General features: G+C 40.9%; 37 protein-coding genes and 3 pseudogenes. 21 read left to right on the top strand and 19 right to left on the bottom strand.

Annotated elements, in window-relative coordinates:
* From V7K98_RS28645 to V7K98_RS28670, 6 genes are all read left to right on the top strand, one after another.
* A partial coding sequence (locus V7K98_RS28645) for a leucine-rich repeat protein (protein WP_335028201.1) occupies positions 1–3,034 on the top strand: 3,034 nt, incomplete at its 5' end.
* A gap of 128 nt (positions 3,035–3,162) precedes the next feature.
* Entirely contained in the window at positions 3,163–3,297 is a 135-nt protein-coding gene (locus V7K98_RS28650) for a hypothetical protein (RefSeq protein ID WP_335028203.1), read from the top strand.
* A 653-nt stretch (positions 3,298–3,950) separates the two neighbouring features.
* Positions 3,951–4,709 carry a sucrose-phosphate phosphatase gene (locus V7K98_RS28655; RefSeq protein WP_335028205.1) on the top strand — a complete coding sequence of 253 codons (759 nt, stop codon included), beginning with the start codon at positions 3,951–3,953 and terminating at the stop codon, positions 4,707–4,709.
* Positions 4,709–5,341 carry a Holliday junction branch migration protein RuvA gene (gene ruvA, locus V7K98_RS28660; protein ID WP_335028207.1) on the top strand — a complete coding sequence of 211 codons (633 nt, stop codon included), beginning with the start codon at positions 4,709–4,711 and terminating at the stop codon, positions 5,339–5,341. The genes V7K98_RS28655 and ruvA overlap by 1 nt, the downstream gene beginning before the upstream one ends.
* 95 nt (positions 5,342–5,436) lie before the next feature.
* The gene (gene bioF, locus V7K98_RS28665; protein WP_335028267.1) at positions 5,437–6,600 is read left to right on the top strand and encodes an 8-amino-7-oxononanoate synthase; all 1,164 of its coding nucleotides are present in this window, start codon (positions 5,437–5,439) and stop codon (positions 6,598–6,600) included.
* A 48-nt stretch (positions 6,601–6,648) separates the two neighbouring features.
* Positions 6,649–6,876, top strand: a complete 228-nt coding sequence (locus tag V7K98_RS28670) for a hypothetical protein (RefSeq protein WP_335028209.1) — start codon at positions 6,649–6,651, stop codon at positions 6,874–6,876.
* On the opposite strand, the gene V7K98_RS28675 is transcribed toward V7K98_RS28670, so the two are convergent.
* The 6 genes from V7K98_RS28675 to V7K98_RS28700 all read right to left on the bottom strand — a co-directional run bounded on the left by V7K98_RS28675 (position 6,849) and on the right by V7K98_RS28700 (position 12,186).
* Positions 6,849–7,439, bottom strand: coding sequence for a 5-formyltetrahydrofolate cyclo-ligase (locus V7K98_RS28675; RefSeq protein ID WP_335028211.1), 591 nt, complete (start codon positions 7,437–7,439; stop codon positions 6,849–6,851). The two genes, V7K98_RS28670 and V7K98_RS28675, sit on opposite strands and share 28 nt — an antisense overlap.
* A 76-nt stretch (positions 7,440–7,515) precedes the next feature.
* Positions 7,516–8,460: a GDP-L-fucose synthase family protein gene (locus V7K98_RS28680; RefSeq protein ID WP_335028213.1), complete on the bottom strand. Its 945-nt coding sequence runs from the start codon at positions 8,458–8,460 to the stop codon at positions 7,516–7,518.
* A gap of 23 nt (positions 8,461–8,483) precedes the next feature.
* Positions 8,484–9,563, bottom strand: a complete 1,080-nt coding sequence (gene gmd, locus V7K98_RS28685) for a GDP-mannose 4,6-dehydratase (RefSeq protein WP_335028215.1) — start codon at positions 9,561–9,563, stop codon at positions 8,484–8,486.
* Between the two features lie 373 nt (positions 9,564–9,936).
* Positions 9,937–10,695, bottom strand: coding sequence for a sugar transferase (locus V7K98_RS28690; protein ID WP_335028269.1), 759 nt, complete (start codon positions 10,693–10,695; stop codon positions 9,937–9,939).
* A gap of 99 nt (positions 10,696–10,794) precedes the next feature.
* On the bottom strand, positions 10,795–11,949 hold the full coding sequence (locus tag V7K98_RS28695; RefSeq protein ID WP_335028217.1) for a glycosyltransferase: 1,155 nt from the start codon (positions 11,947–11,949) through the stop codon (positions 10,795–10,797).
* Positions 11,950–12,051: 102 nt separating this feature from the next.
* Entirely contained in the window at positions 12,052–12,186 is a 135-nt protein-coding gene (locus tag V7K98_RS28700) for a hypothetical protein (protein WP_335028219.1), read from the bottom strand.
* A gap of 57 nt (positions 12,187–12,243) precedes the next feature.
* On the opposite strand from V7K98_RS28700, the gene V7K98_RS28705 reads away from it, so the two are divergent.
* Complete coding sequence (locus V7K98_RS28705; protein ID WP_335028221.1) at positions 12,244–13,185, top strand: NAD-dependent epimerase/dehydratase family protein; 942 nt, start codon at positions 12,244–12,246, stop codon at positions 13,183–13,185.
* Positions 13,186–13,235: 50 nt separating this feature from the next.
* Here the strand turns inward: V7K98_RS28705 and V7K98_RS28710 are convergent, their stop codons facing one another.
* Positions 13,236–13,961 (bottom strand): Uma2 family endonuclease, encoded by a 726-nt coding sequence (locus V7K98_RS28710; RefSeq protein WP_335028223.1) that lies wholly within the window; start codon positions 13,959–13,961, stop codon positions 13,236–13,238.
* Positions 13,962–14,455: 494 nt separating this feature from the next.
* On the bottom strand, positions 14,456–16,630 hold the full coding sequence (locus V7K98_RS28715) for a DEAD/DEAH box helicase (RefSeq protein ID WP_335028225.1): 2,175 nt from the start codon (positions 16,628–16,630) through the stop codon (positions 14,456–14,458).
* A 90-nt stretch (positions 16,631–16,720) separates the two neighbouring features.
* On the opposite strand from V7K98_RS28715, the gene V7K98_RS28720 reads away from it, so the two are divergent.
* The 3 genes from V7K98_RS28720 to V7K98_RS28730 all read left to right on the top strand — a co-directional run bounded on the left by V7K98_RS28720 (position 16,721) and on the right by V7K98_RS28730 (position 18,405).
* Positions 16,721–17,158: a DoxX family protein gene (locus tag V7K98_RS28720; protein WP_335028227.1), complete on the top strand. Its 438-nt coding sequence runs from the start codon at positions 16,721–16,723 to the stop codon at positions 17,156–17,158.
* 22 nt (positions 17,159–17,180) lie between these two features.
* Entirely contained in the window at positions 17,181–17,747 is a 567-nt protein-coding gene (locus V7K98_RS28725; protein WP_335028229.1) for a DUF2808 domain-containing protein, read from the top strand.
* Positions 17,748–17,814: 67 nt separating this feature from the next.
* Positions 17,815–18,405: a Uma2 family endonuclease gene (locus V7K98_RS28730; RefSeq protein ID WP_335028231.1), complete on the top strand. Its 591-nt coding sequence runs from the start codon at positions 17,815–17,817 to the stop codon at positions 18,403–18,405.
* A 4-nt stretch (positions 18,406–18,409) separates the two neighbouring features.
* Here V7K98_RS28730 and V7K98_RS28735 read toward each other — a convergent pair whose 3' ends face one another.
* Positions 18,410–18,988 (bottom strand): Uma2 family endonuclease, encoded by a 579-nt coding sequence (locus V7K98_RS28735; RefSeq protein WP_335028233.1) that lies wholly within the window; start codon positions 18,986–18,988, stop codon positions 18,410–18,412.
* A 49-nt stretch (positions 18,989–19,037) separates the two neighbouring features.
* Between V7K98_RS28735 and V7K98_RS28740 the strand changes: the two genes are divergently transcribed.
* On the top strand, positions 19,038–19,748 hold the full coding sequence (locus V7K98_RS28740; protein ID WP_335028235.1) for a TIGR04283 family arsenosugar biosynthesis glycosyltransferase: 711 nt from the start codon (positions 19,038–19,040) through the stop codon (positions 19,746–19,748).
* 68 nt (positions 19,749–19,816) lie between these two features.
* On the opposite strand, the gene V7K98_RS28745 is transcribed toward V7K98_RS28740, so the two are convergent.
* The gene (locus V7K98_RS28745) at positions 19,817–23,791 is read right to left on the bottom strand and encodes a Pls/PosA family non-ribosomal peptide synthetase (RefSeq protein ID WP_335028237.1); all 3,975 of its coding nucleotides are present in this window, start codon (positions 23,789–23,791) and stop codon (positions 19,817–19,819) included.
* Between the two features lie 560 nt (positions 23,792–24,351).
* On the opposite strand from V7K98_RS28745, the gene V7K98_RS28750 reads away from it, so the two are divergent.
* The 3 genes from V7K98_RS28750 to V7K98_RS28760 all read left to right on the top strand — a co-directional run bounded on the left by V7K98_RS28750 (position 24,352) and on the right by V7K98_RS28760 (position 28,206).
* A complete protein-coding gene (locus V7K98_RS28750; RefSeq protein ID WP_335028239.1) occupies positions 24,352–25,149 on the top strand; it encodes a M55 family metallopeptidase in 798 nt (265 codons plus the stop codon).
* 271 nt (positions 25,150–25,420) lie between these two features.
* Complete coding sequence (locus V7K98_RS28755; protein ID WP_335028241.1) at positions 25,421–26,194, top strand: TVP38/TMEM64 family protein; 774 nt, start codon at positions 25,421–25,423, stop codon at positions 26,192–26,194.
* A 461-nt stretch (positions 26,195–26,655) separates the two neighbouring features.
* Positions 26,656–28,206, top strand: coding sequence for a mercuric reductase (locus V7K98_RS28760; RefSeq protein ID WP_335028243.1), 1,551 nt, complete (start codon positions 26,656–26,658; stop codon positions 28,204–28,206).
* Positions 28,207–28,485: 279 nt separating this feature from the next.
* Here the strand turns inward: V7K98_RS28760 and V7K98_RS28765 are convergent, their stop codons facing one another.
* Entirely contained in the window at positions 28,486–31,974 is a 3,489-nt protein-coding gene (locus V7K98_RS28765) for a PA14 domain-containing protein (RefSeq protein ID WP_335028245.1), read from the bottom strand.
* A gap of 1,074 nt (positions 31,975–33,048) precedes the next feature.
* Here V7K98_RS28765 and V7K98_RS28770 point away from each other — a divergent pair.
* A pseudogene (locus tag V7K98_RS28770) lies at positions 33,049–33,249 on the top strand (magnesium transporter); the annotation flags it as partial.
* A 209-nt stretch (positions 33,250–33,458) separates the two neighbouring features.
* The gene (locus V7K98_RS28775; protein WP_442940454.1) at positions 33,459–33,635 is read left to right on the top strand and encodes a magnesium transporter; all 177 of its coding nucleotides are present in this window, start codon (positions 33,459–33,461) and stop codon (positions 33,633–33,635) included.
* A gap of 357 nt (positions 33,636–33,992) precedes the next feature.
* Here V7K98_RS28775 and V7K98_RS28780 read toward each other — a convergent pair whose 3' ends face one another.
* The gene (locus V7K98_RS28780; protein ID WP_335028247.1) at positions 33,993–34,250 is read right to left on the bottom strand and encodes a hypothetical protein; all 258 of its coding nucleotides are present in this window, start codon (positions 34,248–34,250) and stop codon (positions 33,993–33,995) included.
* A 200-nt stretch (positions 34,251–34,450) separates the two neighbouring features.
* Positions 34,451–35,353 (bottom strand): annotated as a pseudogene (locus V7K98_RS28785) (SDR family oxidoreductase).
* Between the two features lie 654 nt (positions 35,354–36,007).
* Here V7K98_RS28785 and V7K98_RS28790 point away from each other — a divergent pair.
* On the top strand, positions 36,008–37,609 hold the full coding sequence (locus V7K98_RS28790) for a peptide ligase PGM1-related protein (protein WP_335028249.1): 1,602 nt from the start codon (positions 36,008–36,010) through the stop codon (positions 37,607–37,609).
* A 106-nt stretch (positions 37,610–37,715) separates the two neighbouring features.
* Here the strand turns inward: V7K98_RS28790 and V7K98_RS28795 are convergent, their stop codons facing one another.
* Together V7K98_RS28795 and V7K98_RS28800 are read right to left on the bottom strand one after the other, a co-directional pair.
* A complete protein-coding gene (locus V7K98_RS28795) occupies positions 37,716–39,026 on the bottom strand; it encodes a hypothetical protein (RefSeq protein ID WP_335028251.1) in 1,311 nt (436 codons plus the stop codon).
* A gap of 84 nt (positions 39,027–39,110) precedes the next feature.
* Positions 39,111–39,752: a hypothetical protein gene (locus V7K98_RS28800; protein WP_335028253.1), complete on the bottom strand. Its 642-nt coding sequence runs from the start codon at positions 39,750–39,752 to the stop codon at positions 39,111–39,113.
* Between the two features lie 1,395 nt (positions 39,753–41,147).
* On the opposite strand from V7K98_RS28800, the pseudogene V7K98_RS28805 reads away from it, so the two are divergent.
* From V7K98_RS28805 to V7K98_RS28820, 4 genes and pseudogenes are all read left to right on the top strand, one after another.
* A pseudogene (locus V7K98_RS28805) lies at positions 41,148–41,529 on the top strand (SDR family NAD(P)-dependent oxidoreductase); the annotation flags it as partial.
* Positions 41,530–41,546: 17 nt separating this feature from the next.
* A complete protein-coding gene (locus V7K98_RS28810) occupies positions 41,547–42,950 on the top strand; it encodes a glycoside hydrolase 100 family protein (RefSeq protein WP_335028255.1) in 1,404 nt (467 codons plus the stop codon).
* Between the two features lie 269 nt (positions 42,951–43,219).
* On the top strand, positions 43,220–43,522 hold the full coding sequence (locus V7K98_RS28815; RefSeq protein WP_334856048.1) for a hypothetical protein: 303 nt from the start codon (positions 43,220–43,222) through the stop codon (positions 43,520–43,522).
* Between the two features lie 104 nt (positions 43,523–43,626).
* Positions 43,627–44,094, top strand: coding sequence for a hypothetical protein (locus tag V7K98_RS28820; protein ID WP_335028258.1), 468 nt, complete (start codon positions 43,627–43,629; stop codon positions 44,092–44,094).
* Between the two features lie 57 nt (positions 44,095–44,151).
* On the opposite strand, the gene V7K98_RS28825 is transcribed toward V7K98_RS28820, so the two are convergent.
* The 4 genes from V7K98_RS28825 to V7K98_RS28840 all read right to left on the bottom strand — a co-directional run bounded on the left by V7K98_RS28825 (position 44,152) and on the right by V7K98_RS28840 (position 49,520).
* Entirely contained in the window at positions 44,152–44,328 is a 177-nt protein-coding gene (locus tag V7K98_RS28825) for a hypothetical protein (RefSeq protein WP_442940453.1), read from the bottom strand.
* A 45-nt stretch (positions 44,329–44,373) separates the two neighbouring features.
* Complete coding sequence (locus V7K98_RS28830; RefSeq protein WP_335028260.1) at positions 44,374–45,603, bottom strand: RNA-guided endonuclease InsQ/TnpB family protein; 1,230 nt, start codon at positions 45,601–45,603, stop codon at positions 44,374–44,376.
* A 225-nt stretch (positions 45,604–45,828) separates the two neighbouring features.
* Positions 45,829–48,843, bottom strand: coding sequence for a UPF0182 family protein (locus V7K98_RS28835; protein WP_335028263.1), 3,015 nt, complete (start codon positions 48,841–48,843; stop codon positions 45,829–45,831).
* 80 nt (positions 48,844–48,923) lie between these two features.
* Entirely contained in the window at positions 48,924–49,520 is a 597-nt protein-coding gene (locus V7K98_RS28840) for a transposase (RefSeq protein WP_335028265.1), read from the bottom strand.
* Positions 49,521–49,850 lie beyond the last annotated feature (330 nt).

Below are 49,850 nucleotides of genomic sequence, written 5' to 3' on the forward strand. Positions count from 1 at the left end.
GGCGATCGCTAAATTAACCAATCTGACGCAGCTTCACCTCAGTGACAACCAAATAACCCAGATTCCAGAGGCGATCGCTAAATTAACCAATCTGACGCAGCTTCACCTCAGTGACAACCAAATAACCCAGATTCCAGAGGCGATCGCTAAATTAACCAATCTGAGGGAGCTTCACCTCAGAGCCAACGAAATAACTCAGATTCCAGAGGCGATCGCTAAATTAACCAATCTGAGAGAGCTTCACCTCAGAGCCAACGAAATAACCCAGATTCCAGAGGCGATCGCTAATTTAACTAATCTGACGCAGCTTGACCTCAGTTCCAACCAAATAACCCAGATTCCAGAGGCGATCTCTAATTTAACCAATCTGACGCAGCTTTTCCTCAGTTCCAACAAAATAACCCAGATTCCAGAGGCGATCGCTAATTTAACCAATCTGACGGATCTTTTCCTCCATAACAACCAAATAACCGAGATTCCAGAGGCGATCGCTAAATTAACCAATCTGACTACCCTTCTCCTCAGTTTAAACCAAATAACCCAGATTCCAGAGGCGATCGCTAATTTAAACAATCTGAGGGAGCTTCACCTCAGAGCCAACGAAATAACCCAGATTCCAGAGGCGATCGCTAAATTAACCAATCTGACGCAGCTTGACCTCAGTTACAACCAAATAACCCAGATTCCAGAGGCGATCGCTAAATTAACCAATCTGACGCAGCTTTTTCTCAGTTCCAACAAAATAACCCAGATTCCAGAGGCGATCGCTAAATTAACCAATCTGACGCAGCTTATCCTCAGTTCCAACAAAATAACCCAGATTCCAGAGGCGATCGCTAATTTAAACAATCTGACGGATCTTTTCCTCCATAACAACCAAATAACCCAGATTCCAGAGGCGATCGCTAAATTAACCAATCTGACGCAGCTTCACCTCAGTGGCAACCAAATTACCGAGATTCCAGAGGCGATCGAAAGTTTGCTGGAATTGGAAACACTAGATTTACGGGGAAATCCGCTTCCTATTTCACCAGAGATTTTAGGATCTTCTGATAATGTTGGTTCAGTTAAAGACATTTTCAATTACTTGCAATTACTCCGAAGCAGTGACGTGCGTCCACTCAACGAAGCCAAACTCTTACTCATCGGACAAGGTAGCGTCGGCAAAACATCCCTCATTAAGAGACTAATCCGCAATGAATATGATAAAAATCAACCCCAAACCGACGGACTCAATGTAGAAACTTGGAACGTGCAGGTCAATAGCAAAGACATCCGCCTGAATGTTTGGGACTTTGGCGGACAGGAAATTTATCATGCCACCCATCAGTTTTTTCTGACTAAGCGCAGCCTCTATCTCCTCGTTTGTAATTGTCGCACCAGCGAAGAAGAAAACCGCATCGAATATTGGCTGAAACTAATCGAAAGCTTCGGCGGACAGTCCCCCGTGATTATCGTTGGCAACAAAAAAGACGAACAACCCTTTGACATCAACCGCAAGGCATTACGCGAAAAATATCCTAATATCCAAGACATTATCGAAACCTCCTGTCAAGACAATATCGGCATTGATGAACTTCGCACCGCTATTTTGGAGCAAGTCGCCAACCTCAAAGAAGTCTACGACCTTTTACCCCTGACATGGTTTGAGGTTAAACAAAAACTCGAATCCATGACTGAAGACTTCATCAGCTACAACTCCTATATCGGCATCTGCTACGACAAGAAGATTCCCGAAGAACAAAACCAAGAGCAACTCATCGACTTGCTGCATCGACTCGGCTTAGTTCTCAACTTCCGCGATCATCCCATCCTCAAAGATACCAACGTCCTCAAACCCAACTGGGTGACAGAAGGTATTTACGCCCTCCTGAGCGATGAAAACCTCAAAACTAAAACCAAGGGCATTTTCACCCCCGACGATCTCACCCGCATCCTCAATCCAGAGCGTTACCCCACCAAGCGTCACGAGTATTTAATCGGGCTGATGAAAGAATTTGAGCTTTGCTTTGAATTAGATTGTAAACCAGCACAATTCCTGATTCCGGGACTTTTGCCCAAAGACCAACCAGACGAAACAGAACTCCAAGGCGAAACCCTGGAATTTCAATACCATTACAAAGTTCTCCCCGAAAGCATCATCTCCCGCTTCATCGTCATCAGCCACGAAAAAATCCATAACCAAATCTATTGGCGTAGTGGTGTAATGTTGCAATATCAAGAAAATAACGAAACCTACAACATCGCTCGGATCAAAGCCGATCCCGAAGACAAAAAAATCTTCATCACCATTAGCGGACGCAAAGAAACCCGCCGCTCATTTCTCGGCATTCTCCGCGATGTCTTCCAAAAAATCCACAAAAGTCTTCCCAATCTCGAAATCACCGAATTGGTTCCCGTCCCCAATCACCCCAAACACACGCTCAAATACTCAGAACTACTCGGACTCGAAGTGATGGGAGAAACCCATAAAGTTATTGGTGAACTCAAGCTTAAACTCGATCTGCGTCCACTTTTAGATGGCTACGAATCACTAGAATCGCGTCAAAAAATACCAAAAGGCGATCCAGAAGGCGATCGCTTTACAATTGTCAACAAGATTTACAATCACAATCAGCAAGGAGATTTTAAACCCATGACAGAAAACACAAACAACCTTCAAGGCGCAAATATCGGCATCTTTGCCAACGAAGTCAAAGACAACGCCAGACAGCAAGCCTCTAACTTCACCCAAACAAGCGGCGCAAACATCAGCGAAATTCTGCAACTGATCGGCAACCTACGCCAAACTGCCGCCCAATTCCCGCAAGATGACCGCGAAGGCATCATCATTGATATTGATGATGTAGAAGTAGAAATTCAAAAGCCAGAAAAAGAACGCAATTTACCCAAACTTAAAAAGCGTCTAGTAGCTTTACTAACTGCTGCTAGTGTAGTTGCTGCCCCGATCGCAGGTATGACAGATTTTACAAACAATGTTCTGGAAATAGGGAGCAAATTAGGCATAGAACTAAAGCTTCCCTCTGGTAAATAGACTTTGCTAACTCCAGGGGCGATCGCAAATTCAAGCTTCACAGCTATTAAAGAACAAATAAGCGATCGCTATTCATCAATAACTTTTAGGCGATCGCATAGCTTGAAATGATGCCCGCCTTTGATTTTATGAGAATTGAACTAGCGATCGCCGAAATAACCCAATCCAACCTACGAATCAAGGCATTTTTTGATTTGGCAAAGGTATTGTTAAAAAATAACTCTTTGTCAGTTAGTGACATCTGGTGGGCAACTGTACTGTAAATCTGGTTCTACTTTAACTTCTCCCAATGTTTATCGATATTACTCATACGCCTTCTGAATACGTTAAAAATTTTGTCATGTTTGCTAGAGTGCTGTAGAAAATCGCTTCACATTCACTTTCTCAAGCTATCATTACCAACTATGAGTCAAATAGCGATGTCAAATAGCCCGTCGTTGACACCGCTCAAATTCAAATACTAGTTGTCAAAGTTTGAGCGTTTGCAGCAAATGCTTAGACTTTGATAAGCAATGCTTAAGTATTTGCAGGAAGTATATAAGCAATTATTACAAATGTTTCATACTTTGCAACAAATGCTCTTTCATTTATAAGCAATGCTTAAGTATTTACAGAAAGTATATAAGCAATTATCACAAATGTTTCATACTTTGCAACAATTGTTCTTTCATTTATAAGCAATGCTTAAGTCATTGCAACAATCGTTGTAATGAAATTATAGTAGGCACAAAAAATTCAGTTGTATCCAAATAAAAGCCCATCCTGAAGCTTACAGAGTAAGCTTTCTCGTGTTTCATTGGACGCATTACAGCGTAAGGACTGAGCAGATCAATTGATGAGCAGTTGTGGGGCGTTGCTAGATAAGTGCAAAAAGGACATAAACTTTTTGATGGTAAAGCTGGCAAAAGAGGTGGTTATGGCTAAATTTCTTTTTGTAACTGACTTGGATGACACCCTCGTGTATCGAACCGTAGGCGATGACAGCGCTTTAGCAGAACTCAATCAACTGCTGAAAAGACATCGCCAAGAATACGGCACTAAAATTGTTTATTCTACCGGGCGATCGCCTGTACTTTACAAAGAACTCCAATCTCAAAAAAACCTTTTGCAACCGGATGCCCTCGTTCTTTCTGTAGGTACAGAAATTTACCTTGATGGTACTGATACACCAGACTCACATTGGTCAGAAATTATCTCTCCGGGATGGGAACGGGAAACTGTATTATCTATTACCCAGAAATACCGTGAGTTAGTTCGGCAACCAGATTCAGAACAGCGTCCTTTCAAAGTAAGCTTTTTTTTAGAACAAGAAGCATCTGCGAATGTTCTACCACAACTTGAAGCAGAGTTGCAGAAATCTAAATTAAATGTAAAGTTAATCTACAGTAGCGGTATTGACCTTGACATTGTACCTTATAGCAGCGATAAAGGTCAGGCAATGCAGTTTTTACGCCAGAAGTGGAAATTTGCAGCAGAACAAACAGTTGTCTGTGGTGATTCGGGTAATGATATTGCTTTATTTGCTGTAGGCAACGAACGGGGAATCATTGTGGGGAATGCCCGAAAAGAGTTACTCCAATGGCATGATGAGTATCCCGCTACACACCGCTACCTGGCAAAAAGTTTTTGTGCAGGTGGAATTATTGAAGGCTTAAATTATTTTGGTCTCTTGTAATGATTAGTTATTTAAAAGGTATAGTCGCTGGTATCCAAACAATTGGCGCTAATCGCGTGGTTCTGACTCTGGAAGTCAATGGCTTGGGGTATGATTTGCAAGTTCCCCAACGCCTAGCAAACCAGTTACCAGAATCGGGAGGAGTGGCGCAAATTTTTACCCATTTCCAAATTCGGGAAGAAGTGCCGTTCCTATATGGCTTTGCTTCACCATCCGAACGCGATTTATTTCGCCACTTGCTGACTGTCACAGGCATTGGTGCAGCGTTAGCGATCGCCCTCCTCGACACTCTGGAACTACCAGATTTAGTCCAAGCAATTATCGCTGGCAATACACAAATCTTAATTCAGGCTCCAGGTGTGGGTAAAAAAATCGCAGAGCGCATCTGTTTGGAACTGAAAAGCAAATTAGTCGAGTGGCGCAAATCAGCCGGGTTCTTCGTCGCCACAGGCGGGCCAGCACCAGGAATTCTCGAAGAGGTGCAAATGACTCTCTTTGCCTTGGGATATACTGCCCATGAAGTCAGTCACGCCCTGCATGTAGTCAGCGAAGACATCGGCCTACCCAAAGATGCCTACGTCGAAGATTGGATTAAACAAGCGATCGCTCATCTCAGCAGCGAACAAGTTTAATTGTCATTAGTCATTAGTCATTAGTCATTAGTCATTAGTTATTCTCTCCTCCAATTCCCCATGCCCCATGCCCCATGCCCCATGCCCCATGCCCAATGCCCACAGATCCTTATGCTTGGCTAGAACAGTCCTTAGCAACAATTCATCAGGCAGACTGGTATCGTTCGGTACAAGCTATCAACGGTCGTCCGGGTGCAACGGTGGTTTTAGCTGGGCAAGAGGTAATTAACTTTGCCAGTAATGACTATTTGGGATTGGCTGGAGATGAGCGGTTGATGGCAGCTGCAAATGCTGCGATCGCAGCATTTGGTACTGGTAGTACTGGCTCTAGATTACTCAGTGGGCATCGAGAATTACATGGGGAGTTAGAAAAGGCGATCGCATCTACCAAACAAACAGAAGATGCTTTGGTATTTAGTTCCGGGTATCTAGCAAATTTGGGTGCAATTACCGCCCTTGTGGGCAAGCGCGATTTAATTTTATCTGACCAATACAATCATTCCAGTTTGAAAAATGGGGCGATTCTTAGCGGTGCAGCAGTTGTGGAATATCCGCACTGTGATATTGAAGTACTCAAAACTCAGTTGAGTCAACAACGGCAAAATTACCGACGCTGTTTGATTCTTACTGATACAGTCTTCAGCATGGACGGCGATTTATGTCCATTGCCCGCGCTGTTGGATCTTGCTGATGAATTTAGCTGTATGCTGCTAGTCGATGAAGCTCATGCCACTGGGGTATTAGGAAAAACTGGTGCTGGGTGTGTTGAGCATTTTGGGTGTACAGGAAAGCAATTAATTCAAATTGGGACTTTGAGTAAAGCTTTGGGTAGTTTAGGCGGTTATGTGGCAGGAACTAGCGCCTTAATTGACTTTTTGCGGAACCGCGCACCCACTTGGATTTATACCACTGGGCTTTCACCTGCTGATACAGCAGCAGCCTTAGCAGCAATCAAGATCGTGCAACAAGAACCGCAACATCGTGCCCAATTATGGGGAAATATAGATTACTTGAAAACTTTGCTGCAACAATTACCTAACTTAAAATTGCTGCCTTCTGAATCACCCATATTGTGTTTTCAATTGCCTAATGCCACAGATGCCCTCAAAGCTGGAAAACAGCTAAGAGATGCTGGTATTTTTGCCCCAGCGATTCGCCCTCCCACAGTGCCCACAAGTCGAATCAGAATATCTGTGATGGCAACTCATGAAGTAGCACATATTGAGAAATTGGTAGCAGTGCTGAAGGATGTCAGCTAGCTATCTGGGCATTGCGTCGCAGTAAAAGTAAGATAAAATACAAAGTATTTGCCTTTTGAGATTGACTTAGATTTTATTAGTAGTAACTGGTGTGCGCTAGTTCTAGAAGAAATTGATGGAACTGAGGTTTTGGTTCATCAGCAGCTAGAAATTTGCATCTTTTCAATCCTGACGACTGAATTTGAAACAAGAGACGCTTGTGTTCTGGGTTCGTCAAGTTATGCCAATTTCCGCGAACAATTATTGAGTCATGCTGAATGCGAACCTTCTTTTTGAGTCAATCCGGTTTCCGTACAAATAGCTTGTAGTGGTTTATCCCAAGGTTCAATAGGTATTTGGGACAAATAGGCAAAATCAAAGAGAATTCCGATAGTCGGCTTTGTCTGCCACTGCGGTAAACTGAGTAAGCGATCGTAATATCCGCCGCCATAACCCAGGCGATATCCTTGATAGTCGCAAGCGACACTGGGGACGAGAATCAAATCTACTTCGGTAGCATCTAAGATTGGAGCATCGGGGTGTGGTTCAGTAATGCCATAAGTGCCATTTTTGACAGAATCACCAGGTGTCCAAATATGCCAATGTATAGATTTATCAATGCAGCGAGGAAATCCCCAACGGTATTTGGTGTTTGCAAATAATGGACTGAGATCAGGTTCTTGGCGAAAGCTGAAATAAGCAAGTATTGTTTTTGCTTGGGTAAATAAAGTAGAGTTTTGTAAGTGAGAGCATAAGCGATCGCTTTTTTCTCTCCATTCTTTAACGGACATTGATTGACGGGTTTTAAGTAGAGTGCGGCGTAGTTCTGTTTTATTTAGTTGATGATTAACTTTGTCCATGAAAATTATTTATAGCGTCAAACAAATAAGCTGGGCATCGCCCAGCTTATAACATCCCACATTAATTAATACATCGTTATGCAGCGTGTTGACGATACCACTCAATGGTATTTTTTAACCCTTCCTCAAAGCCCACTTGAGCAGTGAAGTTAAAGGCTTGTTTTGCCCGTTCAGTATCCAAACAACGGCGGGGTTGACCATTAGGCTGATCAGTTTGCCAAATAATCTCACCCTTAAACTCCATTAATTTACAAATTAGAGTTATTAAATCAAGGATGGATATCTCGTAACCCGTTCCCAAGTTAACTGGTTCCAATTCGTTATAGAATTGAGTCCCCATAACAATCCCCCGTGCTGCATCTTCTGAATACAGAAACTCGCGGGTGGGACTGCCATCACCCCAAACTGGGAGTTTCTTTTCTCCCTTAATTTGGGCTTCGTGAACTTTGCGAATTAACGCTGGGATAACGTGGGAACTTCCAGGGTCAAAGTTATCTTCTGGGCCATATAAATTAACTGGCAGTAGGTAAATTCCATTAAAACCGTACTGCTGGCGGTAAGATTGCAATTGGACTAAAAGCGCTTTTTTCGCAATTCCGTAGGGAGCGTTGGTTTCTTCTGGGTAGCCATTCCAAAGATCGTCTTCTTTAAATGGCACTGGGGTAAATTTAGGATAGGCGCAGATAGTGCCAACACAAACAAATTTCTCGACTCCAGCTTGATAGGCAGCGTGAATTAGGTGCGTACCCATGATCAAGTTATCGTAAAACAACTCTGCGGGTTTTTCGCGGTTCAGACCGATGCCACCCACATGAGCCGCTAAGTGAATAATTATATCTTGTTGATCAACTGCCCGTTGGCTATTTTCCCAAACACGTAGATCGCAATCGCGCGATCGCACTATTGTAATCTTCTCACGATCGGCCCCTGCTTTACACAGTTGATCTATCACCTGACGACCTAGAAATCCCGACCCACCAGTGACGAGAATTCGTTGATTTTTTAGTTCTAAGGCGGTCATATTTTTATCCTCTGTGGTGTAAATCAGAAGTGCAAAGCGCCCAGTTCTTGACGAACAGTAGCAATATCTAATGGAAATTGTGAACCATGTCCATTAGGTGAAGTGTGACCCAATGCTTGTAAGTCTGCTTCTACCATTAAGGAAACTAATTCTTCAAAGGTTATTGATGGTTTCCAGCCTAGCTTCTGACGTGCTTTGGTAGCATCACCAATCAATAATTCTACCTCAGATGGACGGAGGTAACGCTCATCAAACTCTACGTAATCTTGCCAATTGAGATTTACGTAATTAAATGCCAGTTCCAAAAATTCTCGCACTGAGTGGGTTTCACCAGTAGCAATTACGTAATCGTCTGGTTGATCTTTCTGCAACATCAACCACATTGCTTTCACATAATCCTTTGCATAGCCCCAATCTCGCTTTGCGTCTAGATTACCCATGTAAATCTTTTTCTGCTTACCAGCAACTATACCAGCAACGGCTCTAGTAATCTTGCGGGTTACAAAGGTTTCGCCTCGTCGTGGTGACTCGTGGTTAAAAAGTATGCCGTTACAAGCAAACAAATCGTAAGACTCACGATAATTTACAGTTTGCCAGTGGGCGTAGACTTTTGCACAAGCGTAAGGACTGCGGGGATAAAAGGGTGTTGTTTCAGTCTGAGGTATTGCTTGTACTAAACCGTACATTTCTGAAGAACCGGCTTGATAAAATCGCACCTGAATTCCAGTCCGGTGTTGGTAGTCTCGAATTGCTTCCAACAGACGTAGCGTACCCATTCCTACGGCATCCACCGTATATTCTGGTGAATCAAAGCTTACTCTGACATGGGATTGAGCGCCGAGGTTGTAAATCTCTACTGGCTTGACTTCTTCTAAAATGCGTCGCAGCGTCGTACCATCTGTCAAGTCACCGTAGTGAAGAAGCAACCGCACCCCATCTTTGTGAGGGTCTTCGTACATGTGATCGATGCGGTCTGTATTGAAGGTAGAAGTCCGGCGAATGATGCCATGAACCTCATAACCTTGTTCCAGCAAAAACTCACTCAAATATGAACCATCTTGACCAGTGATACCAGTAATCAACGCTCGCTTCTGTTGCGTCATGCTCAATTATCCCTTATTGTCTTTGATTAAAAAAGTTACAGTCAATCTGATACAACCTAGCAGCTAATCGCTAAATTTCCTAATGGGAAACCTACGAGTTATTGTTCTTATGAGGGTTTTTTACGTAGATAAATATACTTAATAAATAAAAAATAGTTTAACAATTAAGTTAAACCTTAAAATAGACAAACATTGTTTAAGTATGTATATTTTTCTTGTACCAGATAGATGAAGATTATTTTCGTATTCGTTGTTTTTTTAGTCAAAATTTCATATATCTCTGGTTTTGTGAAGACTGAATAAAATGTTAGATACCTAAGATTAGATTTTTAGGGGCATTAATTGCCCCACAAAATCGACCCTAAGTCTTTACTCAGTATGCACCGTTATTTTTGGGCAGAATAACTACATCAACAGTTTTCAAGATGATCCGTAAATCAAGCCAGAAATTCCTAAATTTGACATAATGCAGATCTATTTGGACTCGTCGGGGGTAAGGAATATCATTACGCCCGGATACCTGCCACAAACCAGTAATTCCTGGACGGATTGTTAAAATTTCATCAATGTAACAACCATATTTTGGCAGTTCTTCTGCTACTAAGGGTCGAGGGCCGACTACACTCATGTCCCCTTTTAAAACGTTCCAGAACTGGGGAAATTCATCTAGGCTAGTAATTCGCAAAAATTGACCTATTTTGGTAATTCGGGGGTCTTGTTTCAGCTTAAAACTGCTTTCAAATTCTTGTCGCAATTCGGGCGATGTTTCCATCATTTGCATGAGGATTTCGTCTGCATTGCTTACCATTGTTCGGAATTTAATACAATTAAACGCTTTGTAATTTTTTCCTACCCGTTCCTGGATGTAAAAAATTGGGCCTTCTGAGCTAAGAGCAATCAGCAAGGACAAGATTAAGTAGACAGGGAAGAACAAAATTAACACCGACAGCGAAAACACTATGTCAAACAGTCGTTTGGCAAACTCTCCGTTTAAACCCTGAAAAGATAAACCTTTGGGTTTAACTTTTGGCGTCTTTGTTTTTTGACCGGGTTTTAAGAAAGTACGCGTAGACGCTCTAGTGTCTTGCCGTACGCCTCGCTTGCCGGAGAGGAGTGAGCTCTGGGCAGTCATCATACTCCTTAATAATCCACACCACACATAGTCCCAATATTAAAGCCAAAATGATGTGCTTCTGGGGGGAAATTGCCAAAAGCCAAAAAAAATCAGACGTTAACCAAGACCATCATTCGGAAAACGGTCTTTTTCGTTGCATTTGTTTACAAAATCTAAATAACGATCTGCAAAGATTTGCGGTGAAAACTGCGCGGCGTGCGATCGCATATACTCGGAACTGAACGAACCCTCATACACTTCAAACTTTTCTACTGCCTCCACTAAAGCCGCCTCTGTTTGGGTCTTGAAGAATATACCTGTCCCTGTATCCACACAAGAGCGGATATCTCGCACTGTTTCGAGCGCCCCCCCAGCACCGTAAGCAATCACTGGTGTACCGCAGGCTTGTGCCTCCACTAGGGCAATCCCAAAATCTTCACAAGCTGCATATACAAACGCCTTAGCCCTAGACATATATTTTTTTACCACATTATCGGGTTGCCATCCCAGTATTTGGATATTAGAGTTTGCGATCTCGCGGATCTTTTTCATTTCATCTCCTGTACCAATGATTACTAGTGGTCGTTTTAGTTGATTAAAAGCCTTAACAATCAACGATATTTGTTTGTAACTCACTAATCGGGAAACTGTCAGGTAGAAATCCTCTTTCTGAGACAGAAATGGAAATTCTGCGATATTCACTGGTGGGTAAATGACTGTTGCTTCTCGCCGATAGCAACGCCAAATCCGCCGAGCCGTATGTTGTGAGTTAGCAATGAAGTAATCAACGCGATTGGCACTCAGTACATCCCACTGGCGCAAACCATGTAATAAATATCGTGTCACCCACCCAGGTAAACCACTACCCAGTTTGCTGTAGCGCAGATAATCAAAAGTCAAGTCCCAGGCATAGCGCATAGGGCTGTGACAGTAGCAAATATGCATCTGTTCGGGAGTGGTAAGGATTCCTTTGGCAACAGCGTGAGATGAAGACAGAATTACGTCATAATGCCGCAAATCAAGTTGTTCAATTGCCAAAGGCCACAAAGGCAAGTAATTTTGTATACCGTTGCGGGCATAAGGAAAGTTTTGGAGAAACGTCTTGCCAATTTGACGCTTATATAAATAACTTTCTTTATTGCTGGATTCAAAATCGATTAAAGCATACAAATCAGCATCAATGTGATTCAAAATTTCTCGGACAACGAGTTCGGAACCACCGGTGGCTTTGGGTGTTAGCCACTCATGAACCAGAGCATATTTCAAGGGCACAGCTAAACAATTCAAAATTCAAAATTCAAAATTGAAGATAGTTTTTTTAGACTCCGACTGAAAAATTTCCCTTTGTGATTAATTAACGGGAAGCGCCCCAGATTAGCACACAAGACGCAATCTTTCTTTCAGAGGTTCCAGATGGATGATAACCTCAGATTGGGCATTGGGCATTGGGCATTGGGCATGGGGCATTGGGCATTGGGCATTATGTCCTCCATCTACCCGACTCCTCACTCCCCACTCCCTACTCCCTACTCTTGTAATAACAACTGATATAGAAAGGGTGAATTTATGCGAATTCTAATTATGGGTGGTACTCGGTTCATTGGTGTCTATTTAACTCAATTACTAGTGGAGCAGGGACATGAGGTGGTGCTGTTCAATCGTGGAAATCGACCAGCACCTTCTTTACAGGGAGTAGGACAAATTATAGGCGATCGCACTGACCCTACTCAATTAAAAGCAAAGTTATCACAAGAAAGCTTTGATGTCATTTTTGACAACAACGCACGGGAACTTACTGATACTCAACCACTGGCAGAAATTTTTCAAGGACGAGTGCAACATTTTGTGTATATGAGTTCTGCGGGGGTGTATCTCAAATCCGATCAATTGCCCCATATAGAAGGCGATCAGGTAGATCCTAAAAGTCGGCATAAGGGTAAACATGAAACAGAAGCTTATCTGACTCAATTGGGATTACCTTTTACTTCCATTCGTCCTACTTATATTTACGGGCCTCGTAATTATAATGAGTTAGAAGGCTGGTTTTTTGATAGGATTGTGCGCGATCGCCCCATTCCTATCCCTGGAAATGGTTTGCATATTACGCAGCTAGGACATGTAAAAGACTTGGCACTAGCAATGACTCAGGTTTTGGGCAATAAACAAGCCATAGGACAGATTTATAATATATCTGGCGATCGCTTTGTCACTTTTGATGGTTTAGCCCGTGCTAGTGCTGTAGCGGCTGGTAAATCACCGGATGCTGTAAAAATCGTCCATTATGACCCAAAAAAGTTTGATTTCGGCAAGCGTAAAGCTTTTCCGATGCGGGTGCAGCATTTCTTTGCTTCGGTGAATAAAGCGCAAACAGAATTAAACTGGCAGCCTGAATACGATTTGATTTCTGGGTTACAAGACTCTTTGGAAAATGATTATTTGGCTAATGCAAAAGACAAAGCAGAAGTAGATTTCTCTGTCGATGAGGAAATTTTACAAGCTTGTGAGTAAAAATGTTTAGGGGTACATCGCTGTGTACCCCTGCTGATGCGATCGCATCTTCATAACTCATCAGGGTTAACGCCTAACTCTCGCAGCTGTGCTGCTAATCTGTTAGCACGTTGACTTTCTCGTTCTAGCGGCGTGGGAAGCCAATTCCCGGATGCATCATACCAACGTAGCCACAATCGCTCAATTTGTTGGTAATAACCTTGCCAAAGTCCTAAGCCCAGTTCCAAACCCGGCATCCACAGCCTTGGTGTACTCAAATCCAATTCGCTGTAGCGGTCTGCAACTAATTGGAATGCTTGTAGTTTGTCTGTGTAGCGGTTAAACACAATGTAGTAAGGAACTCGCAAAATCCGCTCATAAACTTCCCATTTGGTCGGCGGTTGGTTAATCTCCCGCAGAGTTTGTCCTAAGTCTTCTTTTTCAGTGCCAGGAGAAAGCAATTCTACCACTACAAAAGGAGCAACCCCTTCTTGCCAGATGACATAACTCAGACGCAAGTTTTGCTGTTCGTAGAGACGCGAAACTCCCACAGCAGCAAACCAGTCTGGGCGTTTGTACCACAGTGTATGCCGGAGGTCATAGTAAAGGTTTAAGTCAGTGGCTACAAATACCTCCTCTGCTGGATAGTTAGGTGGACAGAAGGTTTCGCGCAGAAGTTGGGGTTGAAAAAGGTGAAATTCGTCAGGCAAACCAGAGTCCTCCGGGTATTCACTGGGAAGATCGTACATCGTGGGTAGGACTTCTTTGGGAGAGAGAGGCGGGTCTGTTTGGTACATAAAGAGAATCTTGACCGACTAACTTTAAGATTTTATTTTAATAGTTACGGAATGCTATAAACAAAATGCTTACTTTTTGGATGAAGATAGAGATTTGGAATGTAATTATGATTTAGAAGAAAAAAATATAGTAAATTTTAACCCGAATTATTATTATCAAAATGGTTTAAAATCAAACATATAAAATCAACTGTTACTGAATTACCTACTTACTCTTTTTAAGAGTGGTAAGCTGTCGTGCATTTAATTTTTACAGCTAGGGCGGGCAAGATGCCCACCCCACAAGAGATTTATTTTTTTGAGGATGCAAATTAAAGTATTTTCAGCTTAATAAAAGTCATAAACCATTTGCCATCAACCTCTTTTGATTCTCCTCTCTGTGCCCTCTGCGTCTCTGCGGTTCGTTGAAAATAATAATTTGTGCTTATGCTAGGCTATGCCAACACAAATCATTTAAGATTGCCATAGAAATTTTAAGATAATTAAAATATTGTCTATTCTCTCCACAATGCCACTTGCTGTTTTAATTCTCTCATATCTAAATAATCGCTAGCAAAAGCTTTTCGTAAAAGTGGATGAGGAATAAATCGATCGTACTTTTGAATTTCTGGTGCTTCTGAACTACTGAGTAAATCTTCTGAGATAATTCTTTGTTCACATAACGAAGCAATTTCATCATAAAGATATTTAAATTTATCCTTAGCTAATTTTATTGTAAAATAATAGGGATTTAATCCCCCAATACTTGTAATCTCCAACGATTCTCGACAGTAAGAGTTTAATAATCTTTCTAAAGTGCGATAAGCAACCGTACCCATCCAGGGAAAAATACAGCATTTACCTTTTTCTAATTGCAAGATATTATGTTTATCTAATCCAACCTGCTGCACCAATTGGCGAACTTGATGTAAACGTTGTAAAGCATTTTTTTGCAAATAGCTATACTCGATATTTTCAAATAGAACCTGTTGCATTCGCTGCAAAACTTTGGTATGAATAGTGCCACCACTCCCACGCCAATAAATACTAGCTTTCCCCTCGGCTTGTTTAACAAAAATAGCCTTCTTTTTAAAGTCAACTTCTATAACTTCCCAACTTCTACCAGCTAAAGCAAATTGATTGCCAACAGCAGGCGGTGTAACGATACTGCCAATTTCCGTTGCACCTTGCTTAACAATATATTCTTGCTGTTCAGCAAAGACAGCATAAAACTGAAACTTCCTCACAATCCTTTCTCCTGCTAAACCCAGGATTAATTTACCTTGTTCAGTATGCTGAATATGACCAATATCAATTAAATAACGAAGCAATAATTGGAAATCTTCTTTAGAAATAGCAGCAAAGGGCGGTAGACTAAAAATTTGTTTTGCTAGGGCATTAGGTGAAAGTTCTCCTGTTGCTGTTAGAATACTCATTGTTTGATGGTAAAGCAAACTTAAAGGATATTTAATCGGTCTGATTGGTTCAATCCATTGTTCTTCTAAATACAGTTGAATAATCGCAATAGATTGCAGCAATTGCCAGGGTATTTGTTCAGGTAGTGAAGCTTCTGCTAATGGTTTTTCTTCAGCGCAAATAAAACGCATATCGGCAGCTTCGCCTCTTCTGCCACTACGTCCTAAGCGTTGTAAAAAACTAGCTACAGATAAGGGTGATTCTAACTGAATAACTCGCTCTAAATGACCGATATCTATACCTAATTCTAAAGTCAGAGTGGCGGCGGTAACGGCTGGATTGTTGGGTTCACGCATTGCATTTTCAGCAGCTTGTCGCAAGCTAGCAGATATACTCCCATGATGCACATGATATATATCTGGTAGTCCTTGTTCTGTAGCAATTTTTCGCAAAGATGCAATTACAGATTCAGTGCGCGTGCGATTATTAGCAAATATTAGGCATTTACGAGATTTGCTGAGGTTGAAAATATATTGCTCATAATCTGTTGCTTCTAATTCATCTACTTCATCAGTAATATAAAAATGTTCCACAGCTAGTTTTATCTGGCGTTTTATCCCGTCATTTTGCGGTGTAATCACTGGTTTATCTGTTCCTGAACGTAACCAGTCTTCAGCTATTGAGTAATCGCCAAGAGTTGCCGACAAACCAATCCGGCGCGGTTGTTTTTGTGTCAACTTTGCTAAACGTTGTAATTGGCAAATAATTTGACAACCGCGTTCGGAACCCATAAAGGCGTGAATTTCATCAATGATGACAAATCTTAAGTCACCAAATAAGCGAAGTAGGTCGTTATTTTTGTTAATTAATAAACTTTCTAGAGATTCTGGTGTAATTTGTAGAATGCCTTGAGGATTCTTTAAAAGCTTGTTTTTCCGACTTTGAGAAACATCTCCGTGCCAATGCCAAACTGGAATATCTGCTTCTTTGAGTAAGTCGTTGAGGCGTTCAAATTGATCGTTAATTAAAGCTTTGATTGGACTAATGTATAATGCCCCTATAGTTGCAGCAGGGTTGGCATGTAATAAAGTCAATATTGGCAGAAAGGCTGCTTCTGTTTTACCGGCAGCAGTTGCAGCAGTAACTAGCAAATGAGCATCGGTGTCAAATATAACTTGACAAGCGGCAATTTGAACTGGCCGTAATTCAGTCCACTGATGATGATAGATATATTCTTGGATGAAGGGTGCAAGTCTGCTAAAGGCATCGCTCATATTTTTTATGAATAATTAGTAATAGGTAATGATTAACATCTGTCAGTCAAACTAAAGTGATAGGGACAAGTATATAATGAGGCAAAAACTATGAATAAGTATAAGGAAATATTACGTGTTGTCCTTGCTATATCAATAATTGTGGTTGGAGTGACACACTTTGTTATTCCAGAACCGTATGTCAAAATTATGCCACCGCAACTTCCTTACCCTTTGGAATTAGTTTATCTCAGTGGCTTTTTTGAGATTTTGGGTAGTATTGGGTTATTAGTCCCGCCTGTAAGTCAAGCTGCTGCTTGGGGACTTATTGCTCTTTTTATTGCTGTTTACCCTGCCAATATCAATATGGCAGTTAATCATATTCAGCTAGAACATATACCAAATTCACCTTGGGTACACGTAATCAGGCTTCCCTTTCAAGCAGTTTTAATTGTTTGGGCTTGGTGGTACACGAAATCTTCTGATTGGCAAAAACAAGCTTCTATCATCCCCAAGTCACTTATTCCCAAAGAATTAAAATTGAAATGAGTGCGTTTTTTATATCTGAATCATGCGTGTTACAACTTTGTTTGGAATAACATTCTCGTTAGCAATTGGTATTTGGGGAATAACCCTTCCGGTGACTGAAGCGGTGCAGCTTAGAGATGGTATTGTCTACTTTGTCCAACCGCCAAAACTTGTTAAGGCAACGACTACTTACAAAGATGTGAATATTTTGGGTGGAACTTACTATTTCACCATTAATATACCGGAAAATGCTGGCGAATCTCTTCAGAAGGTAACGATCGCACAAAGGGAGGGAACAGAAAACATCCGCTATCATCTTAATGATACCCGCGCCTTTGTTGGAGAGCGCGAGCGCAAAGAATCTCGGCTAACACTAGGCGCAGTCACAAACGAACGCGAGACACGAACCGTTACTGTGAATTTTGAACCGCCTGTAACTCCCGGACAAACTGTGACAATCGCCCTTCGCCCTGTGAGTAATCCCAGCTTTTCTGGTGTCTATTTACTCGGTGTGACAGCATTTCCGGTGGGTGAAAAATCCCACGGACAGTTTCTCGGCTTTGGACGGTTTCAGTTTTACAGCAATGGAAGTAGCTGGTGGTTTCCATAACCAGCGCGATCGCTTGCAAAGGTTTGGTAAATAGTAGAATTAGTGAATGTATAAGGAAAGTGTTTTTATGAGCATCCCACTTGTAGACCAGTCTACAGAAGAAAAACTCCTAACTCTCAAGGATGTTTCTTGGGAGCAATTTAAAGGTATCGAAACACAACTTCAGGAAAATCGCAATGTCAGACTATCTTATTTGTCAGGAATTTTAGAAATTATGTCCCCAATTGGAGATAAACATGAGAAAGTGAAAAGTACTGTTGGCTTGCTACTAGAAGCTTACATGAAAGAGTTGGGTATCCGGTTTTATAGACGTGGTGGTTTCACTTTGGAAGAACCTGGCTATGCTTCTGGTACGCCAGATGAATCTTACAGCATTGGCACAGAAAAAGAAGTTTCTGACATTGTGATTGAAATTATTGTCACCAGTGGAACCATTAACAGGAAGGAGTTATACAAACCTAAAAAAGTGCCTGAAGTCTGGTTTTGGAAATCTAACTCTATCAAAATATTCCGTCTTAACGAACAGGACGAGTATGAAGAAGTCAACCGGAGTAGATTTTTTCCAGATTTAGATCCAGCTTTGCTGCTGCATTATATCGCTATGCATGACCAGTACGACGCTGTTGTTGAATTTGAGCAGTTAATCCGAAATCAATAAATATTTATCTCCAGATTATTGATAAATTTAAAATAAATCCTGGTAAGATATCTTCTCCTGATAATTCTTGGGGAGATGCTAATATTTCTACTGGTTTCCCAATCCGATAGATTTCTACCTGACGCATTTTCGGATTAATTAACCAACCTAATTTAACTTCGTTATCAATATATTCCTGCATTTTCGCTTGCGTTTCTCGCAAACTATCGCTTGATGACATTAACTCTAAAACAAAATCTGGTGCGATCGGTGGAAACTTTTCTTTTTGCTCAGGTGTGAGTGCATCCCATCTATCTTGTCTAATCCAAGCGACATCAGGAGAACGGTTTGCACCATTGGGAAGTTTAAAGCATGTAGAAGAATCGAAGCAAATTCCTAGTTTAATTTGGCGATTCCAAATTCCGAATTCAATAGAAATTTCAAAATTACGATTTCCAGTCTCTCCGCCTGTTGGTGGCATGATTAGTAATTTTCCCGATGCATTGCGTTCAAATTTGACTTCAGGGTTTTCCCGACACAGTTGATAAAATTGGTTGTCGGTGAGTTCAATAATGGGGTTTAAGTTGATTGTGATAGCTGTCATGGGGGTTATCTTGAGGATGACATCAACTTTAGCTAAATTGTAAGCAATTATGAGTCAGAATATTGACGCAGCTAGAATTTCTATTATTATTCCGACTCTTAATGAAGCGGGGAATATCAAAGAAGCCATTGCTACTACTGAACCTAATACAAATATAGAAGTAATCATAGTAGATGGTGGCTCTAAAGATGACACCATAGAAATAGCTAAGTCTTTAAATGTCAAAGTTATCTCATCATCTCCTAGTCGCGCTGTGCAAATGAATACAGGTGCGATCGCGGCGACAGGAGATATTCTGCTATTTCTCCATGCAGATACCCGTTTACCGATTGGGTTTGATGAGATGATTCGCACAGCACTACAACAGCCTGGGAATGTGGCTGGTGCATTTAAGTTGCAGATTGATGCATCACTTTTTAGTTTAAGATGGGTTGAGTTGGGTGTAAATTTGCGATCGCATTTTTGCCAAATGCCCTACGGCGACCAAGCAATTTTTTTAACTAAGGAAATATTTCAGCAAATTGGTGGTTTTCCCGAATTCCCTATCATGGAAGACTTTGAACTCATACGTCGCTTAAAACCCATTGGACGCATTGTAATTATCTCTACACCAGTTCTAACTTCAGCCCGTAGATGGTTGCAAAAGGGAGTATTCAAAACCACGCTACTTAATCAAATAGTAATTATTGCTTATTTCCTCGGCGTTTCACCTGAGCGAATTAGTCGCTGGTATCGCCGAGAAAAATTTAAAAGAATTTAAGCTTTCAGGTGTAAGCTTAAAACTTGAGCTTCACATAGAATCGGTGTAATTAAATTGTATTAAATCTTCTACTCAGCAGTCCGAGCCGGAGAACCTACCCAAGAGGAGGCAGCAGGAAGGGATTCGCCTTTCATCAGCATGGAAAGATTGCCTAGACAAGAATCGGGTTCCATAACAGTATCATAGAGAACAATAGCAGCACTGCCAACTGAACAGCGATCGCCAATCTTCACAGTTGATATCTTCATCACCCGATCTTCAAACAGGTGGGTTTGCAAGCCACAATCACTATTAATTGCGGCATCGTTGCCAATGTGAATTGTGTCAAATTCAGTCATATCTACTGTATCCATGTAAACTCGTTTACCAATCTGGCAGCCCATTAAGCGGAAGTAACAGTTAATAAATGGTGTACCCCGCAGCATATCTACCAGGAATGGGACTGCTAATGTTTCATGGATACAGGTGACTAATTCTGAACGAAATACAAATTGTGACCATAGGGGACGTTCTATCGGTTTATACTTACCGATAATCAGCCATTTAGCACAAATAGATATCAGCGTGGCTGCTAGTCCATAACCGAGATAGAGGAACGGCAAAAATAGTATAATTACCCATTCATCATAATCAACATTCAACACTAGCATTTCATTGATCAGCAGAGAACTAAAGACGACAATGCAAGTGAGTGGAAAGAGAACTCGCACCGCCTCAAAGGCCATGCGCTGCAGCACTAAGCTTAAAGATGGCTTGTAAGTTGATTCTATCGAAAAGCCTTGGACAATCTGCCGTTGGGGTAGGAGAATCCCTGGAGAACCGAACCAGGCAGTATCAGGCTTGGCGGCTTGGGTAATATCAGTAGGCGGAATGGACATACAGCCGATGAGGGTGTCATTGCCAATTGTCACACCAGCCGGCAATAAGGCACTATTACCAATAAATGAGCGATCGCCAATCTCAGTTGAGAGCAAATACATCCGTCCATTGTCAACTCTTGGCACACCCATGACGACACCATCTGCAATGAAGCTTTCACTGCCAATTTTCACTAAATCGGGAATCAACGAGGAAGGTGTAGAGATTTCTGCTCGCCATCCTAACTTTGCTCCTAGCAGTCGATACCAGGGCAGTAAATAGAGTGTGGCGTAAAGTGGGCGAATAATATCAAGACTTAACTCCATCAGTTTATCCACAAACCACAAACGCACGTAGCGATGACTATCTAGCCGACAGGAGCCTGGTTTGACTCGCCCCACAATCAACCACTTGAGTATGGCAATTTGTAACATCATGAAAATGACAAAGGATAGAGCAATCAGGGGTGAAAACAGCAACCAATGTGATTCATCACTCATGGAGTACATTTGATCTACACCAGGAAGAATCGGCACAAGTTCCAAAATTGGCAGAGTCAGCAGCAGAATTGCCTGGAGAGTGGCAAAATAAATTCGTCGCAGCCGTGTGGGGCGAGATATTCTTTTGCTTTCTTTGGTTCCCAAAAAAGCGGCTGGAGAACCAGCCCAAATTTCCCCTGAGGGAATCTGCGTCTGCTGTGGCAGCATGGATAAGTCTTCTAGGCTACTATCTGCATTCATCACAGTGTTTTCACTGAGTATAGCCGAGGCACCGACAAAGCAGCGTGAGCCAATTTCAATCTTACCGATTTTGAGCCAGCCCTTCTCCACTGTAGCGTTTAATAACCCGGCCTCATAGCCAATGCTAGTATTTTCACCAATGCTAACGAGATCGGGAATATCGATAGTAATTTTGTTCAAGTGAACATTGGTGCCAATTTTCGCTCCTAGTAGTCGGTAGTAGACATTTAGCAAAGGGGTGCTGCTCAAGAAATGTATGGGTGTAATGTGCAGCAAGCTTTTAACAAACCACCAGCGTAAGTAAAAATTTCCCCAAAGGGGATACTTTCCTGGCTTCACCTGTCCCAAAAGTAACCACTTTGTAATTACAGAGAACCCAAGCATCAACGGAATAATGGCAGCTAAAGCAATAATTGCTACAACGGCAGAATCGAGATTGCTAGCATCACTCTCTTGCATCCATGTATAAGTAAGGTAGGGCAGCAACCACTGTAAGGCAAAGCAAAAGAAAAGTAATATTAGCCCTAGAGCCTGAATTATGGCGCTACCATAGTATATTTTGCGGTTGACACGCCGGAAGGGGGTTTTGTCCTTGGGGACTTTTGGCGAAGTGTTCTGTGGCGCTAGTTGGGCTGCTAATTTAGCAATGGTGGGGGATTGGTAAACATCCAGCATCGAGACGCGAGCAAATTCTGTCCACTGTCGCAGTTGAGATACCAAGCTAGCAGCTAACAGTGAGTGTCCGCCTAGATCGAGGAAGAAGTTGTCATCTAGAGAAATCTGGGCGTGGGGAAAGAGATTTTGCCAGATATTGGCGATCGCTGATTCTGTTGGTGATAAATTACTTGGTGGAGCAAAATCATCACTGTGATGGTGAACTTGTATCCGCCCTTTTGGTGCTGGTAGTTTTGAACGATCTGCTTTCCCGTTGGGTAGTGTAGGAATCGTCTCCAGAATTTCGATAAACGCTGGCACCATATAACTGGGTAAGCGATCGCGTAATACGCTATGCAAATCATGTTTCAGTGGTTCCAGATCCGTCTGCGGCACTCGCAAGGTAATGTAAGCGACTAATTCCTGAACATCAGCATTAATCGAAACTAGGGATACAATGGCATTTTCCACATCCCCATTTTCCAGCATCACCGCCTCAATTTCCGTCAGTTCGATGCGGTAGCCTCGAATTTTCACCTGGCTATCAATCCGCCCCAAGTATTCAATATCACCGTTGATGGTTTCTCTGCCCAAGTCGCCTGTGCGGTACAACCTCGCATCAAGACGTTTCTGTTCAAATGGATCGCTCACAAACTTCGCAGAGGTTTGTTCTGGTAAATTCACGTAGCCTTGAGCAACACCAATACCACCAATACAGATTTCCCCTGCCTCGCCCAAGGGAACGGGTTGCAACTCATCATTGAGAATATAGGTAGTATAAGTAGGTAAAGGTTTGCCAATGGTAACTGGCTGATCGGGAAGTAATTCTGTCCAGATTGCCGTCACTGTGGTTTCCGTCGGCCCGTAAGTGTTGAGCATCCGGCGATTTGAGTTGCTCCAACGTTTGACTAAATCTTGCGGACAGGCTTCACCACCAACAATCAAAGTTCCGATTAAAGGAACATCTCGATCAATGGTTGCTAACAATGTTGGTACACAATACATCACCGTGATTTCTTGCTCAATAAGAAAGTCGGTGAGTTCAGCGCCAAGTCTCCGATGATCGGTTGGGCCAGCCACCAGAGTTGCGCCGACAATAAAGGTAGGCCAAATTTCTTCAATGGAGAAGTCAAAGGCAATAATCATACCTTGATAGACGCGATCGCGGGAAGTCACACCGTAGATTGGTGTACATACCGTCAGAAAGTTACAAATGCTGGAATGATTAACAGCAACACCTTTGGGACGACCTGTTGAGCCAGAGGTATAGATGATATAACAAAGGTCATCTTCAGTATCAGATATTTTAATCCGGGATGTTGAGTGAGCAGAAATGATTCCTGCGGCGAGGCCATCGAGCATTAACACCGGACAGCCGACTTTAGCAGTAGTATCAGATTGCGAGCCAGTACTGACTAGCAGATTCAGTGAAGCATTTTCGGCGATGAATGCAACTCGATCTTGAGGAAAGGCGGGATCGAGTGGTACAAAAGCCGCACCGCATTTGAGAATAGCTAGCAGGGTTATATAGGTGTATACTGAGCGTTCGAGGAGAATCCCTACCCGGCTTCGGGTACCGATACCTTGTTGCACAAAGTAGTTAGCTAATTGGTTGGCGCGGACATCCAATTGAGCATAGGTAAGCTGTTCTTGCTCACAAACCAGCGCGATCGCATCGGGACTGATATCACATTGTCTTTCCCAGAAATAATGTAGCCGTTGAGGAATACTCAAGCTATTAATCGCTTTAACGTCAGATGGTTTGTTTGGGTTATAAGAGTGTTTTTGCATTCAGCTAATTTCTTCAACAAAACTAAGTTTTAGCACTAATAATTGGTTAAATACCTAGTAATCATACAGGAGATTAATCAAATACTGGATAGCATTTTCACTAAATACCAGTTCAATTATTTTTCCAGTTCTCTATAAGTGAGATGTTGTCCTGTATAGAGCAAAGCATTTTTGTCCGAAATAAATCGGCTTGTGCTTCCAAAAAATATGAAGACAGGCATATTTATTCAACTAATAGTTAGATCATGTATTGACGATACAAACAAATATATTCATAAATCAGAGGATTGGGCCTTTAGCAGAGAAAATATAAAGTTTAACCTGAACTAACGGTTTTTAATTAGTTATCTGGCTTGACTATATGATATTAACAATTAAGATTTATGTATATATTAGAAATTTTACTGGATTTTTGAAAAAACTCGGTACACCTTAATCTTCTAGAATCCTTTTGCCTATTGTCTACTTACGCAAAAATCAAATTAGGAGTCCTATATGCCCTATTATGCAATAACGAAGTTTTCTATATTAAGCTGACAACGAGGCAATCCAGGTGTATTATGAAAATTTATATCAGTGCAGATATTGAAGGAATTGCTGGAATTGGCCACTGGGATGAAGCGACTTTAGGTAAAGAACAATACGATATCTTCCAAGAGCAAATGACCCGTGAAGTCATTGCAGCTTGTGAGGGAGCAATAGCATCCGGTGCAACTGAGATTATCGTTAAGGATGCTCATGATACGGGCAGAAATCTTGATCCCTATCAATTACCTTATCCAGCACAACTTATTCGAGGATGGAGCGGACATCCTTACAGCATGGTTCAAGAGCTAAATAGCAGCTTTACTGCATTAGTTTTGATTGGCTATCACTCAAGAGCCGGATCTGGCAACAACCCTCTCGCTCACACTCTCAGCGAGGATCTGAACTGGATTCTTCTCAATGGTCAACCCATAGCCGAGTTCCATTTAGTAGCTATGACAGCTGCCTATGAAGGAGTCCCCGTTGTATTTGTATCTGGAGATTCTGGTTTATGTCAAGCTGTAAAAGCTTATGACGCAGATATAGAAACAGTTACTACAAAAAAGGGAATCGGTGAATCTGTATGGGGAATTCATCCTGTAGAAGTTATCAAGCAAATTCAAGCGGGCGTAAAACGAGCATTGCAGCACCGAGAGCTATTTCAGGTGAAACCCTTACCTAAGCATTTTCAGCTTGAGGTGGAATATAAACATCCACCTGATGCTTACGAAAATTCTTTTTATCCTGGTGCAAAACTACAAGGCGAACAGTCGGTTATCTTCGAGACAAACAATTGGTTCGAGGTGATGCGGGCACTTTCGTTTATTGTCTAATTAAGAGTTTTCTCACCTTCCGCCAAAAGGGGGACTATATTCAATCAGACACCCCTTTTTTCTTGATCGTTCTCCATCTATTCTCAGATTAAAAATAATGATTATGATTATTTTATTTATATTTGACACATACATAAGCTGAAAATACTTTAATTTGCATCCTCAAAAAAATAAATCTCTTGTGGGGTGGGCATCTTGCCCGCCCTAGTTATTACAAAAGTTGCCCAAAAAGCATTAGCTCAAAGTGTAGCAATCAAAGAAATAACAATCCATGACAAAACTAACAATCATCCAGATATTTAAAAGTATTAATGTTAGAAACTTGCAGAAAATTTTCAGTTTAAGTGCATTAATATTACTGATATTGATAAGCGGTTTTTCATTAAATATAGACTCGGCTTTAGCACAAGAGTCTGTAAATCTAAATTCTTTTAATCCCCAAGCTATTTTACGCGAAGCCTTGCAGTGGATTGATAGCCTGGGTGCGTTGGGAGCCATAGCTTTTATTGCCCTTTATATTATTGCTACTGTCGCTTTTTTCCCCGGTTCTATTCTCACCTTGGGAGCGGGTGTAATTTTTGGTGCAGTTTGGGGTTCTCTCTACGTATTTATCGGTGCAACCCTTGGCGCTACTGCTGCCTTCCTTGTGGGACGTTATTTAGCAAGGGGCTGGGTTGCTAGTAAAATTGCAGATAATAAAAAATTTGCCGCTATTGACCAAGCAGTTGGTAGAGAAGGATTAAAAATTGTCTTGTTAACGCGACTCTCACCCATATTTCCTTTCAATTTATTAAATTATGCCTTTGGCATCACGGGAGTTTCACTTAAAGATTACTTTATTGGTTCTGTAGGCATGATTCCCGGAACCATTATGTACGTTTATATCGGTTCCCTTGCAGGTAATTTAGCCATGATTGGTACTGAAGCTCAACCTATCAACCCAACTTTACAATGGGCAATTCGGATTTTGGGTTTGATTGCGACAGTTGCTGTTACAGTTTATGGAACTCGGATTGCCCGCAAAGCTTTAGAAGAGAAATTGTAGGTACTCTAGTAATTAAGTGGGTCAAAATTAAATATCAAACCTCACCCTCCCTCCGGCTTCCCTCTCCTTAGTAAGGCTACGGTGTATACACAAGTAGTTGTTGACGGCATTTTAAGATTTATCGCGCAGCCCTGGAGATACCTCACCCTGATTTTACTACGTAAAATCTGTCCCTCTCCTTATTAAGGAGAGGACAGGGTGAGGTTTGATCTTATATTTAATTACGCCTACCTACTTACTGTCGTTTATTCAACAGCAAATTGCTGTAAATTTTCGATTGTTAAAACGTTTATACAGGAAAACTTTAATCGTATCTGTCAATTCCCAAACGGACAAAACAATTCAAAGGCTGTATTTATTATTAAACAAACATAAAAAATAAGAGACTGAGCCACCTAAATTTATTTCCTCCTAAAGGCAGTTGACTTTAGTATTTTCAATTCTTGATAGAGGTTTAGCTAATGACTAATTCAGATTTAGAGAGAGTCACGGTTCGCCCAACGGATGAGTATAACCAAAAGTTGGTATCTTACGTCCATCCGCCAAACTGGGTTAATCCTCAACCAGCAGATATTTACGATTTGGTAGTAATTGGGGCTGGTACGGCGGGATTAGTGGTGGCGGCAGGGGCGGCGGGTTTGGATTTGGGTTTAAAGGTGGCGTTAATTGAAAAGCATCTTATGGGTGGAGATTGTTTAAATGTTGGTTGCGTACCATCTAAAACTATTATTCGGTCTGCCCGCGTCGTTGGCGAAATCTGGGATGCTAAAGATTTGGGAGTTAATATCCCCCAACATAATATAGATGTTGATTTTCCTAAAGTTATGGCTAGGATGCGGCGGGTAAGGGCTGATATTAGTCATAACGACTCGGCGGAGCGGTTTCAAAAGTTGGGTGTCGATGTCTTTTTGGGTAGCGGTCGATTTGCAAGTAAAAATACCGTGGAAGTTGGCAACAAAACCCTCCGGTTTAAAAAAGCTGTAATTGCTACTGGTGCCAGAGCCGCACAACTTTCGATTCCAGGAATTGAAAAGGCGGGTTATCTAACTAATGAGACGGTTTTTTCTCTGATTCAACGACCGGAACGTTTGGCGGTGATTGGTGGCGGCCCCATTGGTTGCGAATTGGCGCAGGCTTTCCGGCGTTTGGGTTCTGAGGTGATACTTTTCCATAGCGGTTCGCATCTTCTAAATAAAGAAGATGCTGAAGCTGCTGAAATTCTCCAAAAGGTTTTGATTAGGGAAGGAATTCGCGTAGTGTTGAATTCCAAGTTGGAAGAAGTGGTAACTGTGACTGAAGGGAAACGGCTTTACTTTTCTTCCAATGGTCATCGAGATTCGGTGACAGTAGATGAAATTTTAGTCGGTGCGGGGCGATCGCCAAATGTGGAAGGTTTAAATTTAGAATCAGTGGGGGTGGAATACGACAAACGCCAAGGTGTGAAGGTAAATGATTATCTCCAGACGACGAATTCCCAAATTTATGCGGCTGGCGATATCTGCATGAACTGGAAATTTACCCATGCTGCGGATGCTGCGGCGCGGATTGTGATTAAAAATACGCTGTTTTCTCCCTTTGGTATAGGACGCTCGAAACTTAGTAGTCTGGTGATGCCGTGGGTAACTTATACTGACCCAGAAATTGCCCATGTAGGGATGTATGAACACGAGGCGCAAAAATTAGGTATTGAGGTGACAACAATTAAAATACCTTTTAGTAGTGTAGACCGAGCGATCGCAGATGGAGAAGAGTCAGGATTTCTGAAAATCCACCATAAAAAGGGGTCTGATGAAATAATCGGTGCAACTATTGTCGCTAGTCACGCAGGTGAGATGATATCAGAAGTGACTACGGCAATGGTGAATAAGATCGGTTTGAGTAAATTAAGCAGTGTAATTCATCCTTATCCCACTCAAGCTGAAGCTATTAAAAAAGCGGCTGATGCTTATCGTCGTACACTATTAACAGCAAATACCAAAAAATTGTTGGGATTTTTGACAAAATTATCTTGATCAAAATCAGTTAGGAATTACGCAAAACTAGACGCAGTAGGGGCAATTCATCAATTGCCCCTACTGGAAAATCAAAGATCAGGGTGGTTTCATACAACCAGAGAAAAACTAAAACTGGGTTTCAAAGCCTCTCTCCGCTTCGGGGAGAGGTTTGGAGAGGGGTCAAAATCTATGGTTCTAGATGAGAAATCAAGACTTATGTATTTTTCTTTTTTCGTATGAAACCACCCTGCTACCAAAAAATCAAAGTTTGGTCTATTTTTTGCGTAAGTCCTGTCACTAAATAGGTCGGAAGCGTTTAATCGTACCTCCTATCAAGTCTGCGTAGTATAGATTGCCATCCTCTCCAGTGGTAATTTGTACAGGCACTCCTAGATTAACTGTGTCTTCTTTGGAAGCAAACCGATTAACAGAGATAAGTGTACCGTTACTATCGAATTGCAAAGCATCAATAGTTCCTTGACTGAAATCACCAACGAATAAAGCATTTTGATAGATTGAAGGGAAAGTATTGCCTGTGTAAAAATCACCCGCAGTAATCGCATTAGAACCATCATGCTTGTAAGTGTAAGCTGGTGCTGTAGCAATTTTGCCACTACTATAGAAGTCTTGGGCTGCATCTAGGTAAGAATATCTTGATTTCTCGCTAAAGATGTTACCACTTTCATCAAGGCCACCTTCATAGAATGGCCAGCCAAAGTTAGCTCCTGGTTTTCCGATATTCACCTCTTCGTAAGAAGCAAAGCCAACATCGCCGATATAGGGGGTATTGGTGTTCTTATCAATTGTGAAGCGGAAGGGATTACGCAAGCCTAAGTTATAAACTTTGGAACTATTGCTGTCGGGATCACCGTTGTAGAAAGGATTACTTGATAAGCCTTGACCAGTAATCGCATCAATCCGCAGTATCTTGCCGGACAGATTATCGACATCCTGAACGCGAATTGCTCGCGGATCTATCCCATTGTAAGAAGTGCCATCTCCTACGCTCACAAACAGAGAACCATCAGTACCAAAGCGCACAGAACCAATTGAGTGAGATTCACTATCATTGGCTATAAAATTTTGGACATTTTGGACTTTATCAAGATTATTGACATAATCCTCCAAGCTGGTAAACGGTTTACCAGTATCTTTGTTGATAATTCCTGATGGTGCATAGCCAAGTGTGACATCTGTGCTATTCCCATCTGGGTGGCTGATATTCTCCCAAGTGCCATTACTACCCAGCAGCACAAATTCGCTGCCAGCTATAGCAGTAGTGTAATTAGTGTTGGGATCAGCTGTGACACGAGTTAGCCGTGCAGTCCGATTCCCATTTTCATCGGGATTATCTAATAAGCTATCGGGATTATTCTGATAATTGTTTGGATCGGTTTGTGGTGGATCGTAGGTATATAAGAGGTAAACGTAGTTGTTGCCGTTGGGATTTTTGCCAAAATCTGGATGTACGGCAATGCCTAATAAACCGCGATCGCGCGTATCATTGACTTCTCCAGAAATATCAATAAATGGTGTATCTAATAAGACACCGTTGTTCAAGACTCGCACTACCCCATCTTTCTGGGCAACGAACATGGTCTTACCGTCAGATGTCGAGTCAAAAGCTGTAGGTTGAGTCAAACCAGAAGCTATCGTATCTATAGTAAATTTACCAGAGTCATTATCGAAAATAGTTATGGTTGTCTGTTGAGTATTTAGTTCCACTCCAACTGCGTTACTAAAATTCAAAGTAAATGTTTCATTTAGCTCTTCAACATTATCATCAATAATCGGGATAATAATGTTGTTACTGGTTTGTCCTACTGTAAAGGTCAAGGTTCCAGATACAGCCTGGTAGTCAGATCCTGCTTTAGCAGTCCCATCCACGGTTATGTAGTCAACACTACCAGCACCTTCACTGTTACCGCGTGTAACTGTCACTGTAGCAGTACCATCTTCCTCATTAACTACTGGCTTAGTGAAATTGAGACTAGAGCGATCGTTATCTTGAATTGTAATTTCCAGAGTTCTTTGGAGTCCTAGTGTTGCCCCTTCTGGCTGATCGATGACAAAATTAAAGGTTTCATCAGTTTCTGCTAAAAGATCGTCATTGATCGGAATAGATATCTGTTTGCTGCTTTTCCCTGGTGCAAAAATAACTGTTCCGGTGCTTTCACGACCTTCACTTCCGTAGTCAGCCCCTGCTGTAGCAGTACCAGCTATAGTTGCATACTTGATTGAAGATGTGCCGCTTAAATCACCACTTCTAAGCAAAGTTACGGTTGCACTACCAACACCTTCGTTTACAGTCGTGGAAGATGATCCCAAGGTAATCGTGTCTAGAAATTCTGGTGAATACAGTTGTGACTGGGGAATGATTTCCTTGGTTTGAGAGTTACTTGACCAAGACAGTTGGGAAATGGCAGTGTAAGTATTTTCATAATATTCCAGTTTAATATCATACTTCTGACCCGCAACTAGTGCGATCGCGCCGCTATATTCGGTGGTAGATTGATCGACAAATTTATTGATAATTTGTTGACCATTCACCGACAGTCGCACACCATCATCAGTAGTGGTGTAGAAGTTATAAGTCTCGCTGTACTTGGCTTCTACCTGACCTGTCCAACGGGCTGAGAAGGTATCCGCACCTATGGTAGGATCTGGAGAATCATTACCCCAGTCGAAGTTTACTGTTGCATCGGTGCGAGTTACCTTCAGGTTGGTGAAGTCGATGTTATCGTAGTACTCGGCTTTGAGTCCGTTGCCATTACTAGCAACTGTATCCGCCTGACTATAAAGTTGTGACTGGGGAATAATTTCCTTGGTTTGAGAGTTACTTGACCAAGACAGTTGGGAAATGGCAGTGTAAGTATTTTCATAATATTCCAGTTTAATATCATACTTCTGACCCGCAACTAGTGCGATCGCGCCGCTATATTCGGTGGTAGATTGATCGACAAATTTATTGATAATTTGTTGACCATTCACCGACAGTCGCACACCATCATCAGTAGTGGTGTAGAAGTTATAAGTCTCGCTGTACTTGGCTTCTACCTGACCTGTCCAACGGGCTGAGAAGGTATCCGCACCTATGGTAGGATCTGGAGAATCATTACCCCAGTCGAAGTTTACTGTTGCATCGGTGCGAGTTACCTTCAGGTTGGTGAAGTCGATGTTATCGTAGTACTCGGCTTTGAGTCCGTTGCCATTACTAGCAACTGTATCCGCCTGACTATAAAGTTGTGACTGGGGAATAATTTCCTTGGTTTGAGAGTTACTTGACCAAGACAGTTGGGAAATGGCAGTGTAAGTATTTTCATAATATTCCAGTTTAATATCATACTTCTGACCCGCAACTAGTGCGATCGCGCCGCTATATTCGGTGGTAGATTGATCGACAAATTTATTGATAATTTGTTGACCATTCACCGACAGTCGCACACCATCATCAGTAGTGGTGTAGAAGTTATAAGTCTCGCTGTACTTGGCTTCTACCTGACCTGTCCAACGGGCTGAGAAGGTATCCGCACCTATGGTAGGATCTGGAGAATCATTACCCCAGTCGAAGTTTACTGTTGCATCGGTGCGAGTTACCTTCAGGTTGGTGAAGTCGATGTTATCGTAGTACTCGGCTTTGAGTCCATCTCCCTGAGAGACTGCGCTGGCGCTAGACCGAGCATTATTAAATAGTGTTGAATCTATGTTTTGCAGGGATGATGATGGAGTAGCTGTTACACTCGCCGATGCTGACGACTGCTGATTAAGATCCTGTGAATCATTCATTGAGATATATGCCTCACAATAGTCTAAAACTAATTCATCGTTAATTCTTATGAGTTAGTTTTATGTTGAATTCTTTCAAAAAAATCGAGATGATTTTGGCTTAAATATATTCATCAGAAAATCATTGTTTGCTTATTAATATATTTAAAAAATGCCTATACTATTTCACTTAATTGCCGATACAAATTCTTTCTTGGTATGCTGTTTATTTGTATCAACTTTGAAATAAAGCAGTACAAAATCATATACCTAACTACATATTTATGAAAAGCAGGTATACAGGAAAATGTGCATCAAAAAAAATACTAGAGATTACTTTCTAGAGATTAGCTTAAGGGCGTATTAGTCCTTGTGAATTTTTGTCTTATTTCGACAAAATTCTCAGTTTTCGATGCATGTAAATTCGGTTTGGTGAATTTAAATAAATATAAATCACCTTTCTCTAGAACTTTTAATCTCACCATTATGCAGGTACATAAAGTTAAGGCAAAGCAACATCCAATTTCAGAATATATACTTAAGTGTTTAGTGGTAAAATTTTACACGTCTCCTTCGGCAAACCGATCTGGTGTTAATCAATTAAATATTTGACACCATAACCCATGCTATGTCTATCTATTTTGTGGAACTTTGTTTATATATTTATATTGTTTGATACTTTCTTAAAGCTAAGATTAAATTTTTAGTTATTTTTCTGTTAACTTACCAAAGTCAAGGGCTTATACGCTATAGAAAATAATCGTGTTGTGTATCAACTTAAACATCTGGGTTCAGATTTTTATTAATTATTTATTTAATGGTATATATATCGATGCTTAGGGATAGCACTCTGCATGAAGCTGCTTTACATCTACATGAATAACAGATGTGGTTTTTAATATCATCCCTTCAAAGAGGGGGATGAGTTAATTTACTCAAAGTCAGAAAAATTACGAGGATTTGCAACAAGCTGCCTGCGGATATTACTGAGGCGATTTATAGTTTGCCAGAAGCAATGCACGCTTAGGCTTTTCGCTTGGTTTCTAAGGATGAGGCGATCGAGGTTTATCAATATCTTGACTATAGTATTCAAGAACGTTGACGGCGTTTATCCCTTTGCTGACTGGTACTGGTGGTAATGTGGGTACTCAATCTTCTACTGTGGTGATTTGTGGGATGAACACCGATGAAATCAGATCGCTTGGCGCATTGCAGGTAATTGGCCGGGAAGCGATCGCAACAGTATTATTAGGTATAAGCGCTACTGTCTGGGCTTACTTGCTGCAAGGACGATTAGCGCTCTTCTATGACTCTCACGAGATAAAAATCAGAAACCTTTGTTGTCACTAGTTTCTATAAATCTATGAGTAGGTTGGGTTGAGGAACGAAACCCAACGCCAATAATCCCTGATTTTGTTGGGTTTCACGTTGTTCAACCCAACCTACAAATATTTTTTTCAAAGTAATATAAAGAGCATTAGAAGTAGCGATCGCTCCCTGTAGGCATTAGTTTAGTAGCTATTTCTATCTTGGCCTCTATCTCCGGTTCAGCATTGCCGTTCTTATTCCGCTACCTCAGTTTAGATCCCACCTTAATGTCAACACCATTGATCGCCACAGCAGTTGATGTGGTGGGAATTTTGATTTACTTCAATTTAGCGCGGGTAATTTTAAAGTTATGAAAAGAGTCATAGTTAAAAAGTAAAAAGTAAAAAGTAAAAAGATAATCCCCATAAATAAATCTAGGGGATTTAAAAAGGATGCATAAACAAGTAAAAAGATAAAAGTAAAAAGAAAGATAAATTCAATATTTCTTTTGCCTTTCTACTTTTTACTTTTGCCTTGTACGGATGCCTTGTTTCACAGCATGTCGTGTCGCACTTCGTGCCGCTACGCTAACGAAACAAATCTTTATTTCCTTTTCCATAAATAAATTCAGGGGCTTCAAACCGATTTTATTCCTCTTTCTTTTTACTTTTTATTTTTGCCTTGTTCGGTCATTAGTGAATAACAAACTACAAATGACAAATAATTAACTTTTACAATTCTGATTCTGTTAGTGGAGCAACAATTTCGCCAGTGCCTAATTCCAGTAACAAATCTTGCTCAGTAATTAATCCACTGAGTTCTTTTACTTGTAAATTCATATCTTCACAAGCTTGTCTGAGTTCTCTGGCAAATTTGTTGAGGTCTTGACCATAGCCACATTGATAAGCAGCAGTTTCAATTCCTTGCTTGGCATTTGCTCTAGCACAATCTACTAGTTCTGTGCCCTTAAGTGGTGTAGGAGATGCCATAAACTTAGTTATTATTTCTTAAATGTACGCTCTTTAGAGATATTATCAATATTTTAATTTTGAATCATCCCTCCAATGGAAGACCATCAGGGTAGAGTTAGGAGTAAAGAAGCAAAAACTTATAAATCCAAAGTCTAGCAATTATAGATTTTCAATTTTGGATTGAAAATCTATAATTGAATGACTGCTTACATTTTCACCTACCCATTGACAACTTCTCCGCCATTAATATGTAATACTTGTCCAGAAACATAAGAAGCATCATCAGAAGCTAAAAATACATAGCTAGGTGCGACTTATTCTGGTTGTCCGGCTCGTTGCATTGGTACTTGTTTACCAAAATTTTCAACTTTTTCTTCAGGAAAAGTTGATGGAATCAAAGGTGTCCAGATTGGCCCTGGCGCAACAGCATTAACGCGAATTCCTTTTGACACTAAATTTTGTGATAAGGAGCGAGTAAAGGCAACAATAGCACCTTTCGTGGAAGAATAATCTAGTAGTTGTGGGCTACCTTTATAAGCTGTTACTGATGTGGTATTAATGATAGAACTACCTGCTTGCAAATGCTTGAGTGCAGCTTTAGTCATGAAAAACATTGAGAATATATTAGTGCGGAAAGTTCGCTCTAATTGTTCTTTGGTAATTTCCTCGATACTTTCTTTGGGATGTTGTTCGGCGGCGTTGTTGATGAGAATATCAAGTTTACCTAATTCGCCAACTGTTTGTTGTATAGCTTGCTGACAAAAAGTTTCATCGCCAATATCACCTGCAATGGTTATTGCACGACGACCTTGTTTTTCTACCAAATGTTTTGTTTCTTTAGCATCATTATGTTCGTTGAGGTAAAGGATGGACACATCTGCACCTTCTTTAGCAAATGCGATCGCTACAGCACGACCAATACCACTATCAGCACCAGTAATCAATGCTACTTTATCTTTTAACTTATCACTACCTTGATACCGGGCATCATCTGCTTTAGGTTTGGGTGTCATTTCTGATTCAACACCTGGTATTTCTTGCTGCTGTGGCGGTTGTAATTTTTGCTCTTTTTTTTCTTTTGATTTAGCCATAGTTTTTACCTTGGTAATTGGATTGGGCATTGAGAATTTGGCATTGAGATGGCTTATACTTTATCTCCTCCAAATCCCCATTTTTAAAAGTAAACTTTGGATAAAAAATTCAACCCAAGGCTTATTTTTTGCTTCGGATTTTTGTAGCAATTGGCAGTCTTAAGAGTTTAGACACAAAATACTATTTCTAAAGGAACTTATTTCTAGTAATTGTGCGTGCTTTACTTTATTTTTCCTCACATGTAGCCCCGAAAAACAAATATACGACTCTAATGTGATGAATGTTTTGTCTTTTTCATCTACTTTTAAGTTAACTATTATGTTGTTGTACTTTATCGTTCTCCAGAGGTAAATTAAGTTTAAATCTGCTCAACCTTAAGACATAAAAAATTCAATAAATGAGAGTTACTGAATTAGTCTATAAATCATTCATGTCAGATAAAGAATTAAGCTATTTTCCTGTAGTGAAAATAGCTTAATTATACTTACTCAATTTCTAATTGCAAAATAATCAATTTTGTGGTAATTATTTTAGCTAATGTTAATATTTATTTAGGCTAATATCTGTATAAGTACCTTTTGATAAACTAAATTCATTACAAAAGTGCTTGAAAATTTGTCCCCAAACTAATAGACTAAAAGCCCGCATGGTGCGCTACATTGGGATCATTAGAGGGCAGGGTTATGGCAATAGTAAATATTTCGGAGTTAGAACAGGCTGAGAAGTTTCACCAGTTACAATTAACTCTAAGCGATCGCTGGAAAACGAGCGAGTCATTTGACAATAGTGAAGCGGATATTTTAATTATTCCCTCTTTAAGTATCGATCAGCGCGAACTCCAAAAGATCGAAGGCTGCGAACATTATGAAGAAAGATTACTATTTTCCTTAATTCGGTTGCAGAATCCCCAAACTCGGCTGATTTATGTAACATCAGTACCGTTGCATCCTAGTATCATTGATTATTATCTGCAACTGTTGCCAGGGATTCCCTTTTCTCATGCCCGCAATCGCTTGCTACTACTTTCTACTTACGATTCCTCCCTTAAGCCTCTAAGCCAAAAGATTTTGGAACGCCCCCGGCTGCTAAAGCGGATTCATCAAGCTTTGAGGCTGGATAAATCGTTTATGATCTGCTACAACTCTTCGCAGTGGGAAGGCGAATTGTCTGTAAAATTAGGTGTCCCACTGTATGCTGCTGCACCAGATTTACAGATTTGGGGAACAAAAAGTGGCAGTCGGCAAATCTTCAAGGAAAGTAAAGTACCGCATCCAGATGGTAGCGAAAAAATTTGGAACCGCACAGATTTGGCAGAAGCTACCAGTGATTTGTGGGAACGAGAACCGACATTAAAACGGGTTGTGGTGAAACTCAACGAAGGCATTTCGGGAGAGGGGAATGCATTGTTGGATCTTAGACCGATTGAGAATTTAGCACCGGAAAAAGATACTCATGCTCAAAGGGTAGCAGCAATTAGCGATCGCTTCTTAACAATGCGCTTTCAAGCACAACAAGAGACTTGGGATAATTTTTCAGGAAGAATCCCGGAATTAGGGGCAATTGTCGAAGCATTTGTGGAAGGGGAAATTAAGCGATCGCCCAGCGTCCAAGGAAGGATAACACCCACCGGTGAAGTGGAAATCCTTTCAACTCACGACCAAATTCTTGGAGGCCCTGACGGTCAAATTTATCTTGGTTGTCGCTTTCCCGCCGATGAAAGATATCGATTGCAATTACAGCAATTGGGGCTAGAAGTTGGCAGAAAGCTAGCAGAGAAAGGTACTTTAGAGCGATTTGGCGTAGATTTTATCGCCGTTGACAAGGGTAACGGTGACTGGGATATTCAGGCGATCGAAATTAACCTGCGTAAAGGTGGTACAACTCATCCATTCATGACCCTGAAATTATTAACGAACGGTCGCTATGACCTTTCCACAGGCTTATTTTATAGTCAGCAAGGTCGTCCTAAATACTACATAGCTACTGATAATCTGCAAAAAGAGCGCTATCAGGGATTATTGCCTAATGATTTAATGGATATCATTGCTCACCATAGACTGCACTTTGACAGTGGTACAGAAACAGGTACAGTGTTTCATCTGATGGGTTGCCTTTCGCAGTTTGGCAAGTTGGGATTAACGAGTATCGGTGATTCCCCACAACAAGCACAAGATATCTATAACAAAGTTGTCAAAGTTCTGGATGAAGAAACCCGCAGCGAAAATCATGATTTATCGGCATTTTCAGATTATTCCTTTCCCGTAGCTTGGGATGAATATAGATAAAACCTTACCCTCGCTCAGACTTCCCTCTCCTTACTAAGGAGAGGGATTGAGGGTGAGGTTTGATCTTATATTTAATTACGCCTACTTACTTATAAGTTCTAAGTAATTACGAGTTACGGATTTTTAAAGTTCTGTGTTTGTAACGGACTATGCATAATAGAACGATTAGCAATACAAGCGCTTTGATCATTGATGGCTCCACTACCTTCTTTACTTCTGTTGGGGGTTTAGGAGTAACATTACATGGAATCTCAATGATCTGTGTGCTATCGGAACCATTACCACCAGGAGTCAAATCACATTCGCCTTTATTGGTGAGAGACAGAGGTGGATTTCCTGGAACAATAGATGGTGGAACTGAAGAAATAGGTTGTTGAGCTGAAGAACTATCACCATTAAGTAATAGAAGCAGAATTAAAGCAAGACCCCCACCTGCAATTATTGGCCAGAGTGGAAAAGAATCAGGAATGTTTGGTATGACAACCTCTCCCTCAGTTGCAGGGATATCAAGGGCTATTGTTTCTCCATCCAACGGTGCTGGAATATCACTCACCAAGATATCTCCTGGTGTATCTTCTCCCAAAAGCTGATTAAATTCCTGTGGAATCCCATTGTTGGGTCGTCCGAATTCCCCACCATCTTTGGAGTATGGATAGGATAATAGTTCAAAAATCCTCTTTTCGAGTTGGTTCTGATCTCCAGAATTCAATGCATTCAAGCCTGTAGAAATTTTATCTACATAAAAATTCGTCATCTCTGGTGACAGACCTAAAGATTGAATCTGTTCCTGAATGTTAGGAATTTTTGAGGCTTCCTCAAACAACAATCGTCCGTATGAGAACTTTAAGTCTAGTAATCCATTACGAAGGCTGACTGAGTTGTTGATCCCTGAGTATGGTGCCCAGTAAAACTGGTTGGTTGCAAGTCCGAGTCCTTCTACTGGATTGCGACTAAAACTTTGTCCAAGAAGGTATTGAGAGCTATCCATGATAGCGGGAGATTCATTTTTCCAAAAAGAGGCGTAAGGAACCGCAGAGAGATTAAGATTGTTACCGTAAAAGCTAGCGAAATTCTGGAAGTTTTTTTCCCCACCGGCTGCTCGGATCAGGAGGTTTTCATAGCTACTCCCACCGTTCAACTCGACTAACCGTTGAATTACCGCTCCAGTTTTATTACAGGTTAGACCGAATCCCACATCACATGCAGGAATGACTCGCATCTGGCTCAAATTCTGGTTATTGATTTGGTACTGGAGATACTCAGACTCTAGTCCTTGTTGGATACCATAGCGTCCAATATTAAGCTGTGCAAAAGCAGACTGACATGTAGTAAGTACGACCGCAACAGATGAGAATGCAACGGTTGCAAAACGAACTGCCTTCGACATCGAAATTCTTTGAAAAATTGATTTAGGCAAAATGCACCTCCATTAAACGACAGGAATTTAATTGAGCATTGAGGATTGGGCTTTGCTTCTTTTCCCCAGTCCTCAATGCCTAATTCAACTCTTAGGCAAATAAATATTGATCGTGATTCCTGTACCTTTGAGATTTCCTGATGAGAGTGTGTGATACAAGACCAATGCCCGGTTTGGTTGGTCAAAGAGAAACCCTCGACGTGTGGGTTTGATCTTCCCTTCCTTTACTAAGGAAATGAAGGCTTCTAAATATCGATGTATACCTTGATGGTTCTCTTGACTAGTATTCAAATGATGCTCAATCAGCATCATAAAGAAGTCCAAGCTTCGATTTTCCTGCCCCTCAATCAGGCTGCCCTCATCTAAAAAAGAACTGGCGATGAGCCTGTTATCAACTTGTTTAACCTTGAACAGAGTAAAGTAACGCCCTTCTTTTTTCGGATCGTTCGCATAACACACCCAAGAACCCTCTTGATTTTGTGTAAAACCCTGTTCTGCAAGGTAAGAAAGCAAAGGATCGTTGGCCTTAGTTTGTAGTGGAGGTAATAAATCTTCAATGGGATCTAAAGAGCAAATCCTCTCTGTTGTTTTCTGTTGAGTAACAGAGGGAGTCTCTTGGGTATCGATATGCAGAGGTTTGTCCTCAGACATCGCCATGCTAGACATTGCAAGCAATGCAGATACTTGGAGAGCGATCGCACCAAACAAACGAATAATGATATTCATGTTTTTCCTGTTACTTTTGCTTATGTTGTCAATAATCAAATCGTTACCAAATCAGGATTGATTTAGGAGTGCTAGATTGTTTGTTCAATTTAAGTGTTTGTCTGATTTGGTCAACATCTGCTTAAGCTTTTACCAAGCAGATTGGAACTTAGTAAGGTACAGAGGATCTTTAGGGCATAGCACTGCTGTGCCCCTACCTGTGTACTTGATTTACCTGAAAAACGCTGTGTATATAGGTAACTAAGTACAAAAAGAATAAATCTCTAAAGGAAACATATAGTATTAGTGTTTAACAGACAATACAAATTCGGCTTTTTGATACTTTTACGTATACAAAAAACGATTGATATTGCATCAACACTTTTCTATTTACTCTTGCTTAATTTTTGACCATAAATAAGACATTTGTATGCCTTGTCTATGGTTGTCATAATTCCTGAAAAAGGGCTTGTTTAGCTCCTTTGTATCTTAATATCAGCAGAATTACAAAAGTTCTATGCTTTGCATAGTAGGACTTTTGGTAATTTTTTCAGTGGGTTCAATAGTTTTTTGTTTTTGGAGGTAGCACACCTAACTAGCTCTTTCAGCATGGTAGAAATTTAATGTATAAATAATATCTCATGACAGTAAAATAATATTACCATGAGCTTGTGACATGCAACACTATTGTGGACAGTTGTCAAAGTTGTACACGGTAAATTGTAATTACCTATTCATCAAATTTTATGGCAAATAGTTGAGAGTCAAACTCAATTTACTTGTATAGCGGTTCTAAATCATTTGTAAAAATAAACGAACCGCAGAGGCGCAGAGAACGCAGAGAGAGGAATCGGAGATTTTCATGACTCATTTAGGATTGCTATATATAGTTAGTATTTTTAAATTTAGTACGTTTGTTCTAAGATAATTGATTTTTAGTCTTAAATATCACTCATGGTTGAAATTTATACGCATGATATATATTACAGAACTTACAGAAACAATAGTCAAAACCCTGATTTTCTTTTTAAGGTAATTAATGAATTTTCTCTACCACGTATAGTTTTGCGTAAGTCTTATATTCTGGATTTCTGGATAAGCTTGATTGTCTTAACTTTAAGCTACAAGCGATGTCTCCGACGGGCTACACCTATGTATCAAACTAAATTCAACCAGACTACTATAGGATTACTCTTTGATTTTTGAACACAATAAGGCGTCAGATTCAAGTTCAGTTTCCATCGCTTGGATCTGTAGCCTAATTTTTTAGAATTGATTTTAGAAATTCACATTTTTAAATTTAAATTATCTCCATTAGGGGTTGACAGCAGTAATTTTAGATTATTCTTTAAAGAATCTAAAATCTAAAATTAAAAATTGTTTAACTGAGTTCAAATTCAAGCAAGGTTAGGAAATATGATAGGGTTAAAGGGAAAGAACGCTTTAGTTACAGGTGCAACTTCAGGTATTTGTCAGGCGATCGCTATCAGACTCGCTCAAGAAGGGTGAAACATCGCCATCAATTACCGCTCATACCCGGAAGCGGCGCTAGACACAGAACAGATGGCATTGCAAAAAGCCTGCGGAAATATTAAAAATTGTGGTGTGAGGTCGTTGCTGGTTCAGGGAGATGTCTCCTAAGAGTCAGACATTATTGAGGTGGTCAACACCGTAATGAAGAGTGCTGAGTAAAAAGTGCTGAGTGCTGAATGAAGAGTGCTGAGTAAAGAAATTTGGCAGTTTAGATATTCTAGTTAACAATGCTGGCATTCAAATAGAAAGCCCATCCCATGAAGTTAGTGGAATTAAACGCCTATGACTAGCGCAATCGATAAGAACATTCAACTGGAAGCAGAAGCTTGGGAATTGCTTGAAAAATCTATAATCTATTACCAGGGAAAACCCATTGGGACTGTAGCCGCCTACGATCCAGAGTTAGATACACTCAATTATGACCAGTGCTTTCTGCGTGATTTTGTGCCTTCTGCCTTAGTGTTTCTGATGTATGACAAAGCAGAGATTGTCCGCAACTTCTTAGTAGAAACACTTAAATTACAAAGTCATAAAAAGCAGATGGACTGCTTTGAAGCAGGAGCGGGTTTGATGCCTGCCAGTTTCAAAGTACATTCTAATGGGAATGAGGAATTTTTAGTTGCTGATTTTGGTGAACACGCGATCGCTCGTGTTCCCCCAATTGATTCCTGTATGTGGTGGATTCTCTTGCTACGGGCTTATGAAAAGTCTACAGGCGATTTGTCCCTAGCGCGTCAGCCAGATTTTCAAGCTGGAATCAAACTAATTTTGGATCTTTGCCTAGTACATCGGTTTTCCATGTACCCAACCATGTTAGTTCCCGATGGCGCGTTTATGATTGACCGTCGGATGGGAGTCTACGAACATCCTCTAGAAATTCAAGCGTTGTTCTACGCGTCTCTGAGAGCCGCTTGTGAATTGCTTTTATCTGATGGAGACGGCGATAGTTACCTTGGCAAAGTCAATAGGCGATTGGGATCTTTGAAATATCATATCCGCAACTATTATTGGCTAGACCTCAAGCGATTGGGGGAAATCTATCGTTATAAGGGTAACGAATTTGGTAAAGAAATTGTTAATAAATTCAATATCCAATCAGAATCAATCCCCACTTGGTTAACCGAGTGGTTGCCCGAAACTGGAGGATATTTAGCAGGAAATCTGGGGCCGGGACGGATCGATTTTCGCTTTTTTGCTCTGGGGAATCTAATGGCAATCTTAGCTTCCTTAGCAAGTGAAGGCGAATCTCAAAGCATTATGAATTTATTTTCTCAACGCTGGGAAGACTTGATCGGCTATATGCCCGTTAAAATCTGCTTTCCCGCCTTGGAAGGTTTAGAGTGGAGAATTGTTACAGGATGCGACTCTAAGAACAGCGCTTGGTCTTATCACAACGGTGGTAACTGGCCAGTTTTACTGTGGTTATTTGTGGCTGCGGCACAGAAAGCAGGTAGAACAGAACTTGCTCAAGCAGCGATCGCGATCGCCGAAAAGCGTTTATTTAAGGATAAATTCCCGGAATACTACGATGGCAACAATGGTCGTTTAATTGGCAAAGAAGCTAGAATCAATCAAACTTGGAGTATTGCCGGACTACTGGCAGCTAAAAAGTTCGTCGAAAATCCAGATTACTTAAAATTAATCTGTTTTCCAGAGGGTCTTGAAGGCCCGGGTTGTAGCCTGTAGGTACTGAATACCTTTATAAGGCTCTAAACCAAAGATTGATTTCGTAGTGCAATTATTAAGGTGTCTCTGCTAACTATTTTCTCAGTCCCCAGTCCCCATTTGAGCGGAAATTAGCCCTCTTTTTTGCTCGTAAGAACAGAAAAGTAAACTCAAATTCTCAAAGACTCGATAACTGATACACTATATTGTAAGAGGTATCTGAAGTGTCATACTTAGTAATATCATCAGATAGTCTTTGCATCCTTAACACGTTTTAACGTGTATAACACATGAAAACTAGTTCAGATTTAATTCCAGAATTTGAAAAACTATTCAGACAAAAGTTACAACTAAATAATTGTAAACTCAGAAAAAAAAGACAAGAGAATAATTATGAAATTGTTACTCCAGCTAAAGACATTTTTTTGATGTATTGGTCTGAATTCCCAGAAATTAACTTAACATATCAGGCTGTAGGGGTACGCACTCAGCAGACTAGTGTTTATGAGCGAGCTATCCGTTCGCACATTAGTTCTTGTTTGAGTAGTATCCAGGAAAATCCTACCTCTGAATCACCATTATTGGTGAACTAACTAATACTTAGATAATCCACATAATATTTACTAAGCTCTCGCCAGTTTTTATCGTATAACTGGCGAGAGTTTCTAATCTAAAATCTGTTGATCGAGAGATAAAAATGCAATCCGAAAAAAATGACGATGAGCTAGATTATAAAACTTTGTTAGCCAATGCAAAGCAAGCTTTAAAACTTGAATATCAGAAATCATCTGCTTTAGCGTCGCAACTGCAAGCCACAAAAACTCAACTAGAGCAAGTTCAGGCTGAAAACAAAACTCTAAAAGAGAGTGCTTATGAAGATGTAGTTAAGCACTTTGAGGCGCGGACTCAAGCAGCAGAAGCACTCGCACTAAAAACAGAAGTCCGCCAAAGATTCCTTGAAGCCAATGGTTGCAAGGATGATGAGAGCTTTAATATTCTATGGGATAGCATTAAAAATAAGATTCAGATTCAAGACGGTGAAGTGAGAATCGTTGCTCAAAATGGTACTCCTAAGTTCACCTTAACGGGTAGTATGATGACTTTGAGGGATTTTATTCAATCCCTCAAACAAGATCCAATCTCTGGAAAATTTTTCTTGAACTAGAGAACCAAATTAATGAAAGACTTTCGCTACAATTTTACGTCTAATTGTAGCAGAAAACTATTCATCTTCATCTCCAGGCGGTCTTTCGCTCTCGCTTTGTTGGGCGTTCCACTCCAAAATAATCCGTTCCAACATCTCAGACTGCGTACAGTTATTAACATCGGCGTACATTTTAATCAACTGCCTCACTTTCGGATTAAGGTGGCGGATCTCTAGTTGGTTATTTTGTAGCATGTCGATTAACTTTTAGTGTCTATTACATTATGTTGAACCAGTGAACTACCCCAACTTACCGAGTACGGTTGAAGTTGGGGCTTCTGTAATCACGGGGGAATGCCCAAACTTAGACTTTCGCCCAAGTTTAGGACTTACCTCCCCTCCTACAGCAGAGACGACTGAACCTTCCGCCTTTATCATTCTGATGCCTTCTGCTCTAATATTTATTGCTGCATTTCCATCACGTGAATGATGAGTATCGCAATGAGGACAAGTCCACTCACGGACATCCAACGGCATCTCACCTATTTGATAGAAACAATTAGAACAGAGTTTAGAACTGGGGAACCACCTATCAATTTCAATCAACTTCCCGCCTTTTCGCTCTAGCTTATAGGCTAAAAAATTTGTGAATGTTCCCCACCCAACATCAGATATTGATTTTGCCAATTTATGATTACGTATCATGCCTAATACATGAAGATTTTCTACTATGACAGCTTGGCTATCGCTGACTAACTTATAACTAAGTTTATGTAGAAAATCTTGCCTTGAGTTACTAACTCGCTCGTAAACTTTGGCCACAACTTTTCTATATCTATTCCTCGACTTACTCCCTTTTACCTTACGTGCTAATTTCTTCTGCTTACCCTTGAGATTTTTTTCATGTTTTGCAAGGTGCTTAGGATTATCGTAAATGGATACCTTTTCGCCGTCAGTAACAACTGCGAAGTGTTTTAGCCCTAAATCAATGCCGTAAATCTTCCCCTCCGAGATAACAGGATTTTCACCAATAAGCTCAGTGAGGATAGATGCAAGATATTTACCAGAAGGCGTTTTGCTTACAGTAACAGTTTTGATTTTCCCCTCAATCGGTCTATGTATTTTGGCTTTGATTACCCCTATATTGCCAGGAAGTTTGACATTACCATCTACAATTTTGACGTTTTGAGGATACTGAATCGACTGTTTACCATGTCTAGATTTGAATTTAGGAAATCCAGCACGTTTCTCAAAAAAGTTTTTGTACGCCGTGGTTAGATTGAGTGTCGTAGCCTGTAAAATTTGGCTATAACAATCAGCTAGCCACACAGTCTCTTCTGCCTTTTTGAGTATAGGAAGAAATGCGTTGAGTGCAGCACGTCCAAGTCCCTTACCCGTCTCCTTATAAGTCTCAATAGATTTATTTAGAGCATAATTCCACCACCATCTAGCGCACCCAAAAGTTTGCGCTAGTTGTATTTCTTGCTCAAGTGACGGATATAAACGGACTTGTACAACTTTGTGTAACACTCAACATCACCTCCTTGATCTCCATATTTTACCATAAATATATATTCTGGTAAAGTAATATATTCTGGTAAAGTACCAAAATAAAATAATTGACGACTCCTCAAACACCCCACTCCCTTATCAACTTACGGTTGATATTAGTCGGAGGTGATAAAAGTCGTCACCCGGCTATCCATCCCCGCCCTGTAGAGGGACGGGGAATTCCGCCGAATTAGTTAAAATCCCTTAACCACGCGGGGCTGCCTCTTCAAAGGGACGGATAATTGTCGGGGCTGGTGTAACTTCTGGTTTAAAAATCCCCTGTAAGGCTTGTTCTAAGGTTTGGGCCATAACAATCCGGTTTTCGTAAGCCACAACTACCCGCACCAAGGTTGGTAAGCTATTCTGTGTGGCTTCTATATAGATTGGCTCGACATACAGCAGTGATTCTTCAATGGGAATTACTAATAGATTGCCTTGAATGGCTCTCGAACCCTGGCGATTCCAGAGAGAAATTTGCTGAGAAATTACTGGATCTTGGTTAATCCGCGCCTCGATTTGCTCTGGCCCATAGACCAGTCTTTCTTTAGGAAAAGTATATAACAATAACTTGCCGTAGTTAACACCATCCGATCGCGCCGCTAACCAAGCAATTAAATTAGTCCGTTGTTTGGGAGTATAGGGCAGAAGCAGAATAAATTCTTCTTTAGGAGAGGTTGCGCCAACACCAGATGCAGTGGGTAGACTAGTAATCAAATAGTACGGCTCTACAGGACGAGGTTCACTGCCATAGATTTCATTAGGAATCTGCCACTGATCCTCCCGATTGTAAAATACCTGGGGATCGGTCATGTGGTAAATCATCAAGCGCTCAGATTGAATTTTGAAAAAGTCCACCGGATACCGGGTATGACTGCGGAGATTAACAGGCATTGTACTGAGCGGTTGAAACATTTGGGGAAATATCCCTGACCAAGTGGCAATTATCGGATCGTTTGGATCGGCAATATAAAAGTTAACACTCCCGTTGTAGGCATCAACCACTACTTTGACAGAATTGCGAATGTAGTTGATCCCATCGCTACCAGTGTCTGAGTAAGGATAGCGATCGCTCGTCGTGTAGGCATCAACAATCCAGTAAAGATAACTGGGATTATTGGGGAAATCTTGATTAGCATCAGCAGCAACTAAATAGGGATCGCTGTCAAATTTCAAAAAAGGTGCGATCGCTTCAATTCTTTGCTTGACATTTCGCCGCAGTAGCAGTTTTGTCTCTGGTAAAAAGTTCTGCGTCAGCACCATCTGCCAATCTTTCAAATACGTGGCAAATAACCAGCGTCGCCACGTTGAACCGATTTCAACGCCACCTAGACCATCATAAGAGTTGTAAACATTATCACTCCCACTAGGGTAGTCTAGTTCCCTGACTTTTGTGCCAGTCATTACATAAGTATTAGTAATTTCACCATAATAAATTCGAGGTTGCCCAATGGGAATACTTTCACGAATAGCTGGACTAGAAGTTGTCAGGGCGCTACTATCACCACTAATATCTTTGACAAAATATTCTGGTAATCCACCCGCCCCAACTGTATTAACTGGGCTAACAGTAAACCCGAAACCGTGGGTATAAATTAAATGGCGGTTAACCCATGTTTGAGCTTCCTGTGGTACAGCATTGTAGTCTAATTCTCGTGCGGCAATTAGTACTTGCCGCCGTTCTGTTGCTTCAATTGCTTCTGGCTTTTGGGGCGCTGATGGTTGGCGTGAACTTATATCTGTTTTCAGAGTATATCGATCGATATCGGCATCGGGGAAGCGATAATATGGTCGAATTTGTTGCAGTTGACGGTTAGTTTGTAATAGTGGTCGTTGATCCCAAAGGCGAATATTCCGAATTGTCAAGTCATTTTTTTGAATATCAGCTTCAGTCAATGTTCCTTGAGGTTTAAAGCCTTTGGCATCGATCGCTTCTAAGTCGAATGCTTGGCGAGTCAAGGCGATAGTACGCTGAATGTAGGGTTGCTCTCGTTGCAACTCATTCGGTTGGACAATTAAATATTCCACTACCGTAGGTAAAACAGTGTCAGCTGCTACAACTAGTACTAGATAAATCCCCAAACTGTAAAATACTAAGGGACGATGCTGAGATTTAGGTTTCCAGAAAAACGTTCGCCAAAGTAGATAAAATGCGATCGCTCCAGCCACAACGCACAAGACAGTGTAAGCTGGCAACTGGGCTGTCACATCTGTATAGCTAGCACCATAACTTACACCACGGCTAGAATACACGAGTTCATAGCGACTTTGCCAATAACTCAACGCCACTACTAACATCAACAAGCCACCCATACCGAATAAATGACGCTGCTGCTGCGACGAAAAACCAGGAAAAATCCCCTGACTCAAACTGTCTGCTGACAAGAGATAAGTAAGGGTAACGGCGACGAAACCATACAAACATAATCCCATCAGCCAGAGTTCTAGCAGTTCCCAAACGGGTAAGGAAAATATGTAAAAGCTGATATCTAGACCAAATAAAGGGTCAGTGCTGTTGAAAGAAGTAGGGTGGAAATATTGCAGCACCTTTGGCCAGTGTTGGAATAGGATGAATGCAAAAATGGGACTGAATATAACTGCGATCGCAGTGAGTAAAAATTGGGGATAGATTAAGATTGCGATCGCTACTCCCCCAATTAAACCGAGATACCAGACTTGAGAGACAATTTGCCTCAACAGTTGCCAGATTGTCTCTGGTCGAAATAGGGCAGGAACGGGTAAAATACCCTGGTTAACTGGAGAATGCCAGTAAGAAAGAGCAATTTGACCATAATGAGCCACCATCAACCCGATTAACAAGCTCAGTATCAGAGTTAGGGGTAATAACCCACCCAAGCTCAACTTTTTAAAGCGTTGTGGCGGAAGTATCGGGGTTTCGTTGCGTCTTGGATAATTAGGACTGAGAAAATTTGTTAATTTACTCGTGAGTTCTGCTTCCTCACGCCTGACTTCCTCAATCTTCAGAGACTGCGAATATTTTAGCCGTTGTGCTATTGCCAGATTTAGCAGTAGATAGGTAGCAGTTACCCCAGCCACGACTAGCCACAAAGCACCACGAGTCACCACTCTCAAAAGAAAAACTTGGAGGTAGCCCACTTCCTGAAACCAAAAAATCTCTGCTCCCATGCGGGAACCTAGATCCAACAGTAGCGACAGCCCGAAGAATACAATTAATAGTCTAAAGCCCCATTTCCGATACATTGATATGTAATTTAACTAGATACCAAGCGATCTCTACGCCAACGCGAATTGATATTTATGATATAACACATGATTTTAAATCAAAAAGGGATATCAAAAAGGAAATCTCGATCATCAAAATTATGTTGCGGGTTTTCTAGATCATCTGCCCAATGTAGGGGATTATATAAAATATATTCTCGGATGTTATCTACAGATTTTTGCTCTCTTCCAATGTGTTCATAAAAATTGCGTTGCCAGATTGATTGTCCTTTGATCTGCCAAATTTTATTAATGCGTTTGCTGACAACGCCTTTATAGCTGCGAATTACTGTAGAAATAGAACCAGGTAAAGGTTTACCGAATTGTTCTGTGTTGCAGTCAAGATGTTGATTGAGGGCACAAAATTGTTGTGTCCCTACAGGTTTATCGGTGATGATTAAGATGCCGTGTAGATGGTTAGGCATGACTACAAAGGTATCTAATTCAATGTGGGGAAAATGATCGGGTATTGTTTGCCAGCAGTTGAAGGCAATATGACCTAAAGAATTTAATTGCATTTCGCCATTAACTACATTACCAAATAAACATTGCCGCCCTTTGCTGCAAATGGTGATGAAATATGCACCAGGTTGGGTGTAATCGTACCCTTTCAAGCGAATAGAATGGCGGTGGTGTATTTGTGGATTATAGGGCATTGATTTTTACATACAGTTATTATTAACGTGTGTTTATTTTAACCGATAATTTCTATTGCAATTGATATAAATAACGTAGGGGCAAGGCATTGCCGTGCCCTCATACCAATTTTGCATCTCAACGAGAAACAATATTGTTCTGCACAATGCCTATTACATTTGAATAATACTAGTAATTTCTATTGCCATTGATATAAATAATGTAGGGGCAAGGCATTGCCGTGCCCTCATACCCATTTTGCATCTCAACGAGAAACAATATTGTTCTGCACAATGCCTATTACATTTGAATAATACTAGTAATTTCTATTGCCATTGATATAAATAATG

Origin of the sequence: Nostoc sp., assembly GCF_036917435.1 — a bacterium.
Classification (GTDB): Bacteria; Cyanobacteriota; Cyanobacteriia; order Cyanobacteriales; family Nostocaceae; genus Nostoc.

Bases quoted from the DNA above. Each gene is read 5' to 3' on its own strand.
- V7K98_RS28820 (WP_335028258.1), top strand. From the start codon at position 43,627: ATGCAATCCGAAAAAAATGACGATGAGCTAGATTATAAAACTTTGTTA.
- V7K98_RS28815 (WP_334856048.1), top strand. From the start codon at position 43,220: ATGAAAACTAGTTCAGATTTAATTCCAGAATTTGAAAAACTATTCAGA.
- V7K98_RS28740 (WP_335028235.1), top strand. From the start codon at position 19,038: ATGAGTCAGAATATTGACGCAGCTAGAATTTCTATTATTATTCCGACT.
- V7K98_RS28710 (WP_335028223.1), bottom strand. From the start codon at position 13,961: ATGTACCAAACAGACCCGCCTCTCTCTCCCAAAGAAGTCCTACCCACG.
- V7K98_RS28750 (WP_335028239.1), top strand. From the start codon at position 24,352: ATGAAAATTTATATCAGTGCAGATATTGAAGGAATTGCTGGAATTGGC.
- V7K98_RS28835 (WP_335028263.1), bottom strand. From the start codon at position 48,843: ATGTATCGGAAATGGGGCTTTAGACTATTAATTGTATTCTTCGGGCTG.
- V7K98_RS28730 (WP_335028231.1), top strand. From the start codon at position 17,815: ATGAGCATCCCACTTGTAGACCAGTCTACAGAAGAAAAACTCCTAACT.
- V7K98_RS28650 (WP_335028203.1), top strand. From the start codon at position 3,163: ATGAGAATTGAACTAGCGATCGCCGAAATAACCCAATCCAACCTACGA.
- V7K98_RS28825 (WP_442940453.1), bottom strand. From the start codon at position 44,328: ATGCTACAAAATAACCAACTAGAGATCCGCCACCTTAATCCGAAAGTG.
- V7K98_RS28790 (WP_335028249.1), top strand. From the start codon at position 36,008: ATGGCAATAGTAAATATTTCGGAGTTAGAACAGGCTGAGAAGTTTCAC.
- V7K98_RS28675 (WP_335028211.1), bottom strand. From the start codon at position 7,439: ATGGACAAAGTTAATCATCAACTAAATAAAACAGAACTACGCCGCACT.
- V7K98_RS28840 (WP_335028265.1), bottom strand. From the start codon at position 49,520: ATGCCCTATAATCCACAAATACACCACCGCCATTCTATTCGCTTGAAA.
- V7K98_RS28680 (WP_335028213.1), bottom strand. From the start codon at position 8,460: ATGACCGCCTTAGAACTAAAAAATCAACGAATTCTCGTCACTGGTGGG.
- bioF (WP_335028267.1), top strand. From the start codon at position 5,437: ATGCCCACAGATCCTTATGCTTGGCTAGAACAGTCCTTAGCAACAATT.
- gmd (WP_335028215.1), bottom strand. From the start codon at position 9,563: ATGACGCAACAGAAGCGAGCGTTGATTACTGGTATCACTGGTCAAGAT.
- V7K98_RS28760 (WP_335028243.1), top strand. From the start codon at position 26,656: ATGACTAATTCAGATTTAGAGAGAGTCACGGTTCGCCCAACGGATGAG.
- V7K98_RS28810 (WP_335028255.1), top strand. From the start codon at position 41,547: ATGACTAGCGCAATCGATAAGAACATTCAACTGGAAGCAGAAGCTTGG.
- V7K98_RS28705 (WP_335028221.1), top strand. From the start codon at position 12,244: ATGCGAATTCTAATTATGGGTGGTACTCGGTTCATTGGTGTCTATTTA.
- V7K98_RS28745 (WP_335028237.1), bottom strand. From the start codon at position 23,791: ATGCAAAAACACTCTTATAACCCAAACAAACCATCTGACGTTAAAGCG.
- V7K98_RS28720 (WP_335028227.1), top strand. From the start codon at position 16,721: ATGAATAAGTATAAGGAAATATTACGTGTTGTCCTTGCTATATCAATA.
- V7K98_RS28655 (WP_335028205.1), top strand. From the start codon at position 3,951: ATGGCTAAATTTCTTTTTGTAACTGACTTGGATGACACCCTCGTGTAT.
- V7K98_RS28765 (WP_335028245.1), bottom strand. From the start codon at position 31,974: ATGAATGATTCACAGGATCTTAATCAGCAGTCGTCAGCATCGGCGAGT.
- V7K98_RS28715 (WP_335028225.1), bottom strand. From the start codon at position 16,630: ATGAGCGATGCCTTTAGCAGACTTGCACCCTTCATCCAAGAATATATC.
- V7K98_RS28735 (WP_335028233.1), bottom strand. From the start codon at position 18,988: ATGACAGCTATCACAATCAACTTAAACCCCATTATTGAACTCACCGAC.
- V7K98_RS28755 (WP_335028241.1), top strand. From the start codon at position 25,421: ATGACAAAACTAACAATCATCCAGATATTTAAAAGTATTAATGTTAGA.
- ruvA (WP_335028207.1), top strand. From the start codon at position 4,709: ATGATTAGTTATTTAAAAGGTATAGTCGCTGGTATCCAAACAATTGGC.
- V7K98_RS28725 (WP_335028229.1), top strand. From the start codon at position 17,181: ATGCGTGTTACAACTTTGTTTGGAATAACATTCTCGTTAGCAATTGGT.
- V7K98_RS28800 (WP_335028253.1), bottom strand. From the start codon at position 39,752: ATGAATATCATTATTCGTTTGTTTGGTGCGATCGCTCTCCAAGTATCT.
- V7K98_RS28780 (WP_335028247.1), bottom strand. From the start codon at position 34,250: ATGGCATCTCCTACACCACTTAAGGGCACAGAACTAGTAGATTGTGCT.
- V7K98_RS28690 (WP_335028269.1), bottom strand. From the start codon at position 10,695: ATGACTGCCCAGAGCTCACTCCTCTCCGGCAAGCGAGGCGTACGGCAA.